Origin of the sequence: Sporosalibacterium faouarense, from assembly GCF_016765695.1 — a bacterium.
Classification (GTDB): domain Bacteria; phylum Bacillota; class Clostridia; order Tissierellales; family VENL01; genus Sporosalibacterium; species Sporosalibacterium faouarense.
This window is the reverse complement of sequence record NZ_JAETGO010000094.1, coordinates 57,672-109,893: the sequence shown is the minus strand read 5'-3', so window position 1 is coordinate 109,893 and position 52,222 is coordinate 57,672. Positions and strand designations below refer to the sequence as shown.

General features: G+C 31.2%; 54 protein-coding genes (1 of these 54 running past the window's edge). 5 read left to right on the top strand and 49 right to left on the bottom strand.

What is annotated here, in order from left to right; all coding sequences use genetic code 11:
• Positions 1-264 precede the first annotated feature (264 nt).
• From xerA to JMO20_RS18935, 3 genes are all read right to left on the bottom strand, one after another.
• A complete protein-coding gene (gene xerA / locus JMO20_RS18945) occupies positions 265-1,377 on the bottom strand; it encodes a site-specific tyrosine recombinase/integron integrase (RefSeq protein WP_341534065.1) in 1,113 nt (370 codons plus the stop codon).
• A 329-nt stretch (positions 1,378-1,706) separates the two neighbouring features.
• Positions 1,707-2,351 carry an HAD family hydrolase gene (locus JMO20_RS18940; protein ID WP_202711321.1) on the bottom strand — a complete coding sequence of 215 codons (645 nt, stop codon included), beginning with the start codon at positions 2,349-2,351 and terminating at the stop codon, positions 1,707-1,709.
• Between the two features lie 184 nt (positions 2,352-2,535).
• Positions 2,536-3,057, bottom strand: coding sequence for a peptidylprolyl isomerase (locus JMO20_RS18935; protein WP_202711320.1), 522 nt, complete (start codon positions 3,055-3,057; stop codon positions 2,536-2,538).
• Between the two features lie 580 nt (positions 3,058-3,637).
• Between JMO20_RS18935 and JMO20_RS18930 the strand changes: the two genes are divergently transcribed.
• Entirely contained in the window at positions 3,638-4,054 is a 417-nt protein-coding gene (locus tag JMO20_RS18930) for a putative ABC transporter permease (RefSeq protein WP_202711319.1), read from the top strand.
• A gap of 224 nt (positions 4,055-4,278) precedes the next feature.
• Here the strand turns inward: JMO20_RS18930 and JMO20_RS18925 are convergent, their stop codons facing one another.
• The 29 genes from JMO20_RS18925 to JMO20_RS18785 all read right to left on the bottom strand — a co-directional run bounded on the left by JMO20_RS18925 (position 4,279) and on the right by JMO20_RS18785 (position 30,394).
• Positions 4,279-4,644: a YraN family protein gene (locus tag JMO20_RS18925; RefSeq protein WP_202711318.1), complete on the bottom strand. Its 366-nt coding sequence runs from the start codon at positions 4,642-4,644 to the stop codon at positions 4,279-4,281.
• Positions 4,622-4,963: an EscU/YscU/HrcU family type III secretion system export apparatus switch protein gene (locus JMO20_RS18920; protein WP_202711317.1), complete on the bottom strand. Its 342-nt coding sequence runs from the start codon at positions 4,961-4,963 to the stop codon at positions 4,622-4,624. The genes JMO20_RS18925 and JMO20_RS18920 overlap by 23 nt, the downstream gene beginning before the upstream one ends.
• A gap of 4 nt (positions 4,964-4,967) precedes the next feature.
• Complete coding sequence (locus tag JMO20_RS20710) at positions 4,968-6,344, bottom strand: flagellar hook-length control protein FliK (RefSeq protein WP_202711316.1); 1,377 nt, start codon at positions 6,342-6,344, stop codon at positions 4,968-4,970.
• Positions 6,345-6,360: 16 nt separating this feature from the next.
• Positions 6,361-6,996 carry a ribonuclease HII gene (locus tag JMO20_RS18910; RefSeq protein ID WP_202711315.1) on the bottom strand — a complete coding sequence of 212 codons (636 nt, stop codon included), beginning with the start codon at positions 6,994-6,996 and terminating at the stop codon, positions 6,361-6,363.
• A 28-nt stretch (positions 6,997-7,024) separates the two neighbouring features.
• Positions 7,025-7,969 carry a hypothetical protein gene (locus JMO20_RS18905; protein WP_202711314.1) on the bottom strand — a complete coding sequence of 315 codons (945 nt, stop codon included), beginning with the start codon at positions 7,967-7,969 and terminating at the stop codon, positions 7,025-7,027.
• A 670-nt stretch (positions 7,970-8,639) separates the two neighbouring features.
• Positions 8,640-9,491: a ribosome biogenesis GTPase YlqF gene (gene ylqF / locus JMO20_RS18900; RefSeq protein WP_202711313.1), complete on the bottom strand. Its 852-nt coding sequence runs from the start codon at positions 9,489-9,491 to the stop codon at positions 8,640-8,642.
• A gap of 77 nt (positions 9,492-9,568) precedes the next feature.
• On the bottom strand, positions 9,569-10,186 hold the full coding sequence (locus JMO20_RS18895) for a hypothetical protein (protein WP_202711312.1): 618 nt from the start codon (positions 10,184-10,186) through the stop codon (positions 9,569-9,571).
• A 56-nt stretch (positions 10,187-10,242) separates the two neighbouring features.
• Positions 10,243-10,590: a 50S ribosomal protein L19 gene (gene rplS, locus JMO20_RS18890; protein ID WP_341534064.1), complete on the bottom strand. Its 348-nt coding sequence runs from the start codon at positions 10,588-10,590 to the stop codon at positions 10,243-10,245.
• 111 nt (positions 10,591-10,701) lie between these two features.
• Positions 10,702-11,430 (bottom strand): tRNA (guanosine(37)-N1)-methyltransferase TrmD, encoded by a 729-nt coding sequence (gene trmD, locus JMO20_RS18885; RefSeq protein ID WP_202711310.1) that lies wholly within the window; start codon positions 11,428-11,430, stop codon positions 10,702-10,704.
• Entirely contained in the window at positions 11,427-11,927 is a 501-nt protein-coding gene (gene rimM / locus JMO20_RS18880; protein WP_202711309.1) for a ribosome maturation factor RimM, read from the bottom strand. The genes trmD and rimM overlap by 4 nt, the downstream gene beginning before the upstream one ends.
• 109 nt (positions 11,928-12,036) lie before the next feature.
• On the bottom strand, positions 12,037-12,267 hold the full coding sequence (locus JMO20_RS18875; protein WP_202711308.1) for a KH domain-containing protein: 231 nt from the start codon (positions 12,265-12,267) through the stop codon (positions 12,037-12,039).
• A 24-nt stretch (positions 12,268-12,291) separates the two neighbouring features.
• Positions 12,292-12,561, bottom strand: coding sequence for a 30S ribosomal protein S16 (gene rpsP, locus JMO20_RS18870; protein WP_202711307.1), 270 nt, complete (start codon positions 12,559-12,561; stop codon positions 12,292-12,294).
• A gap of 133 nt (positions 12,562-12,694) precedes the next feature.
• A complete protein-coding gene (ffh, locus tag JMO20_RS18865; protein WP_202711306.1) occupies positions 12,695-14,032 on the bottom strand; it encodes a signal recognition particle protein in 1,338 nt (445 codons plus the stop codon).
• 15 nt (positions 14,033-14,047) lie between these two features.
• Positions 14,048-14,407 carry a YlxM family DNA-binding protein gene (gene ylxM, locus JMO20_RS18860; RefSeq protein WP_202711305.1) on the bottom strand — a complete coding sequence of 120 codons (360 nt, stop codon included), beginning with the start codon at positions 14,405-14,407 and terminating at the stop codon, positions 14,048-14,050.
• A 172-nt stretch (positions 14,408-14,579) separates the two neighbouring features.
• Positions 14,580-15,704 (bottom strand): signal recognition particle-docking protein FtsY, encoded by a 1,125-nt coding sequence (gene ftsY, locus JMO20_RS18855; RefSeq protein ID WP_202711304.1) that lies wholly within the window; start codon positions 15,702-15,704, stop codon positions 14,580-14,582.
• A 12-nt stretch (positions 15,705-15,716) separates the two neighbouring features.
• A complete protein-coding gene (gene smc, locus JMO20_RS18850; protein WP_202711303.1) occupies positions 15,717-19,298 on the bottom strand; it encodes a chromosome segregation protein SMC in 3,582 nt (1,193 codons plus the stop codon).
• 14 nt (positions 19,299-19,312) lie between these two features.
• The gene (locus tag JMO20_RS18845; protein ID WP_202711302.1) at positions 19,313-20,398 is read right to left on the bottom strand and encodes an elongator complex protein 3; all 1,086 of its coding nucleotides are present in this window, start codon (positions 20,396-20,398) and stop codon (positions 19,313-19,315) included.
• Positions 20,391-21,113 carry a ribonuclease III gene (rnc, locus tag JMO20_RS18840; protein ID WP_202711301.1) on the bottom strand — a complete coding sequence of 241 codons (723 nt, stop codon included), beginning with the start codon at positions 21,111-21,113 and terminating at the stop codon, positions 20,391-20,393. Before rnc ends, JMO20_RS18845 begins: the two co-directional genes overlap by 8 nt.
• Positions 21,114-21,304: 191 nt before the next feature.
• On the bottom strand, positions 21,305-22,546 hold the full coding sequence (gene fabF, locus JMO20_RS18835; protein WP_202711300.1) for a beta-ketoacyl-ACP synthase II: 1,242 nt from the start codon (positions 22,544-22,546) through the stop codon (positions 21,305-21,307).
• A 132-nt stretch (positions 22,547-22,678) separates the two neighbouring features.
• On the bottom strand, positions 22,679-22,906 hold the full coding sequence (gene acpP / locus JMO20_RS18830) for an acyl carrier protein (RefSeq protein ID WP_341534063.1): 228 nt from the start codon (positions 22,904-22,906) through the stop codon (positions 22,679-22,681).
• Between the two features lie 29 nt (positions 22,907-22,935).
• The gene (gene fabG / locus JMO20_RS18825; protein ID WP_202711298.1) at positions 22,936-23,679 is read right to left on the bottom strand and encodes a 3-oxoacyl-[acyl-carrier-protein] reductase; all 744 of its coding nucleotides are present in this window, start codon (positions 23,677-23,679) and stop codon (positions 22,936-22,938) included.
• Between the two features lie 11 nt (positions 23,680-23,690).
• On the bottom strand, positions 23,691-24,647 hold the full coding sequence (gene fabD, locus JMO20_RS18820; RefSeq protein WP_202711297.1) for an ACP S-malonyltransferase: 957 nt from the start codon (positions 24,645-24,647) through the stop codon (positions 23,691-23,693).
• An 11-nt stretch (positions 24,648-24,658) separates the two neighbouring features.
• The gene (gene fabK, locus JMO20_RS18815; protein WP_202711296.1) at positions 24,659-25,597 is read right to left on the bottom strand and encodes an enoyl-[acyl-carrier-protein] reductase FabK; all 939 of its coding nucleotides are present in this window, start codon (positions 25,595-25,597) and stop codon (positions 24,659-24,661) included.
• Positions 25,598-25,613: 16 nt separating this feature from the next.
• Positions 25,614-26,612 (bottom strand): beta-ketoacyl-ACP synthase III, encoded by a 999-nt coding sequence (locus JMO20_RS18810; protein ID WP_202711295.1) that lies wholly within the window; start codon positions 26,610-26,612, stop codon positions 25,614-25,616.
• Entirely contained in the window at positions 26,596-27,609 is a 1,014-nt protein-coding gene (plsX, locus tag JMO20_RS18805; protein ID WP_202711294.1) for a phosphate acyltransferase PlsX, read from the bottom strand. Before plsX ends, JMO20_RS18810 begins: the two co-directional genes overlap by 17 nt.
• Before the next feature lie 22 nt (positions 27,610-27,631).
• Entirely contained in the window at positions 27,632-28,189 is a 558-nt protein-coding gene (gene fapR / locus JMO20_RS18800) for a transcription factor FapR (RefSeq protein ID WP_202711293.1), read from the bottom strand.
• A 180-nt stretch (positions 28,190-28,369) separates the two neighbouring features.
• Positions 28,370-28,549 (bottom strand): 50S ribosomal protein L32, encoded by a 180-nt coding sequence (gene rpmF / locus JMO20_RS18795; protein WP_202711292.1) that lies wholly within the window; start codon positions 28,547-28,549, stop codon positions 28,370-28,372.
• Positions 28,550-28,566: 17 nt separating this feature from the next.
• Positions 28,567-29,073 carry a YceD family protein gene (locus JMO20_RS18790; RefSeq protein ID WP_202711291.1) on the bottom strand — a complete coding sequence of 169 codons (507 nt, stop codon included), beginning with the start codon at positions 29,071-29,073 and terminating at the stop codon, positions 28,567-28,569.
• A gap of 130 nt (positions 29,074-29,203) precedes the next feature.
• Positions 29,204-30,394 (bottom strand): acetate/propionate family kinase, encoded by a 1,191-nt coding sequence (locus tag JMO20_RS18785; RefSeq protein ID WP_202711290.1) that lies wholly within the window; start codon positions 30,392-30,394, stop codon positions 29,204-29,206.
• A gap of 216 nt (positions 30,395-30,610) precedes the next feature.
• Between JMO20_RS18785 and JMO20_RS18780 the strand changes: the two genes are divergently transcribed.
• Positions 30,611-31,876: a nucleotidyltransferase gene (locus JMO20_RS18780; RefSeq protein ID WP_202711289.1), complete on the top strand. Its 1,266-nt coding sequence runs from the start codon at positions 30,611-30,613 to the stop codon at positions 31,874-31,876.
• 72 nt (positions 31,877-31,948) lie between these two features.
• On the opposite strand, the gene JMO20_RS18775 is transcribed toward JMO20_RS18780, so the two are convergent.
• Positions 31,949-32,737 carry a patatin-like phospholipase family protein gene (locus tag JMO20_RS18775; protein ID WP_202711288.1) on the bottom strand — a complete coding sequence of 263 codons (789 nt, stop codon included), beginning with the start codon at positions 32,735-32,737 and terminating at the stop codon, positions 31,949-31,951.
• Between the two features lie 552 nt (positions 32,738-33,289).
• Here JMO20_RS18775 and guaD point away from each other — a divergent pair.
• Positions 33,290-34,588, top strand: coding sequence for a guanine deaminase (gene guaD, locus JMO20_RS18770; RefSeq protein ID WP_202711287.1), 1,299 nt, complete (start codon positions 33,290-33,292; stop codon positions 34,586-34,588).
• A 73-nt stretch (positions 34,589-34,661) separates the two neighbouring features.
• Here the strand turns inward: guaD and JMO20_RS18765 are convergent, their stop codons facing one another.
• Entirely contained in the window at positions 34,662-35,762 is a 1,101-nt protein-coding gene (locus JMO20_RS18765) for a mechanosensitive ion channel family protein (RefSeq protein WP_202711286.1), read from the bottom strand.
• Between the two features lie 242 nt (positions 35,763-36,004).
• Here JMO20_RS18765 and ylbJ point away from each other — a divergent pair, with 242 nt between their 5' ends.
• The gene (ylbJ, locus tag JMO20_RS18760; RefSeq protein WP_202711285.1) at positions 36,005-37,237 is read left to right on the top strand and encodes a sporulation integral membrane protein YlbJ; all 1,233 of its coding nucleotides are present in this window, start codon (positions 36,005-36,007) and stop codon (positions 37,235-37,237) included.
• Between the two features lie 59 nt (positions 37,238-37,296).
• Here the strand turns inward: ylbJ and JMO20_RS18755 are convergent, their stop codons facing one another.
• From JMO20_RS18755 to JMO20_RS18730, 6 genes are all read right to left on the bottom strand, one after another.
• Positions 37,297-37,743 (bottom strand): ATP synthase subunit B family protein, encoded by a 447-nt coding sequence (locus JMO20_RS18755; protein ID WP_202711284.1) that lies wholly within the window; start codon positions 37,741-37,743, stop codon positions 37,297-37,299.
• Positions 37,744-37,746: 3 nt separating this feature from the next.
• Positions 37,747-38,229 carry a pantetheine-phosphate adenylyltransferase gene (gene coaD, locus JMO20_RS18750; protein ID WP_202711283.1) on the bottom strand — a complete coding sequence of 161 codons (483 nt, stop codon included), beginning with the start codon at positions 38,227-38,229 and terminating at the stop codon, positions 37,747-37,749.
• Entirely contained in the window at positions 38,226-38,789 is a 564-nt protein-coding gene (rsmD, locus tag JMO20_RS18745) for a 16S rRNA (guanine(966)-N(2))-methyltransferase RsmD (RefSeq protein ID WP_202711282.1), read from the bottom strand. The genes coaD and rsmD overlap by 4 nt, the downstream gene beginning before the upstream one ends.
• 391 nt (positions 38,790-39,180) lie before the next feature.
• Positions 39,181-41,241 carry an ATP-dependent DNA helicase RecG gene (gene recG / locus JMO20_RS18740; RefSeq protein WP_202711281.1) on the bottom strand — a complete coding sequence of 687 codons (2,061 nt, stop codon included), beginning with the start codon at positions 41,239-41,241 and terminating at the stop codon, positions 39,181-39,183.
• A 184-nt stretch (positions 41,242-41,425) separates the two neighbouring features.
• Complete coding sequence (locus tag JMO20_RS18735; protein ID WP_202711280.1) at positions 41,426-43,054, bottom strand: DAK2 domain-containing protein; 1,629 nt, start codon at positions 43,052-43,054, stop codon at positions 41,426-41,428.
• A 16-nt stretch (positions 43,055-43,070) separates the two neighbouring features.
• Positions 43,071-43,427 carry an Asp23/Gls24 family envelope stress response protein gene (locus JMO20_RS18730; protein WP_202711279.1) on the bottom strand — a complete coding sequence of 119 codons (357 nt, stop codon included), beginning with the start codon at positions 43,425-43,427 and terminating at the stop codon, positions 43,071-43,073.
• A gap of 235 nt (positions 43,428-43,662) precedes the next feature.
• Between JMO20_RS18730 and rpmB the strand changes: the two genes are divergently transcribed.
• The gene (gene rpmB, locus JMO20_RS18725) at positions 43,663-43,854 is read left to right on the top strand and encodes a 50S ribosomal protein L28 (RefSeq protein ID WP_202711278.1); all 192 of its coding nucleotides are present in this window, start codon (positions 43,663-43,665) and stop codon (positions 43,852-43,854) included.
• A 37-nt stretch (positions 43,855-43,891) separates the two neighbouring features.
• Here the strand turns inward: rpmB and JMO20_RS18720 are convergent, their stop codons facing one another.
• The 9 genes from JMO20_RS18720 to rsmB all read right to left on the bottom strand — a co-directional run.
• The gene (locus JMO20_RS18720) at positions 43,892-44,050 is read right to left on the bottom strand and encodes a hypothetical protein (protein ID WP_202711277.1); all 159 of its coding nucleotides are present in this window, start codon (positions 44,048-44,050) and stop codon (positions 43,892-43,894) included.
• Between the two features lie 407 nt (positions 44,051-44,457).
• The gene (locus tag JMO20_RS18715) at positions 44,458-45,093 is read right to left on the bottom strand and encodes a thiamine diphosphokinase (RefSeq protein ID WP_202711276.1); all 636 of its coding nucleotides are present in this window, start codon (positions 45,091-45,093) and stop codon (positions 44,458-44,460) included.
• A gap of 4 nt (positions 45,094-45,097) precedes the next feature.
• Complete coding sequence (thiT, locus tag JMO20_RS18710) at positions 45,098-45,664, bottom strand: energy-coupled thiamine transporter ThiT (RefSeq protein ID WP_202711275.1); 567 nt, start codon at positions 45,662-45,664, stop codon at positions 45,098-45,100.
• Positions 45,665-46,033: 369 nt separating this feature from the next.
• Positions 46,034-46,684, bottom strand: coding sequence for a ribulose-phosphate 3-epimerase (gene rpe / locus JMO20_RS18705; protein WP_202711274.1), 651 nt, complete (start codon positions 46,682-46,684; stop codon positions 46,034-46,036).
• Position 46,685: 1 nt separating this feature from the next.
• Complete coding sequence (gene rsgA / locus JMO20_RS18700; RefSeq protein WP_202711273.1) at positions 46,686-47,558, bottom strand: ribosome small subunit-dependent GTPase A; 873 nt, start codon at positions 47,556-47,558, stop codon at positions 46,686-46,688.
• The gene (gene pknB / locus JMO20_RS18695) at positions 47,558-49,552 is read right to left on the bottom strand and encodes a Stk1 family PASTA domain-containing Ser/Thr kinase (protein ID WP_202711272.1); all 1,995 of its coding nucleotides are present in this window, start codon (positions 49,550-49,552) and stop codon (positions 47,558-47,560) included. Before pknB ends, rsgA begins: the two co-directional genes overlap by 1 nt.
• 4 nt (positions 49,553-49,556) lie before the next feature.
• Entirely contained in the window at positions 49,557-50,303 is a 747-nt protein-coding gene (locus tag JMO20_RS18690) for a Stp1/IreP family PP2C-type Ser/Thr phosphatase (RefSeq protein WP_202711271.1), read from the bottom strand.
• A 31-nt stretch (positions 50,304-50,334) separates the two neighbouring features.
• Positions 50,335-51,375: a dual-specificity RNA methyltransferase RlmN gene (gene rlmN / locus JMO20_RS18685; RefSeq protein WP_202711270.1), complete on the bottom strand. Its 1,041-nt coding sequence runs from the start codon at positions 51,373-51,375 to the stop codon at positions 50,335-50,337.
• Positions 51,376-51,460: 85 nt separating this feature from the next.
• Positions 51,461-52,222 carry the 3' portion of a 16S rRNA (cytosine(967)-C(5))-methyltransferase RsmB gene (rsmB, locus tag JMO20_RS18680; RefSeq protein WP_202711269.1) on the bottom strand. 585 nt of this gene lie beyond the right edge of the window, so the window shows 762 of its 1,347 coding nt (coding positions 586-1,347); its start codon lies off the right edge, out of view; the stop codon is at positions 51,461-51,463.

Sequence of the window (52,222 nt, the reverse complement as noted above, 5' to 3'; positions counted from 1 at the left end):
TTTTCTTTTCATTAAACCATCCTTTAAGTCGCAACTATCTTTAATTATAATTTCCGATAACGTAAATATTACCGACACCGGCATGTCGCGAATATTATATATATCATTTGCTTTGCGACTGTATGTCGGTAATACTTCAAACATTAGTTGATTTGCGAATATCTGTCGCTAACACTTTTAAAAAAATATCTCCACAAAAATTTCTGCATTACTACTTGTATCATGTTCCATTATTAACATTATATTACAAAGTTTAAAGTATAATCAATCTTCTTCTAACATTCTATCTAACGGACTTTTTATTCTATTCAATTTGGTTCTGCTAACATGTGTATAAATTTCAGTAGTTTTAGGACTGCTATGGCCCAATAATTCTTGAATAAATCTTAAATCTGTTCCATTTTCAAGTAGGTGAGTTGCAAATGAATGTCGCAAAGAGTGTACAGAAACATTTTTCTTAATTTTTGCCTTTACACAGGATTTCTTAAATACTCTTTGTACCGATCTTTCACTTAAATGATAATTTTCTTTTCCACCTGGAAAGAGCCACTCTTCAGGTTGGTATTCTTTTGCATATTGTCTCAATACTTTAAGACATTCTTCAGATAGCATTGTATATCTATCTTTTCTTCCTTTCCCTTGATTGATATGTATCATCATTCTACTGCTGTCAATATCACTAAGCTTAAGTCTGACTACTTCACCAACCCTTAGTCCTGCTGAATATATTAAAATCAATAAAGTCCTATGTTTTAAATTACTAGTTTCCTTGAATATACTTAAGACTTCCTTTTCACTCAATACATTAGGAAGCTTCTTCTCTTTCTTAGGTCTTGGTATTGTATTAATTATCTCACCCTTTAAGAAAATATTTTCGAAAAGAAATTTTAATGAACTAAAAGCTTGATTAACATATGAATGACTATCATTTTCTACTCTTAAAAGCTTATAAATATATCTTTGAAGGTCTTCTTTGGTTGGGTTACATTCTTCATTATTATAGAATTCTAGAAATCTTCTTGAATGGCCAATGTATGCTTTGATTGTCTTATTAGAAAATCCTTTAAATATCAGTTGCTTCTTCATATCAATTAATGATTTGCGTACCCAAATATTAAAACTATACTTTGCAGTTGTAGGCTTAATACCTTCTTTTTGATGTAGTTTAATCCATGTAACATCTTCATCTGGTAAGATTTTTACTAGAAGGCCTTTATTAGTCTCATTACTTGGTACTATGTAACATTTTTCTTTCGAATTCCATCCAACTCCACATATTTTCCTTATTTCTTTCTCAAATTTAAAGTCATCAGTTACAAAAACCAAGAATTCTTTTCCTTTAATCTCTTCAACCCTTATCCCATGTCTATACCTCACTTTCAATTTTCATTATAAATATCTTTACTATTACCTTATTTCTCCAAATACTAACTATATCCTTCAAATATTTACATAATTCTCGCAAAACTCTTCGTTTCCTATAATTTTAGAATATAGATCAAACTTAGTCACATTAAAAAAAGGAGTGCAAAAGCACTCCTCAATATCCTTCAAGAAATTTAGATTTATTTTTTTATTAAATATTGCCTTAATTAATTAAAATCATGAATAAGCAGAATTAATATAACTATTCATTTTCAAATTATATCTATTACTCATATCTAATACTACTGATAAAACTGTTACACCCTTATCTTAATCAATAACTATGCAATATCATTAATATTATCTAGATAACGATCTGCTACCTCACATATTTGTGATTTATAATCTAGAGATGCTTTATCATGAACAGCACATACTTTCATTCCAGCTCTTTTAGCTGCTAAAACGCCTGCATAAGTATCTTCAAAGGCTAGACATGTACTTGGGTCTAAACCTAAGTCCTTAGCTGCCTGTAGATATACATCTGGGAATGGTTTGCCTCTATCAACCTCACATGAGGTTCTAATTGCATCAAAATAATGAAAAAGATTATATTTCTTAAGTATATCTGTTGTTCTTTCTCTAGTATTACTTGTAGCTATGCCAATTTTCAAATTCTTACTCTTCAACACTTCAAGCAAATCTTTGACTCCTTTTTTCAGAACAACTTTTTCATTAAAGTAATGTAACGTCATTTCATCCCACTCAGCTTTAATTTCATCTATAGATTCCTTTAACTTAAATCTTTCTTTAAAATATCCTGCAGTTTCAGTAAAACTCATTCCCTCAATCTTTCTTTGCAAATCGTCGGGGAGCTCTAAGCCACGCTTACCAAGAAATTCAACATCTATTTCTTCCCATACCCACATGGAATCTATCAATGTTCCATCTAAGTCAAATATAACACCTTTTATATCATTTATCATCAAATACCCCCGTTTATTAAATGAGGAAATTTCACATTTAAAAATTTAATCATTCTAACATGATTACATCAGATGTGCGACTTATGATATTACCTTTCCATTAAAATTAATTAATAAAATGGCTTTAAACCGAAGTCATTAAGATATAATCTTGCAAAATTTCAATTTGGGATCTCCTCAACTATTATACTTTCTCTACCTCACCATATTCCTGTCCAAATGTATCAACAGTAACCTTCTTCATTCTTTGATCTTCGAAAGGTCTATCACTTGGTCCTCTATCTGAATTCACAATTCTATCAACCTCATCCATACCCTCTATTGCTTTTCCAAATGAAGCATATTTTCCATCAAGATGTGGAGAGTCTGCTACCATAATAAAGAACTGCGATCCAGCTGAATTTGGAATATTTGTCCTTGCCATAGATAATACCCCACGGGTGTGTTTTAAATCATTTTTGAAACCATTTTCTGTGAATTCTCCTTTGATAGAATACCCAGGTCCACCTGATCCAGTACCGTCAGGGCATCCACCTTGAATCATGAAATTAGGAATCACTCTATGGAATATTAGCCCATCATAATGTCCTTTATTAATTAAGGATATAAAATTCTTAACTGTATTAGGAGCAACCTCTGGATATAGCTCCGCCTTAATTATATTACCATTTTCCATCTCAATTGTTACTATTGGATTTTTACTCATTTTAACCTCTCCTCTCAAACTTGCTTAAAGTTATTATATATTCTTTAGATAATATTTACAATGTTTATATTAATTATTACTGGATTAACTAGATGTTTAGTTCAATATAATATTTATTACATTTCTTTTCTTTGAAATTTTTTAAACTAAATGACATTTACTTTTTTCTATAAGTATGTCATTTAGTTGAGTTGCTAATATTACTCTACTCCTATCCCTCTAAATTTCAAAAATTTCAATTCCTATTTCTATAAACTTGAATAGTATAATAATCGAAAATAGTAATCCTTTTGCTTCCAATGAATCAATTAGTATAATAAAGAAATGCTAACTAATCAAATCATGCTAATTCAAAGCTGAAAACTTCTAGGCAGGCTTTCTTTAACAATACTCCAATTTCATGGATAATTATCTATAAGTTGCTTTGGTAATTTCAGCTATATTTTATCATTAAGTAGCTATTTAAATTGCCTGGGAAATAGTAAATTAGTCAATTTGAGCATTTTAAAATATAGATTCATGAATGAATCTATCTAATGTATAATAGCATATTATTTTAGCTAAGTAAAATAATAAGAACATGCTATTACGTTTTGTAATATATGGTTTAACAGGTTTTTTAATTGAAATATTTTGGACCGGCATGGGTTCATTACTTATAGGAAATTATGCTTTAACTAGCACAACATATCTATGGATGTTTTTTATTTATGGATTAGCTGTTTTTTTCGAGCCCATTCATGACAGGATAAGGAGTGAAAATTTTTTAATTAGAGGATTTGTCTGGGTTTTCTTAATCTATGCTATTGAATTTTCCACAGGATTTCTCCTTGAAAAAATAATTGGATATTGTCCTTGGGATTATTCTAACAGTACAGCCTATACTTTTTTTGGATACATTCGACTTGATTATTTCCCAGCATGGTTTATTGCTGGAATGTTATTTGAAAGATTCCATAATTATATGGACAGAAAAGCACGAGATCTCAACTTATGATTTTGTGCTTTTTTATTAAGGAGAATTCTTTCCTATTTATATTGGACATTTATAAGTTTTGTTTTAAAGATTAAAAACTAGACATTTCTTTTAAAGTCTTTACAATACTGCTAGTAGATAAGGTTGAATGTTTACAAATTAAATATACTTTTTGAGATATAATCTTATACAAAGTTTTAACATACAATTTCCTCATATAATAATACAAATTATATTTTTAAGCACTAGACCCAAAATGCATTTTCAATATGATTTATCCTACAGTCCTCAAAATACACCTCAATGATATCAAATCTAAATTGAAAACTTCTAAGATTTTTAAAATTTATATAAGAGTTAGCTAGTTTTATTATTTTATCTTGTTTTCTTTTATTCACAGCTTCATAACCATAGCCATACTTTGAATTTTTCCTTGATTTTACTTCTATAAAAACTATAATATTATCTTTTTTGGCAATTATATCAATTTCTCCAATTCTGTTTCTAAAGTTTCTTTCAATTATTATATAGTCATTATCATTAAGGTACTCCATTGCCAGTTTTTCTCCATAATCTCCTTTTAATTTATTATTTTTCTTTGAATTCTTCAAATTTTTCACCCTTAATCTTATCTAAGTTGTAAACAAAAGCCAATACTTCTGCTACAGCTGTATATAGTTCTTCAGGTATTTCTTGACCTAATTCAAGATTTATTAAATTATTTGCTAAAAATTCATCTTCATGAATTTGAACATTTTCATTCTTACCCTTTTGTAGCATGTTTTCAGCAACATATCCTTTTCCCCTTGCAATTACCCTTGGTGCAATGTCTGACTTATCATACTGTAAAGCTATTGCTTTTTTATTTTTTATAGCATCTTCTCGTTTCTTTTTATTAATTCTTTTCTTTTTATCATGGTCAGCTGTCATAAAGTCACACCCTTACATCAAATAGATAATTTTGTCCTTCTTCATCGGCAATTAAGTCAAGTGGGTTTATATCATCCTCTTTTCTTGTATTAATAGAAATATCTATATTATCATATCCACTATCTGATAATACTTGACCCAATTCATTTATTCTAGTCTCAATAAATTCTACAATAGCCTTAGACCTAACATTAAAATCAATCTTTAACTTACTATTATTTGACTCTAACATTACATTAACCTTATCTAGATTAGTTGTATCCAAAGATACAAAAATTCTTACCTTATCTCCCTTATTAAAACGTTTCTTTTTATTTAATACAAAAAGATTCTTTTGCAAATCTTCTTTTTTCATTTTTAAAGGTATGTAGAAGAACGTACTATTTTCATTTAAATTATTTAAAAAGTCAATCTTACTATTTAGGTTATTTATTTTATCTGATATAGTATCAGATTTGTTTTCATTAGTGTTAACAGACTTTTGGATATCATCTATAAGCTTTGTTAATTTATTTATGGATTCTTTTAGAATTTCCTTATCAGAAGAATCAAAATTAAGTATTTTTCCTTCCTGAAGTTTGGAAAATTGTAATTTAATATCTTTAACATCATATCCCTCATCATCCATCTGCTGAACTAACTCTAGTAAATCTCCTTCAAAGAAATCTTTATTTGATATTATATCCGACAAAAACTTTAGATTATTTACTGATACCTTTCCATTATTCTTTACTAAGAAAGTCACTTCCTTTATTATATTGCTATCTATCTCCTTATTAATATTCATATTTTCTAGAGTCTTAGTGATTAATTCTGTAATTTCATCACTATTTAAAGAGCCGCCTTGAACTTCCAATCCGTTTACTGAAGATTTAATCAATTTACTAACATCTTCATCTAATGGATTTCCTTTATTTGAAATAAGTTCTAAACTTTCTCCCTCTTTTATATTTAGGAGTTCTTCTATCTTATCTAGGGCTATAGAAACTCTATCTATGCTATCTTGATTAATTGGCATCTTATATTTGACTAAAGTTTTTAATATCTCTTGATCTTTTTCACTATCTATTAGTCCTATCTCCTTTAATATATTTCTAACAAAACTCTTTTCTGATTGGTCTTCTACCCCTCCAGCCACTGGTGTAAAGACTAGCTTAGTATCTGTAGCTTGTCTTACAAGAAGACTTATAGTTTTCCCTTGGAATTTATTCATTGGAACTAATGCTTTCCCACTTAATTGTGTACCATCCTTTAATTCAATTAAAGCATTATCTCCATCAATAGAAATTACTTTTCCTTTAACAATGTCACCTTTACCAAGCTTAATTCCATTGTTTGAAGTGTTTTGAGTTGTATTGGAATTTACACTATTAATTTTCACATTAGCCCTCCATATACTACTTTAAAAAACTTATTTGCTTATTCTTGCTCAATATCTTTGTTAAAAAAGTCATTCTATGAATAGGTGATGGCCCTTTCTCTAAAAGTGCTTCTCTATGCTCCTTTGTTCCGTATCCTTTATTTCTTTCAAAACCATATCCATCATAATCTTTAGCCCATTTAATACATTGTCTATCTCTATAGACCTTAGCTATTATAGAAGCTGCTGCTATACCGTGACATTTCTCATCACCCTTAATCACACTCTTTTGAGGTAATCTAACATCTAATTTTTCTGCATCTATCAATAGGAAGTCTGGCTTAACAGTATTGCCGTCTTTGTCTTTTAAATTCTCTATCGCCTTCTTCATGGCTAAAAATGTACTCTTTTTTATATTAATTTCATCTATAGTCTTATTATCCACGGACCCTACTCCTACTGCTATAGCTTCTTCAATAATAATATCGTACAATTTGTCCCTTTTCTTTGGTGTTAATTTCTTTGAATCATTTACACCTTCAATTAATAAGTCTTTAGGCATTATAACAGCACAAGCAACCACATCCCCGGCTAAACAGCCTCTACCAACCTCATCTATACATGCTATATACTCGTATCCTTCATCTCTTATTTCATTCTCTATTGTAATCATAAGTATCCCTTCCTTTGTATTTTATCTATTAATTAATCTCACTAAAAAATTTTAAATCTAAATATGGATATCCTCCATCAAATATTACATCATTTCTTTGTCCATAATAGAATTTACCACTATCTTTCATATTTAATATTATTAGACTATACTCTGATTTTTCCTGAATTTCTACAGATTCAATAAAGTAGTTACTTAAATTATAGCTATCAATATCAAACGCTTCTCCTACTTTTACATCCATAAGCTTTAATATAAACTGATTATTTTCTTCATTATAAGATATCTCTATATGGGGTAACATTGTATCTCCAGCATAGAAATTCAGTTCATACCCTTCCATTGGACCAAATAAAACCTGTATACCCTCCAAGGTCATTCTAATATCTGTTATATTTTCCTTACCCTTGGCCCCAAATTCAACCGATTCATTCAAGTTAAAGTAAGCTTTTTTTCTGTTCATTGTAAAGTCATCATCTCTATCAATGTTTTTTCCATACCTTATACATTCTATCTTAAACGGAAATTCACGATGACTACTAATATGATTAGTTCCATTAGCTGAAAAAATAAAATCATTTTCATTTTTAATTTTCTCTAAGCTTACATAGTAAGGATATGTTGGTAGTATATCTTTATCCCCAGTTTCAAGGTCATAAAGTTCAAATTTATTGGCAAAAGTATCCTTACTAGATTCAACTAATATATATCTTGTTTTGTAAGTAGTTATATTGACTATATTATCATTATAATTTGCCTTAATTTCTTCTAATGTTAACTTATCATTCTTCTCCTCATTATTAGTCAATGGAAGATCATTCTCTCTATCCTCACTAATATTATCAACTTCATCCTTTTGCAATTTAGCATCATTTTTTGTTTGGTTATCCTTTTCTGCAATTACATCTTTACTTATACACCCTATAAATAATGAAATACAAATAATTGAAATAATTATAATTAATCTCTTCATATAGACATCCCCTCTCCCCTGTTAATCTAAAATACATTAATATCAAACCTTGATTGTGAAAAAATTATGCAATTTATGCAATTGAAATTTAATGAGAAACATATGATGTATATTTAAATAAACTTTTGAAAACTAAGTCTTTCTTAGCCTACCACTTCACTCATGTACACACTTTTCAAAAATACATAATCGTAATATGATTTAGCTTATAAGAATTAAAATACTAGTATTCATGAAAAATCTGTATACAATTACATCATACAATTACATTTTATATTTTAAATTCAAATATGTCCATGAATCAATGATAACACTAAAACTCCTTTTAGAAATTTGCTTTATATTCTAATATCTAAAATTTTAGGAATTTAAGTATTTACAAAATAAATGTGATTTTGTATAAAATTTTAATATACAATTTTCTCATTTAAAAATATATAAATGTACTCTCTTTAAAATAACTAAAAGTCACATACTAAATGTGACTTTAATTTGCTTTTCTATTTATATGATCTGTTCTATGTTTTTTAGTCTTTATATTTTTTCAAGATAATTTTTAAAATTGTTTCTATCATTCAATTAATTTAATATATTGCTCAATCAATTTAGACAAAATATAGCCTAAAAGATTCTCCATTCTCTATTTGAGCATATATGAATGCAAATCACTCTATATATCATCTGGAGACTCTAAAGAAACACTTCCTATGATACCTCTCCTAAACTCATCTAGTATTATATGAGCGACCCTAGTATAGTCTATCTCGCCACCTTTAATTATACATCCTCTTTTTTCAGCTATATTGTTTAGAACCTCTAATGCTGGTAAATCTTCTATATTAACATCGTATCTTTCTACTAGCATTTCAGGAGCTATCTTAAGTAGTCTTTCCACTAATCTCAATGCTAGAGTTTCAATATCCATTATTTCGTCTCTAATTGCACCAGTAAAAGCTAGATGCATTCCTACCTTTTGATCCTCAAATTTCGGCCATAAAATACCTGGTGTATCTAAAAGTTCTAAATTTCCTCTTAACTTAATCCATTGATTTCCCTTTGTAACACCTGGTTTATTCCCAGTCCTAGCGCTTTTCTTTCCAGCTAAAGAATTTATCAATGTAGACTTACCTACATTGGGGATTCCAACTATCATTGCTCTTATAGGCTTATTCTTTATGCCCTTTTTCTTTAGTCTTTCCATTTTTTCCTTCATTTGCTCATTTGCTTCATTTATAATATCTTTAATTCCTCTACCACTCACAGCATTAACAGGAATAGCCTTAATTCCTTGCTCTTTAAAGTATTCAATCCATTTTCTTATAGTTGGTTGATCGCTTAAATCGCTTTTATTAAGTATTACAACCCTAGGCTTATTACCTACAATATTATTTATTTGTGGATTTTGACTACTTATAGGTATTCTAGAATCTAGTAATTCAAAAACAATATCAACTAACTTTAGATTTTTTTGAACTGAGTCACTTGCTTTTTTCATATGCCCTGGATACCAATTTATATTCATAAAAACACCCTCTTTCCTTACTTCTATTATCACTCAAATTATGTACACTATTCTAATTTAAAATCAATATTTTAATATTATTCAACTAAAACTCCATTTTTATCATAAGCTTTAAATGAAGGGAAACTAACATCTTCTTTATCATATCTATATATAAAGAAATAATCCTTATTTTCAACATTTTGAGTTATGACTCTTCCGTCCTTATACTCAGCAGCTATTTTAGCTACCTTATTATTATTTATAAGTCCATATACTTTATTTCCAGATCCTGAAGCAGTAAAAGGTGAGTCTTGAACGGTTCCTCCTCCACCTCCGCCCCCCATTAACTTATATCCTAAAGGAGAACTATTATCCTTTTGAATTACTCTTAATTGCATCAAATAGTAATCCTTAGATTTCATAAAATCTTCATTCTCAGTGTTAGACTCATTCTTAACATCAACTACCTTGTAATTATAAGAGTATAACATGTACACATAATCATCCAAATCCATAATCTCATGAATTTTAACTGATTCTGGTATTAACTTTGTTTCCATATCGGCAAATTCAGGTTTAAAATCATCTATGATTAAGTCTTTAGCAACTGATTCTATGTCTTTCTTTTCTTTAACTAAATCAATTTTAGGAGTGCAACTAACTAAGGTAATTATTGTTATTACTATAAAAATAAGATACCCTAATTTCTTCATCATAAATCCCCCTTAAAAAATAAATAGTGGGACTGAACCCAGTCCCACTTAATTTACTAGTATCTACCTTTTTCTTTAACTCTAGCTGCTTTACCTACTCTATCTCTTAAATAGTTAAGCTTAGCTCTTCTAACTTTACCTTTTCTAGTAACTACTATTTTTTCAATTTTTGGTGAGTGTAATGGGAAAGTTCTTTCAACACCAACTCCATAAGAAATTCTTCTTACAGTGAAAGTAGTTCTTGAACTACCACCTTGCTTCTTAAGTACAGTACCTTCAAAAACCTGAACTCTTTCTCTGTTACCCTCTTTGATTCTGTAATGTACTTGTACAGTATCTCCTTGATGGAATACTGGTATATCCTTATTAATTTGTTCTTGCTCAATTAATCTAATAATATCCACGGTTTTACCCTCCCTTCTCATAGACGTTCATATCTTATGGTAAAATAGAGGACCGTCCGTAATTCCACAAATTATTATAGCATATAACTGTTATTAATACAACAATTTTATCTATTTTCTAATTTCATTCTTAATTATGTCCAATATTCTCTTTTCCTCTTCATTAAAATCCTTTTTTTCTATCATATCCGGTCTATTTATAAGAGTAGATTTAATAGACTGATATTTCCTCCACTCATCAATTTTTTGATGATTACCAGATAATAAAATGTCTGGGACCTTTAATTCATTGAACTCTCTTGGTCTAGTATATTGAGGATATTCTAAGAGTCCATCGTAATGGGATTCATCCATAAATGATTCATCCTTTCCTAAAACCCCAGGAATTAGCCTAGCAACAGAATCTATAATAACCATTGAAGCTATCTCTCCTCCAGTTAGAACATAATCTCCTATAGAGATTTCATCTGTCACATACTCTTCTATTACTCTATTATCTATTCCTTCATAATGACCACAGAGTAATACTATATGATCCTCTTTAGAAAGCTCATTGGCAATCTCTTGATTAAATACTTTTCCCTTAGGCGAAAGATATATTACTCGTGAGTTATCTTGCTTTACACTTTCAATAGACCTAAATACTGGTCCTGGTTTCATGACCATACCAGGTCCACCTCCAAAGGGATAATCATCAACTCGATTGTGTTTATCCTGTGAAAAGTCTCTTATATTTGTATAGTTTATAGATATAAGTCCTGAATCAATTGCTCTTCCTATAATGCTATGATTCAATGAATTAAACATCTCAGGAAAAAGAGTTAAAACATTAATTTTCATTCTATCATTCCTTCAATAGGATCGATTACTATCTTCTTCTCTTGTATATTTACTTCTTTAACTACATCCTTTATAGCAGGTATTAATGCATCCTTACCTTTAGTCTTAACTACATAAACATCATTACTACCTGGCTGAAGAACATCTTTAACTAAACCAATCTCTTCACCGTCTACAGTAAAAACCTTTAAACCTATAATATCATGTATGAAAAAGGTGTTTTCAGGAAGCTCTACAGCATCTTTTTTATCAATTAGTAAAAACCTATTTTTGAATTTCAGGACATCATTTACATTATCATATCCTTTAAATTTAATCATAACTAGATTTTTCTTATACCAAACCTTTTCTATATTAAAAACTTCCTTTTCATTTTCAATATAAATAGTATCTAAATCTTCGAATCTTTTTGTATCATCTGTGAGAGGAATCACTTTTAAATCTCCTCTTATTCCATGGGTATTTACTATTTTTCCAATTTGTAAGTATTCAGACATAAATATGCACCTTCCAGTAAACTATATCTTTATTATTGTCATATCAAATGAATATATTCCCATTCTATGACAAACCCCCACAATCCTTGTGGGGGAATTTAATCTAAATCTATTGGATTATCTCAACGGATACTCTCTTGTTATCCTTGATGGCAGCAGCTTTAACAACAGTTCTTATTGCCTTAGCTATCCTACCTTGCTTACCAATTACTTTTCCCATGTCTTCTGGGGCTACCCTTAATTCTATTATAACCGACTGAGTTCCTTCTACTTCATTAACTTTAACTTCGTCTGGATTATCAACAAGATACTTAGCAATCATTTCTACTAATTCACCCATTATTTTCACCCCCTGAAAGCATTATTAAGCTTTCTTCGCTTCTTCGAATTTTTCTAAAACACCATTCTTCTTGAATAAATCATTAACTGTATCAGTTGGCTTAGCACCATTTCCTAACCATTTGATTGCTTTTTCATCATCAATTTTGATTTCTTTTGGTTCTACAACTGGATTGTAGAATCCAATTTCCTCAATAAATCTTCCATCTCTTGGAGAACGTGAATCAGCAACTACTATTCTATAGAAAGGCTTTTTCTTAGCACCCATTCTTTTTAATCTGATTTTTACAGCCATTATTCTCACCTCCTTCAACTCATTTAATATTATATATTTTTCATATCAGTCATTTTTAAGTATAACTGAAAGCTTAAAACCTTATTTAGTAAAAATATAGATAATTTATATAAATAGTTCTAAATATCTTCATCTAGAATGGAAGCTTAAAGCCGCCTCTTTTCTTCATGCTTTTCTCCATTCCCGAGAACTTCTTCATCATCTTTCTTGTTTCTTTGAACTGCTTTAATAATTTATTAACATCTTGGATTTTAGTTCCACTACCTTCAGCAATTCTTTTTCTTCTACTACCATTTATTATTGATGGATCTTGTCTTTCTTTCTTGGTCATAGACTTGATAATAGCTTCAATCTTAACTAATTCCTTATCATCTACACTCAAGTTCTTAAGTTGCTTTGAACCAACACCAGGAATCATCTCTAATATTTGGTCTAGTGGTCCCATATTTTTCATTTGCTCCAATTGATCTAGGAAATCATCGAAAGTAAATTGTTGAGTTCTTAATTTCTTTTCTAAGTCCATAGCCTTCTTAGCATCAAAATTCTCCTGTGCCTTTTCAATAAGACTAAGAACATCTCCCATTCCTAAAATTCTTGAAGCCATTCTATCTGGATGGAAAACCTCTAGTTGATCTAATTTTTCACCCATCCCTACAAATTTAATTGGCTTTTCAGTAACGGCTCTAATTGATAATGCTGCACCACCTCTAGCATCACCATCAAGTTTAGTTAAAACAACACCACTTACATCTAGTTTCTCATTAAAGTTTTCTGCAACATTTACAGCATCCTGACCAGTCATAGCATCTACAACTAATAAAATCTCATTAGGCTGTACTTCTGATTTAATATTCTGTAGCTCTGTCATTAAATCTTCATCTATATGCAATCTACCTGCAGTATCCAGAATTACAACATCATTACCATGCTTCTTAGCATGTTCAATAGAAGCCTTAGCAATATTAACAGGATCTTGTTTGTCTCCCATGGCAAACACAGGGACTTCTACCTTCTCTCCTACTACCTGTAACTGCTTGATAGCAGCTGGTCTATATATATCACATGCAACTAATAATGGTCTTTTTCCTTTATTCTTAAGCATTGACCCTATTTTACCTGTATGGGTTGTTTTACCAGCACCCTGTAATCCACACATCATTATTATAGTTGGAGGGCTAGAAGAAAAGTTGATTTTACTTTCTGTTTCTCCCATAAGCTTAGTCAATTCTTCATTTACTATCTTAATAACCTGTTGTCCTGGGGTTAAGCTCTCCATTACCTCATTACCAACGGCTCTCTCTCTTACATTTTTTACGAAATTCTTAACTACTTTAAAGTTAACATCAGCTTCAAGTAAGGCTAGTTTAACTTCCCTCATAGCAGCTTTTACATCTGATTCAGAAAGTTTTCCTTTCCCCTTTAGTTTTCCTAATGTATTTTGAAGCTTTTCGGCTAAACCTTCAAAAATCATATTTAAACCTCCCGGCTACTTTAATATCTCCATAGCAATATCTTTAATCAAATCTATATAATCTTGTACTTTATCTGATTTCGTACTGTTTTCTTCTTCAATTCTATTAACAAACTTAAGTATTTTTTCTACTTTTCTTTTTTTACCATCAAATTTTTCAACTAATCCTAAAGTGTCTTCATAATTATATAACTTACTTTCTCCACGTTTTATCAAATCATGAACACCTTGTCTACTGATATCCATTTGCTCCCCAATTTCACTTAAGGATAGATCATGAATATAGTAAAGCTCAATAGCCATATACTGCTTGCTACTTAAAAGCTTTCCATAAAAGTCAAATAATAAACCTATTTCAACTATTTTTTCAAACATTATAATCACCATCAATCTTTTAGGTGTAAAGCTTTTTTCTTGACAGATGTTATTCTATACTAATGTTTAATATTTGTCAACAGTTAAAATTTAATCATTATTATAAATTCATGCATAATTCATATTTAAATAAACAAATATTTAAAATTAAACCTAATCTTCAATCATCCTTTTAGTCTTCAAAAATTGCTTTTACAAAGGCTTTTGGTTCAAATTCCTGTAAATCATCTATTTGCTCACCAACACCAACAAGCTTTACAGGTACATCTAGCTCTGATTGTACTGCTAATACTACGCCACCCTTAGCCGTTCCATCAAGCTTTGTTAAAACGATTCCAGTTATTTCACAAGCCTCTTTAAATACCTTTGCCTGCATAATAGCATTTTGACCTGTAGTTGCATCTACTACCAAAAGAACTTCCTTAGTTGCATCTGGATATTCCCTTTCAACTACTCTAAATATCTTGTTTAACTCATTCATTAAGTTTTTCTTATTATGAAGTCTTCCAGCAGTATCACATATTAGAACGTCAGATTTACGAGCCTTAGCAGCTTGGATACCATCAAATATTACTGCTGCTGGGTCTGCACCCTCTTGATGGGATATTATATCAACTCCAGCTCTATTAGACCACTCTTCCAGTTGTTCAATGGCTGCTGCTCTAAATGTATCTCCGGCAGCTATTAATACCTTCTTGCCTTGTCTTCTTAGCTTTGCTGAAAGCTTTCCAATTGAAGTTGTCTTACCAACTCCATTGACTCCAACAACTAATACGATAGCAGGAGATGGTTCAATATTTATGGCATTATCTGTTTCTTTATCTAAAAGAATCTCCTCTAACTCTTCCTTAAGTAGCCCCATGATTTCACTAGGATCTTTAATATTTCTTTCTTTAACCTTATCCTCTAGGTCCTCAATTATTCTCATTGTAATATTAACTCCCACATCGGCAGAAATCAATATTTCTTCAATTTCTTCAAATAAATCCTCATCTATCTTTCTATAATTCTTTAAAACATCATTTATCTTGCCAGTAATTCCATTTCTAGTTTTAGCTAATCCTTTTTTTAGTTTTCCAAAAAGTCCCTTTGGTTCTTCTGGCTCATCTGATTCATTTTCAGGTTCAATCTCTTCTTCAGTTTCTATTTCTGATTCTGTTGTTATATCTTCCACTTCTTCTGGCTCTTCAATATGCTCTTCCTTATCCTCGGATATTTCTTCTATATTTGTTTCCTCTTCTTTTACTATGTTCTCTTCCTTATCCTTCTTTCCCCTCTTAAAAAACTTTTTTAACATATATTTTCCTCCTTAGCTTACTTTTTCTATTAGTTTATCTGTCATTTTTACAGATATTAATCTACTAACTCCCTTTTCCTCCATAGTAACACCATAAAGAGAATCTACAGATTCCATTGTTCCCTTTCTATGGGTTATTACAATAAACTGAGTATTTACAGAAAATTCTTTTAGATAATCGGCAAAACGATAAACATTAGCATCATCAAGTGCTGCTTCTATTTCATCTAAGACACAGAAAGGAGTAGGCTTCGTTTTTAATATGGCAAAGAGTAGTGCAATTGCTGTTAATGCCTTCTCTCCTCCAGATAGCAATGTTAAACTTTGTAGTTTCTTTCCTGGTGGTTGAGCAACTATCTCTATACCACTGGTAAGAATGTTGTCATAATCCTCTAAAATAATATCAGCCTTTCCTCCTCCAAAGAGTTCTTTAAATACTCCTTGGAAATTCTCTTTAATAATTTCAAACTTTTCAATAAATTGTTGCTTCATTCTTGTCTCTAAATCCTTAATAACCTTATTTAAGGATTCTTTAGCATTTATTAAATCATCTTTCTGCTCTATTAGGAATTCATATCTTTCTTTAACCCTTTTATATTCCTCAATAGAACCAAGATTCACATTCCCTAGATTTCTAATATCTAGCTTAATACTTCTTATGTCATTCTGCACCTTAGAAATACTTTCAATTTCTCGTTTGATTCCTAAAGCCATTTGATAAGACATATCATAGTCATCCCAAAGCTTATTATTATAGTTTTCCAATTGTACATTATATTTTGCATGCTTTGTATCTATTATATTTAAACTCTTCTGTAAATCATTAATCTTTCTGTTCATTTCCTTAAGCTTTTCTTGCTCTTCATAGAAGCTTTTCATAAATGTAGTTCTTTGCTCCTTAACTTCATTTACCTTTTCTTCATATTCACTAAGGGCTTCAATCAATGCTTCCTTCTCCTTATTTAACTGTTGATATCTATTTTTAACTTCAGTAAGAGAATTTGTGGAATTCTGATGTTCTGTATGCTTATCACTTATTTTCTCTTTAGAATCTATCACTTCTTCATTAACCTTATCAATTGAACCTTCAATAGATTTAACCTCTTGTTTTAATGAAGCAGCATTAACCTTCAAATCAGTAATTTCATCCTGAAGTTTGCTCTTAGTATCTCTTTCGTACTCAAAGGTTTTAATCATACTATCTATACTTCCTTGAGCCATCTCATGTTCTTTCTTTAATTCTTCAATTTCTTCTTGAATAGAATCAATATCATCCTTAGATTCTTGACTCTCTTGAGTAAGCTGCTGTCTCTCATTGTTATACTTCCCAATTGATTTGTCTATCTTATTTAGTTCTTCCTGGGTTTGAGATTTTTGGTTCTCCAGTCTTGCTAAATTAACTTTAATCTCATTAATTTCTCTAGATGCTTCTAGTATTTTACTATCTATATCTTGAAATTCATTTCTTATTGTTTCTTCGGAATTTCTCTCTTTATCTAATTCTTCCTTCAATCTACTTATGTTTGACTTAAGCTCTTTAATCTGTCTTTCTCTCCCCAGTAGATTTGTATTATTAGTTCTGTAACTACCTCCAGTCATTGATCCTCCTGGATTCATAACATCACCGTCAAGGGAAACTATCTTCAATGAATAATTGCACATTTTAGAAATCTTAATCCCAGTATCAATATTATCTACAATTACAGTTCTGCCTAATAAACTACCGAATATGTTCTTATATTCTTGACTATAGTTTATTAGTTCTGAAGCTACTCCTAAAACTCCATCAGAGCTTAAGAGCTTGCTTTCATAGTTATTAATACTTCTACCTTTTATTGATGACATTGGTAGGAATGTAACCCTTCCAAGCTTATTTCTTTTAAGGTAATTAATCATTACCTTAGCATCCTCTGAACTCTCAGTTACGATATTTTGAATTGAAGAGCCTAAAGCCACCTCTATTGCCCTTTCAAACTTCTTATCTACCTGAATAAGCTCAGCTACAACCCCACGAACACCTTTCCCCAGATTGGAGTTGTTTTTCGCCGCCTTTAAAGCATTCTTAACACTAGAATAAAAGCCTTCATATTCATCCTTCATATCTTTAAGAAGCCTGTAATTAGATAGTTTACCTTGAATATCTCCATTTAATATATTAACTCTTTGAATAGTCTTCTTTAGCATTGTTTCCTTTTCTGACTTATTCTTTTCAAAAACAGATTTATTCCTTTGTAATTCATCTAATCGCTCTATCTTATTGTTTGCTTCCAAGTCTATTTTCTCTAAGCTTTTAATATTATTTTCTTCACTTGTCTTCAATTCTTCAATTTCATCATTAATTTGTTTTACTCGTTTATCTATATTTTGATTAAAGGAATTTAAGCTATTTATCCTACTTTTTTTATCAGCTACCATATTGAGAATTTCAATCACGTTTGTTTTCTTATCTTCAATAAACTTCTCTTTGTCCTCCATTTCTCTAGTTAAACCTAATAACTTTTCACTTTTCTCATGGATTTCATTATTTAAAGAAGTTAATTTATTTGAAACCTCTTCTTTTCTAGCTTGAAGACTTGTCCTCTCCGTATTCAGATCTTCTATCTTTAGATTTAAACTTTTTATCTCATTCTCTATTCTTTCCATTTCTTTTTCTATTATAGAAGTCTTTTCATTGAAAAGCTTAATTTCTCCTTCGTTTTTCTCAATCTTATTTTGAGTACTATATTTTAAGTTTTGAATTTCTTCTATTTTAGAATCCATTTCTTCTATTTGAGACTTTCCTTCTGAGTATTTTGCCTCTAACTCATCTCTTCTGTTTTCATTAGTCTTTAATTGATTATTTACAACATCCTTTTGATTATCTAAATGCTGTAGCTGTTCCCTAAGTTTATCTATTTCTCGTATATATAAATTCACTTCTAAATCCTTTAGCTTTTCTGACAGTTCATTAAACCTTTTAGCTTTTTCTGATTGCTCTCTTAATGGATCAATTTGCATTTCCAGCTCTTTAATAATATCATTTATTCTTAAAATATTATCCTTAGTCTTTTCAAGCTTCTTTTCTGCCTCTTCCTTTCTAGTCTTATGCTTAACTATACCGGCAGCCTCTTCAAATAGGTTTCTTCTATCCTCAGATTTAGAGCTTAATATTTCATCAATCTTACCTTGTCCTATTATAGAGTATCCATCTTTACCAACACCTGTATCCATAAATAGCTCTTTTATATCCTTAAGTCTACAGGCTGTCTTATTGATGTAATATTCACTATCACCAGACCTAAAAACTCTTCTTGTAACACTAACCTCTGAGTAATCTATATTCAGCTTATTATCCTTATTATCTAGAACTAAAGTTACCTCTGCATAACCTAGGGGCTTTCTCTTCTCTGTACCAGAGAAAATAATATCTTCCATTTTACTACCCCTTAATGTTTTTGCACTTTGTTCACCTAGAACCCATCTTATGGCATCGGAAATATTACTTTTCCCACTTCCGTTAGGACCTACCACACCGGTAATTCCACCTTCAAATTGTACATCTACTTTATCTGCAAAGGATTTAAATCCTTGTACCTCTATTCGTTTTAAATACAAAGTAAAACACCTCTTTACTCCTTGATATATTTAGTAATATATTTTTCGATGTATTCTTTAAGTTCGATTTTATATTGTGAGTCACCTGCTTTAATATAAAAATACTCTTTAGAAATATCATTTCCCATGGTCTTTATTTTTCTAAATCCAAACTCTTCCTTAAGAAATCTAATATTACTAGAACCTTGACCAACAAGGTTTGAAATTTCACCTTCATTCACATTAATAATAAGTTCATCGTTAGTAATAGGATGATCTTCAAAATATTCCCTTAACACCCTATTATATATCTTTGTTTGAACTAATTGTCTGATAGCTGGATGAAAAGGTCCACCCACTACGTCTTTATTTTCAGCTACATTATCAGTAGGCTGCAATCCCAATCTTATTACAGGTATATCCCTACTGTAAAAAATCATTAAAATATCTCCACAGATATCAACTGTTTTATCTATGCTAAAGGATTCATACTGTCCCTTTAAATACATTTCTTCTAAATAAGTTTCTTTGATAACTAAAGTTGGATATACTCTAACAAAATCAGGTTTTAAGTTTGCAATTTTTATTGCAGTAGATACAGCCTTTTCCTCATTATCTCCCGGTAATCCTACCATCATTTGCAGTCCTAGTTTAAAGTTATTATCTTTAATTAAATCCACAGCAGTATATACATCACCTGCGTTATGTCCTCTATAACTTTTTTTTAGAACTTCCTCATCTAATGACTGAACTCCTAACTCTATACTATCTACTCCGTTTTCTTTTAGCATATTAAGTATACTTGAATCTATATAATCGGGTCTTGTAGATAGCCTTATCTCATCTATCTTCCCCATTCGTTTATAATGATTAGCTATACCTAAAAGCTTTTTTTGAACTTCTATTTCTATGCCAGTAAAGCTTCCCCCGAAAAAAGCAACCTCTAAGACTTCATTAGAACTTGGAATAGTCTTTAAGTATTCTTCAATGGTAGATGTCACTTCTTCTTCAGTAACATCAGTAGTTAATCCAGTTATCTTCTTTTGATTACAAAAAACACAATCATGGGGACATCCCCTATGGGGAACAAATATAGGTATTATATGATGCTTCTTACTCATTAATAACACCTAAATCACTTAATGCAGACTTTGCTGCATTCTGTTCAGCTTCTTTTTTGCTTTTACCCATACCTTCTCCTAATAATTTATTTCCTACCTTAACACCTATTTGAAATATCTTATTATGATCCGGTCCATCTTCATTTATAACCGTATACCTAATCTTAGCCTTAGTAGTCCTTTGAAGTACTTCTTGAAGTTCTGTTTTATAGTCAATAAAGAGTTTTCCCTTAACAGCTTCATCAATAATGGCAGTAAATATACTTAGTATAAATTTACGAGCATTTATAAGACCTCCGTCTAGATATATAGCTCCAATAACTGCTTCTACAGCATCAGCTACTATTGACACCCTTTCTCTTCCTCCTGTAGCTTCTTCCCCTTTTCCTAGAAGCAAATATATTCCTAGATTAAGCTTCTTTGCAATAATCGCTAAGGACGGCTCACAAACGACAGTAGCCCTTAACTTTGTAAGTTCTCCTTCTGGATAATTAGGATATTTTTCAAAGATATAGTCACTTACCACTACACTCAAAACAGAATCACCTAAAAACTCTAATCTTTCGTTATTAGAAAGATTTTGCCTCTTATGTTCGTTTGCAAAAGAGCTATGGGTAAAAGCTCTATTAAGAAGTTCATCATTTTCAAAGCTATAACCTATTCTTTGTTGAAATTCATTGAATAATTCCTTTCGTTTCTTAATTAATTTGGCCATAATTAACCTCCGTAATGTTATTTAGATAACATTGTAGGTATTTTAAAATACTTTAAAATATCTGCAATAGTATCCATTATATAGTTTACTACATAAAATAATATACATGCAAATATAATATTTCAAGAAGGTAAAATATTAAAAATAAAGCTAATTGCAATGGACCCATTGCAATTAGCTTTAAATATCATCTAAGCAGTATACTTTTTCAAAAGGATAGAAGCATTGTGTCCACCAAATCCCAATGAATTTGATATAGCATAGTTTACATCCTGATTTACTCCCTTATTAGGAACATAATCAAGATCACAATTTTCATCCTTAGTTTCATAGTTAATCGTAGGTGGAATAAAGCTATTATCTATTGATAATGCACATATACAACCTTCTATACCACCAGCAGCCCCTAGAAGATGTCCTGTCATAGATTTAGTCGAGCTTACCTTAAGCTTATATGCATGGTCTTTGAATAAATCCTTAATTGCTGCTGTTTCAAACTTATCATTAAGCTCTGTTGATGTTCCGTGGGCATTAATATAATCTACATCACTAGGATTGATGTCTGCATCATTAACAGCCATTTCCATAGCTCTAAAAGCACCTTCTCCGTTGTCAGCTGGAGCAGTCATATGGTATGCATCTGAAGACATTCCATATCCTACTACCTCAGCATATATATGGGCTCCTCTTTTTAAAGCATGCTCTAGGTCCTCTAAAACTAAAATACCTGCTCCTTCACCCATAACAAAACCATCTCTATTTTTATCAAATGGTCTACTAGCTTTCCCAGGATTGTCATTGTTTGTAGACATAGCCTTCATTGATGAGAATCCAGCAACAGCCATTGGTGTAATAGAAGCCTCTGCACCACCAGTAACTATAATCTCAGCATCTCCTCTTTGAATAATCTTGAAGCTATCACCAATTGCATTCGTAGATGAAGCACATGCTGTCACGATAGTTTCATTTGCTCCCTTTGCACCTAACATGATAGAAACTTGACCAGCCGCCATATTCCCAATCATCATAGGTATGAAAAATGGACTTACTCTTCTAGGTCCTTTGTTTAAAAGCTTCTCATGCTGTTCTTCAAAAGTTTCAAGTCCACCAATGCCCGACCCTAAAATAACACCAAACTTATCATTATTGATATTCTCAAGATCAAGTTTAGAATCCTCTACAGCTAATTTACTAGCCGCCACAGCATAATGTGTAAATCTGTCCATTCTTTTAGCTTCCTTTTTATCAATGTAATCAGTTACATTAAAATCCTTTACTTCTCCAGCAACCTTAGTAGGAAATCCTTCAGTATCAAACCTTGTTATTGGTCCAATACCACTTTTTCCTTCTTTGATTGAACTCCAGAAATTATCTTTTCCTATTCCTACAGGACTTATAATTCCTATACCTGTAACTACAACTCTCTTCTTCATTTTTTACCCCCTAACGAGTAATTTGTAATAATTTATATTATATGAATAATTTCATTATTTATTTTGAAAGTCCGGAATTTATCCGGACTCTTTTTCAAGGTTAATATAAAGTACTTTTATTACCATCTAGGATTATTGATTTTTTTCTATGTAATCAATAGCATCCTTAACAGTAGATATCTTTTCAGCATCTTCATCTGGTATTTCAATGTCGAACTCATCTTCAATAGCCATAATAAGTTCTACAACATCTAAAGAGTCTGCATCTAAGTCATCTTGGAATGAAGAGTCCATGTTTATTTCATCTTCTTCAACCTCTAATTGATCCATTATGATTTCTTTTAATTTATCAAATAACATTACCAATACACCTCCTTTCAATATTTAGTTTATACTATCATACCACCGTCAACAACTATAACCTGACCAGTAATATAGCTTGACATATCACTTGCTAAAAACGCCACTGTATTAGCAATATCTTCAGGCTTACCAAGCCTCTTAAGTGGTATATTCTTCATGTATTCATCCTTCACTTTATCAGAAAGCTCATCTGTCATAGCCGTTTCAATGAATCCAGGTGCTATGGCATTTACTCTTACATTCTTTTTAGCAACTTCCTTTGCTATTGATTTAGTAAACCCAATGATTCCAGCCTTTGAAGCCGAATAGTTTGATTGTCCTGCATTTCCAGTAATCCCTACAACAGATGCAATGTTTATTATACTACAATTTTTTTGTTTTATCATGCTTCTAATTAATGATTTAGTTACATTAAATGTTCCCTTCATATTTACATTAAATACGGAGTCCCATTCTTCTTCACTCATTCTCATTAATAGATTATCCCTAGTGATACCTGCATTATTTACAAGTATATCAACTTTTTCAAATTTTTCAATTGCTTTTTCAATTAAATTTTTTGTCTCATCCATCTTAGCAACATTAGCTTTAACAGCCAAGGCATCACTTCCTAAGCCCTTAATTTCTTCAACTACCTCTTTAGCCTTAACATCGCTACTTGAATAATTTATAACTACTTTAGCCCCTAGAGAAGCCAGCTTTAAGGCAATTGCCTTACCAATACCCCTAGACCCTCCAGTTACAAGAGCAACTTTACCATTTAAATCCATAAACTCACTCCTTATTTGAATTCTTCAATTAGTTTATTTAACGAGTCTAAATCTTCTACATTATATGTGCTAACTACCTTTTTATATTCCTTATGTTTTCTAATTGTTTTCTTAATAAATCCAGTAATAGATTTTCCTGGTCCTATCTCAATAAAGGTTTCAACTCCATCCTTTAACATAAGCTCTATTGTATCTTCCCATAAAACAGATTTAGATACCTGATCTGTAAGAAGTCCTTGTATTTCACTTTCATTTCCTATATAGCTAGCTGTAACATTTGATATAACTTGCTTATTCATTGGTGATAGAGTTACATTTTCTAACTCTTCATTTAACTTAACTCCTGCTGGCTTAAGCATTTGACAATGAAATGGAGCACTTACTGGTAAAATTAAAGCACGTTTTGCACCCTTTTCCTTTGCTAGTTCACATGCCTTTTCTACAGCAGGCACTTCTCCTGATATAACTATTTGTCCAGGACAGTTGTAATTTGCACCTTCAACTATACCTGAGCTACTAGCTCCAGCTATTGCTTCTTCAACCTCATCTCTTTCAAGACCTATAATTGCAGCCATAGTTCCTTTTCCTACTGGAACAGCCTCCTGCATATACTTACCTCTTTTTTTAACTAGCTTAACAGCATCCTCAAAGCTTAGCGCTCCACTATAAACTAAGGAACAATATTCACCTAGGCTTAACCCTGCAGTTACATCTGCTTCAAGTCCTAGTTCCTCTTCTATAACTCTTAAAAATGCAATTGATGTAGTTAAAATAGCAGGTTGAGTATTTTCAGTTTTTACTAATTGCTCTTCTGGGCCTTCAAAGCACATCTTCTTTATATCCATACCTAAGCTTTCGTTGGCTTTATCAAAAACCTCTGCTGCCTTAGGATATTTATCGTAAATATCTTTTCCCATTCCTACATATTGAGCTCCCTGTCCTGGGAAAAGAAAAGCTACCTTACCCATTCTATCACTCCTTAAAGTTCTGTCAAAGATTTTTTAACGTTTTTTGCTTCATTTATAATATCTATGATTACCTCTTCACAAGTTTTTATTTCATTTATAAGACCACTAATTTGTCCTGCCATAACAGATCCACTTTTATTATCTCCTTCAACTACTGCCTTTCTCAGTGAACCAACTCCAAATTTTTCTATTTCTTCAACATCTGCCCCTTCTTTCTCAAGCTTTAAGAATTCTTTAGCAAATTTATTTTTAATAAGTCTTACAGGATGACCAGTTGATCTACCTGTTGCTATAGCGTCCCTATCCTTTGCTTTAATTATTGTTTCTTTATAACTTTCATGGGCAGTACATTCTACAGTACAAACGAACCTTGTTCCTATTTGAACTCCTTTAGCCCCTAAAGCTAAGGAAGCCACAAGTCCTCTTCCGTCGGCAATCCCTCCAGCAGCAATAACAGGTATATTAACTGCATCCACAACTTGAGGTACTAAAGCCATAGTAGTTAGTTCACCAATATGTCCACCTGCTTCAGTTCCCTCTACAACAATAGCATCAGCACCTAATTTCTCCATTCTTTGAGCTAAGGCAACCGAAGGTACTACTGGAATTACTTTTGTCCCAATTTCTTTAAATCTTTTTATGTGCTTACCAGGATTTCCTGCTCCAGTAGTTATTACAGGAACCTTTTCTTCATATAATAAATCCATAATCTCATTGACATGAGGAGATAATAACATAACATTAGCTCCAAATGGCTTGTCAGTTAGTGATTTTATTTTCTTTATCTCTTCTTTAATAACGTCCGCAGGCGCATTTCCACAACCTATTAATCCTAAACCACCTGCGTTAGATACTGCAGCAGCAAGTTCTGCAGTTGCAACCCAAGCCATACCACCTTGAATTATCGGATATTCAATATCTAACAGGCTACATAGTTCAGTTTTAAACATTTAAAACCCTCCCAAGTTATTTATGCCACTTTAGTAAGCAGGAACCCCAAGTAAGTCCTCCACCAAATCCAACTAAAATAACATTATCATTATTGTCGATTCTGCCTTCTTTCACTGCTTCATCTAAAGCAACGGGGATTGATGCCGAAGACATATTTCCATATTTATTTAAGTTTACAACTACTTTATCCTTAGGCAATTTCAATTTCTTTCTAGAAGAATTGATGATTCTAATATTCGCTTGATGAGGTACAAGGAAATCCACATCACTAATTTCCATGTTAGCTTTTTCCAATACGTTCATTGATGCATCTGCCATAGTTCTTACAGCAAACTTGAATACTTCATTTCCTTCCATTCTTATATAGTGCATTCTATTTTCCACGGATTCTTTAGTTGCAGGCATTAGAGAACCTCCTGCTGGTTGAGTAAGATATTTACCTCCTCTACCGTCAGCTCCTAAATTCAAGGCTAAAATTCCTTTCCCTTCAGGTACTTCACCAAGAACAGCTGCTCCAGCTCCATCGCCGAATAATACGCAAGTATTTCTATCAGTCCAATCAGTGATTCTAGTTAAAGCCTCCGCACCTATTAACAATACATTTTTAACAAGTCCAGCAAATATTTGACCATATGCCATTGATAATCCATATAAAAATCCAGAACATGCAGCTTCTAAATCAAATGCAGCTGCATTAGTACAGCCTAAGTTATCTTGAACTAAACATGCTGTTGATGGAAAAGCCATATCTGGTGTAACAGTACTAACTATTATCAAATCAATATCTTCCGGACTAAGGCCTGAATCCTCTATTGCTTTTCTTGCGGCTTCAGTAGCCATAAAAGAAGTAGCTTTATCATCTTCAAGTATTCTTCTTTCACTAATTCCCGTCCTTGTTCTTATCCACTCATCATTGGTATCTACCATTTTTTCAAGGTCATGATTTGTAAGCACTTTTTCAGGAACATATTTCCCAGTTCCTAAAATACCTATTCCTTTATTGTTTAGTATCATCGTTACCTCCTAGCTTCTCTATGTCATTTTCTATTTTTTCAATTACGTTATTTTCTACAAAAACTTTCGCCTGTCTTATAGCATTCTTGATAGCTCTAGAATTAGAGCTTCCATGAGCCTTTATAACAGGTCTCTTTATACCAAGCAATGGTGCTCCACCGTATTCAGAATAGTCAAGCTTCTTCTTGAATTGTTTCAATCCTGGTTTCAACATTAGAGCGCCTATTTTAGATTTAAAGGACTTCATAAACTCTTCTTTTAGCATTGAGAATATGGAAAGTGCCAATCCTTCTGTCAATTTAAGTACAATATTTCCTACAAATCCGTCAGCTACCATTACGTCAGCATACCCTTCCGGTATATCCCTTGCCTCAAGATTTCCATAAAAATTAACATCTGTATCAGATAGAAGTTTAAAAGCTTCTTTTGTCAATCCATTGCCCTTGCCTTCCTCAACACCTATATTTATTAACCCAACCTTTGGGTTTTCAACACCTAATACTTTATTAGAATAAACTGAACCCATAATAGCAAACTGTTGAAGATATTTGGCTCTACTATCTGTGTTAGCTCCCGCATCTAATAATAATGATATTCCTTTCTTGGTTGGATATACAGATGCTAAGGCTCCTCTATCAATACCTTTGATTCTCTTTATTATAAAGAGTCCTCCAGCTAAAAGTGCTCCTGTACTCCCTGCGGATATTACTGCATCTGCTTCTTTATCTTTAACCATATTCATAGCAACAACCATAGAAGAATCTTTCTTCTTCCTTATTGCCTTTACTGGCTCTTCTTCATTAGTTATTGCTTCTTCTGTATGTACTATTTCTATATTATTTCTGTCATAATCATATTTTTTTAATTCTTTTTCGATTAAATTCTTATTACCAACCAAAACAACATTAATTCCATACTCTTTAACTGCATCTATACTTCCTTTAACAGTTACCTCTGGGGCATGATCGCCACCCATAGCATCTACTGCGATTCTCATAATAAACCTCCTAAACAATGATTTAAATAGAAACCAATATAAATTTACCTCTAAAAACCTGTTCCTGCCTTACATATGTAAAGACATGAACAAAGTATTTATTACCTCTTTTTCTTACCAACTGGGCTTTTGCTATTAGCTTCTCTCCAGCCTTAACGGGCTTTTTATATTTTATATTTGCAACTCCAGTTAAAGCTACTTCTTCATCTATTACTGCCATTGCTAGGGATTCTGCTTGGGCAAATATATTGTGTCCCCTTACTACATTAGTTTTCTGAAATGCCATATCACTATTAGTTTCCAAAATTGATATACCATTATTATCAAGGTTAAGATCAACTAGTTCACCTACAATTTCAGTACCTCCAATTGAACGCACCTTTGAATAATTAAACTCAGCAACGTTTTTTATTCGTTCTCTGAGTTCAGGAATACCCAATTCTAGTCTATCCAGTCTAATAGTTTGTATACTTACTGAGAATATTTCTGTTAGCTCCTCATCTGTTAAAAAAGGATCTTTCTTTAATTTTTCTCTAAGTTCATCTTGCCTCTTTTTTTTAGGCAATCTCTTACTACCCATTAAATCACCTCGAGTTAACACTAACATTTAGTACCTAGTACTAATTGTTAGTATATATTATTAATTTAAAAAATTCAAGAGTTTTAGGTAATTAAATTATTAATTATTATTAGTAATTTTGTGCAAAAAAAATAGTAGTGTATATACACTACTATTTTTAATAAATATTAATTTCATTTATTATTCTGCTGCAATTACTTCTTGATTTTTGTAATATCCACATGATTTACATACCCTATGAGGTAACTTTGGTTCATGACATTGTGGACATTTAGCTATAGTAACTTTTTTTAGTTTATATGAATTAGCTCTTCTCTTATCTCTTCTTGCCTTTGAAGTTTTACGCTTTGGTACTGCCATTAAAAACACCTCCTTGATCAGTCAAATAGTTCTTTTAATTTAGCTAAACGGGGATCTATGTTATTATCCTCGCAGTCACATTCTTCTTTGTTTCGATCAATCCCACAAACTGGGCATAATCCTTCACAACCATCTTTACATAGTGATTTCATAGGTAAAGAAAGTATAATAGTAGAAATAACTGGTTCTTCTAAAAATAAATTGTCCCCTTGATAATGAATTAAAATCTCATCATCATCATTAAATTTCTTATTTGATTTTTCTATAAGTCTTCCTGATAAAACTGTTTCTATTTTGTTTGTGAAGGATTTCAAACATCTATCACAGTTTTCCTTGTATTCACAAGTAATATCCACATGAATAAAGTTACCATCATCTGTTTTAAAGACTTGGCCTTTAATATCAATAGGTTCAACTAATTCAAGAGTTCTCTTCCCTATTTCTAATTTGTTTATATCCATTTTTTCAGATATATCAATCTTATAAACAATTTTATCAAGAAGTCTTGATAGATTAATCCTCATTATAAAGATCACCTCTTAATTATTGCCAAATTTTATTATATAAAGGTATCGCACGTTTGTCAAGAACTTTGTTGTTTTAGACTTAAGAGTTCTATTGGATAATTAAAGGCAGGTAATCCTGCCCCAATTATTATATTAATTCCTTAGTATCTCTTGCTATCATCAGTTCTTCATTTGTTGGAACTACTAACACCTTAACATTTGAGTCTTCTGTACTCACTACTTTATCTTTTCCTCTTACATTATTTTCTTCTTTATCTATTTCTATTCCTATAAATCCTAAGCCCTCACAAATAGTTTCTCTAATCTCAGGAGAGTTTTCACCAAGTCCTGCTGTAAATACTATAGCATCAACTCCGCCCATAACTGCTGCATAAGATCCTATATATTTTTTAACCCTTCTAGCAAATACATTTAAAGCTAGCTTTGCTCTTTCATTTCCTTTTTCAGTCGCTTCTTCGATATCTCTAAAGTCACTACTTACTCCAGATACTCCAAGAACACCAGATTTCTTATTCATCAAATTATTAATTCCATCTATATCTAATCCTTCCTTCTCCATAAGGAAAGTTACTATTGCTGGATCGATATCACCACATCTTGTACCCATAGCAAGTCCCTCAAGAGGTGTTAATCCCATACTAGTATCAACTGACTTACCGTGGTCAACTGCTGCCACACTAGCTCCGTTACCTAAGTGGCAAGTGATAATTCTTAAGTCATCTATATTTTGTCCTAAAACACTTGCTGCCTTATTAGCTACATATTTATGTGAAGTTCCGTGGAATCCATATCTTCTTACACCATATTTTTCATATACTTCATATGGTAATGGATAGATATATGCTTCTTCAGGCATTGTTTGATGGAAAGCAGTATCGAATACTCCTACCATTGGAACATTAGGCATTAATTCTTGACAAGCCTCTATACCCATAATGTTTGGTGGGTTATGTAATGGTGCTAAATCAATACATTCTCTTAAAGCTTCCATAACTTCGTCATCAATGATTACAGAACCTGAGAATTTCTCTCCACCGTGAACAACTCTATGTCCAACCGCACTTATCTCATCCATTGAATTGATTACACCGTGATCTGGGCTAACTATAGCATTTAATACTATTTCTAAAGCAACCTTATGATTTGACATTGGCTTCTCTATAACAACGTCTTCCTTACCCGATGGTTTATGCTTTATTCTAGCTCCTTCTATACCAATTCTTTCTGCTAAACCCTTAGCTAAAACCTCTTCATTTGTCATATCTATTAACTGATATTTTAATGAAGAACTTCCGCAGTTAATTACTAAAATATTCATCCTTACTCCTCCTATCGATTCATTCTATCACCAAGTATCATATTAATACAATTAACCAAAAAAATCAACATTATATCCATACTTTACTATTATTACCTTCATATATTATTTTATAATAAATTATTATCCATAATTATGTAATTTGTAGTATTATACTTTGAAAAGGGTTATAATTTGTAATAAAATGCTTATAGAAATAAAAATATGGAGGTACTTATGAAAGTAGTTGGTTTAGTAACTGAATACAACCCATTTCACAATGGACATTTATATCATTTAAATAAATCTAAGAATTCCACAGGATGCGATTATTCGATTGCCGTTATGAGTGGGAATTTTCTTCAAAGAGGCGAACCAGCTCTTGTAGATAAGTGGTCAAGGGCAAGAATGGCGATAGATAATGGAGTAGATCTAGTAATAGAACTACCTACTGTATATGCATGTCAAAGTGCTGAGTTTTTTGCCTATGGTGCTATAAGCATTTTAGATAAATTGGGGGTTACTGATTATATTTGCTTCGGAAGTGAATCTGGCGATATAGAAAAGTTAGATTTACTGGCTGACATTTTATATAGAGAGCCCGATGATTTTCAAAACATCTTAAAGGATAGATTAGCCACTGGTATTCCCTTTCCTCAAGCTAGAACTCAGGCAATCACTAATTATTTGCAGAATAACAATAGGTTAAATGAAATGACAGTTGATGATGTTTCAAATATAATGTCAAACCCTAATAATATTCTTGCCTTAGAATATTTAAAGGCATTAAAAAAGCTTAATAGCTCTGTTATCCCTTACACTATACAAAGGATGGGTGCCCACTATAATTCAGAAAAGATTCAAGGAAATCTGTCTAGCGCAACTGCTATTAGAACAGAATTATTCGAAAAAAAAGATTTGTCATGTATAAGAAAGACAGTTCCATTACCTACTTACAGTATTTTAGAAAAGAACCTTAAAACCTATGGAAGTTTTAATAGAATAGATAATTTTAATGATATTTTAATCTATCTACTAAGAAGTCTAGATAAGAAAATGATAAGAAAAATTTTTGATGTAGATGAGGGATTAGAAAACCGTATCAAAAGCTGTAGTGAAAAGTTTAATAATATTAATTCTATCATTGATTGTATAAAGACAAAAAGATATACATATACAAGGCTCCAAAGAATAATGATGCATTTATTACTTGGTCTATACGAAGATTCTTTTTTGCATTTGCATAGTAAAGGGCCAAGCTACATTAGAGTATTGGCTTTTAATAAAAAAGGAATTGAAATACTCAATAAGGCTAAAAAAACCTCAAAACTTCCAATCATCACTAAGTTTGCTAATTATTCAAAATTAAGTAACAACAGCCTTGAAGAAATGATTAGGTATGACATAAAAGCTACAGATATTTATTTTCTTGGACTAAAGAAATATGATGAACCAAAAGTGAGTTTAGATTTTTTAAATTCACCATATATAAAAAATAACTGATAATTTAAGAATGAAAGTTAATCTATTAGGGGGACTTAGATCCCCTTCAGAAAGTACACAGGATACTCCTTTTTAAATTGCATAATTCTTTTCATTCAGTAATCCTTTTATTTCATCAATTTTTTCAATTGTAGTATTATAGCCTATTTCCACACATTCATCAACAAGATTAAACTTTGTTCCTCCTATGTGAGTCAGAGATGGTTCTAATAGTATATCCGCTTTAATAAAACTTCTCTTAGATATTTGTCTAGACATTACATCTATTGATTGAAGCATAACATCAATTATATGATTTATTTTACCTTGAGGAGCTCCAAACCCTACATCCACTGCAATCACAATATCTGATCCCATACCCTTTACAACAGAAGCAGGAACTCTATCAATAACTGCTCCATCTACTAAAACCTTATTTCCCATTCTTAATGGCTCAAAAACTCCCGGTACAGATATACTTGCTCTTATAGCTCTATAAAGGGGACCTTTATTAAATATATATCTCTGTCCTACTTTTAAATCAGTTGATATAGCAGTAAAGGGTATTTTTAAATCCTCAATATTTCTACATCTTGTTAATAGTTTAACAATTTCTTGGATTTTCTCGCCTTTTATAAATCCTTTTTTAGGTACTGTTAAATCAACCCATGTTTTCATATCCAGTTGAAAAGCAATGTCTGCTATCATCTTTGGAGAAATACCACAACAGTATAATCCTCCTACTAAGGCCCCTGCACTACAACCAGAAATCATGTCTATTTTAATGTCATGTTCCTCAAGGGCCTTTAATACTCCAATATGTGCTAGACCCCTAGCTCCTCCTGAACCTAATGCTAAACCTATTTTATGTCCATCATTCACAAAATCACCCCATATATTGACCTACATACTAAATAACTAACTTTAAGAGTATTTCCAACATTTAATGAGAACTTTCAGCGAATCACATTTTTAACAAATCTAATTATAAATGATGCAGTTTAGTAGTTCACATATTAAAAAACTAAACTTACATCACAAGATTATTTCCCAGATATGACTTAAGTAGTAACTTTTACTATGAACTTATTATCAAATTGGCTAAATACTTAAGTCACTAGAATATAATTTTGCATAAAGTTTTAACATGCAATTTTCTCAAATCACAATTCTAATGTTATAATATTCCAATCTATTATGTTGACGTTCTACATTATATCAGATTATTATTAGTACTATAACTATATATAGTATATTTTAATTAAATTTATGTAAATATAAATATATAATTTATGTAATCATTTTGTTAGCTTTTTACATATGGGAATACGCTTTCATATAATATAATTTATATATAATATATAAGGTATTCGCAAAATTATGGCTTATTTTTTTGTGAAATTTAATGTAGAATGAGATTCAAGGAGTGATTAGATGAGTGACAGTAGCACTAACAGCCAAACAACTATTTATAAAGGTAATATTATTTTTACACCAACGTCAAAGGAATTCAATATCTTAAAGAATGGATACATTGTTGTAGAGAATGGAAGAGTCAAAGAAGTACTAAGTATTTTACCAGATAAATACAAAAATCAAAATGTTATTGACTATGGCAACAAGCTTATAATACCGGGTTTTTCTGATTTGCATTTTCATGCTCCACAATATGCTAATAGAGGTTTAGGAATGGACAAAGAACTACTTCCTTGGCTTAATCAATACACTTTTCCTGAGGAAGCAAAATATGCTGACCCTAATTATGCAAAAAAAATATATAAAAGAGTTGTAAAAGAAATTTGGAAGCAAGGTACTACAAGAATAGTTGTATTCAGTAGTCTTCACAAAGAATCTACTAAGATATTATTAGATTACTTTATTCAATCTGGATTGGGTGCCTATGTGGGAAAAGTAGGGATGGATAGAAACTCGCCAGATTTCTTAATTGAAACTACAGAACTATCACTTTCAGATACTGAAGAGATTCTAAAGGAATATGGTAATAAATCTAATATAGTTAAGCCAATCGTAACTCCAAGATTTGTACCAACCTGTACACCAGAATCATTAGGAGGATTTGGTGAATTAGCAGCAAAATATAATGTTCCAATTCAATCTCACATTTCGGAAAATTTAGGAGAAGTTGAATGGGTAAAAGAGTTGCACCCAGAGTTTGAAGATTATGCAAGTGTATATAATAACTTTAAATGCTTTGGTCAAGTACCAACTGTAATGGCCCACTGCGTTCATAATACTGACAAAGAAATAGATTTAATGGCTAAAAACGGAGTGTATGCTGCCCACTGTCCTAATGCTAATTATAATCTTGCCAGTGGCATTATGCCAGTTCGCAAGTTCTTGAATAAAGGAGTAAATGTAGGATTAGGCACAGATGTTGGTGCAGGTCATAAGGTTTCAATTCCTAATGTTATGGTTGCAGCTATGCAAGCATCAAAGATTAAATGGCTTGAGTCTGACAAAAAATTAGACTGGCTTACTACCGAGGAAGCTTTCTATTTAGGTACTAAAGGTAGTGGTAGCTTCTTTGGCAACGTAGGAAGCTTTGAAGAAGGATATGAGTTTGATGCCCTAGTTATAGACGACAGTAGTCTTGGAGATTTAAATATTACGTTAAGAGAGCGTCTACAAAGGTATATTTATATTGGCGATGACAGAAACATTATTGAAAGATATGTTGCTGGCAAAAAAATCGAAGAGCCACAACTAGATTAATATAGGTAGACAAATCTTTAGCCTTAGAAGTTTAACTTCTAAGGCTCTTTATTTGTTTAAATTCTATTTGATCCTATTTGGATGTCTCTATTTTATTTTCAAAATAAATACTTCTGCTTGGAAATGCTGCTGAAACCCCTTCTTCCTCTAAAATTTCCATTATCTTAAAATTAACTTCTTGTTTGATGTTTAAATACTCTTCCCAATTAGCTGTAGAAGTGAAAAAATATAAAAATATATCTAGACTACTATCATTGAATTCATCAAACTTTACAAAAATAGTTTCATTTTCTACTCTAGGGTGGTCATAAAGCATCTTTTCTATTCTATTTATAGACTGCTTTAGTTTGTCAATAGGTGTATCATATGTAACCCCTAATTTAAAAGTAACCCTTCTTATTCCCCTTCTTGAATAATTTATTATTGGTTGATCAACTAACTTAGAATTAGGAACTGTAACTAAAGCTTTGGCAAAGGTTCTTATTCTCGTACTCCTAAAGTTTATATCTTCAACTACCCCTTCCATATCTCCAGACAGTATCCAATCTCCTATGTCAAAGGGTTTATCAACTATAATCACGATTCCACCAAAGATATTAGATAAAGTGTCCTTAGCTGCTAAGGCTACTGCTAAACCACCTATACCTAATCCAGCGATAAAGCCACTTACATTAAAGTCGAACTCCTGTGCAACAATTCCTGCTGCTATAACTATAGTGATAAATCTTAAGACCTTTGATAAAAATGGTTTGACTATCTTATTTGCTTTAATGTTAAGCTTATCCTTCATCTTTTCGTGAAGAATTGAATATGTTCCTTCTAAATTATAAAATCCCCATGCCAAAAGTATAACTATTCCAGAACGAAAAAGTTTGGTAATCACTTCATTAATCGAAATACTTAAAGGCAGGTAAGTTAATGATAAATAAAGTCCTAGTATTGTAAATAGTCCTTTAACAGGTTTATCAAAAGCCCTAAAAATGTCATCATCAATTTCAGATTTAGTATTACTTACAAATTTTAATATTATTCTTGATATGTACTTAGTCAATACTTTTCGTAATATAAGAAAAGCTATGAATATCCCAAGGGCTATAAGAATATCTCTTACTGGGATATTTAAATAATTAACCTCTAGGCCTAATATATACTTAATCTTATCAATACTCTCCATGTTTTAACCTCCTCATGTGTAATCATTATATCTATCTCATTAATATAGACATAAAAGACATATAAATCCAACTCCTAAAACATTATAAAATTCTATTGTTTATAACAATTTTCAATAATATTTGTATTATATCATTTCTGATAATTCATATAAACTCCCTACTATTTATTTTGCAAGTGAAATCATAAAAAAACTATTACATAAATATACATATATCATAGTAGACTACAGGGAGGTACATTATGTTAAAAGACAGAACTATAAATAATAGATTTAAAATAACAACATACATGACTGTTATTATTGCAATTTGTATAGTCTTAACAATTATAATTTATCCTAAGGATGCAGTAGACGCAGCAAAAAATGGATTGTCTACATGGTTTAATATTGTTTTACCTTCTCTATTACCATTCTTTATTGGCTCAGAAATTTTGGTTGGTTTAGGAGTAGTTAACTTCCTAGGATCCTTACTAAATCCAATTATGGGGCCCCTTTTTAATGTGTCTGGCAAAGGAGCCTTTCCCCTTGCCATGAGTATTACTTCAGGATATCCAGTTGGAGTTAAGCTGGTATCCAACCTTAGACTTAAAAACACAATTACTAGAACAGAAGCTCAAAGACTATCGTCATTTTGTAGTACCTCTGGTCCCCTCTTTATGATTGGGGCTGTTTCTGTTGGCATGTTCCGTAATGTAAGCATAGGACCTCTAATAGTTATATCCCATTATCTAGGTGCTATTACTGTTGGTATAATTTTTAGCTATTATAAAAGGAATGAACGACCTAGCTCTGATCCTAAAAATAATGGAAATTACATAAAAACTGCATTGCAAGAACTACTTAGGTCTCGAAAAGAAGACAATAGACCACTAGGTGTTTTAATGGGAGACTCAGTTAAAGAAGGTATGAATACTATGTTCATGGTTGGTGGATTTATCATATTGTATTCAGTAGTGATTAGAATCCTAGAAATAACTAGTGTATTAACAGCCATCTCCAACCTTATATCTTTTGTCTTCCCATTCATAAATAACAAAGAAATTATTCATGCAACTTTAAGTGGCGTAATTGAGATAACCAATGGTTGTAGCCTAGTGTCCTCTGTATCCTCAGTAGAGTTGTCCACAAAAATATCTGTTGCTAGCTTATTAATAGGCTGGAGTGGTCTATCAATTCATAGCCAATCTATGACAATGTTAAGTAAAACAGATATTAATACAAAAATCTATATTTTAGCTAAGGCTCTACACGGAATCTTTGCATTTGGATACTCCTATATACTATATAATTTTGCATTCAAAAATTATATAGCTGCTTCCTCAATAGTTGCTTCAGAAACAAACTATATTTTTACACCTACTTGGACTGGAGTTTTTAAGTTTTCATTAAAAATGTGGGGATCAATAACTTTAACTTTAATCATACTTACTATGCTTGTTAGCATTATTTATAGAGTAAAAAGCAAAATATAAAGAACTGATTGCAGATGATATTTAAAGTTCTAATGCAATCAGTCCCAGTATTAAATCTATTATTTTAAACCTTTTAATTCATTCCTATTTTCGTCTAAAGTAGAAATCATACCTTTAAGCTGTTCTTGAACATCCTTTAATAATTGGTCAGCATATTCTCTTGCTCCAATTCTTATTTCTTTAGCATTTTGTTGAGCTTGTTCTATTATTTCATCTGCTCTTTCTTTAGCTTTTTGGGTTACCTCGTCTTCCTCAATAAGCTCTTCAATACGTAGCCTTGCCTCTTCAGTTATTGTATCGGCTTCATTCTGTGCTTCTACTAATATTCTTTGTCTCTCTTCCTTAATCCATTCAGCTTGTTTAATCTCATCTGGAAGTTTGAGTCTTATTTCTCGAGTTATATCTAAAAGCTCATCCTTATCAACACATACCTTTGCTGTAAATGGAATAGTAGAGCCTTCCTCCAATATATCCTCGACTAAATCTAATAGCTTTAATACATCCATTTTTTATTTATCCCCCTTCATCTTATGATGTAGTGCTTCTTCAACCACCTTTGGAACAAATCTAGTAATATCACCATCGTATTTAGCTACTTCCTTAACTAAACTGGAACTTAAAAAAGCGTATTGACTACTAGACATTAGAAATAAGGTGTCTAGCTCAGAATCTAATTCTCTGTTCATTAGAGCCATTTGTAGTTCATATTCAAAATCAGTTACAGCTCTAAGTCCTCTTATTACTGTAGTTATGCCTTTTTCCCTAGCATAATCAACAAGAAGTCCTGAAAATGTATCCACTTCAACATTATCATATTCTTCAATACAACTTTCTAGTATTTTTAATCTCTCATCAACAGTAAATAAGGTATTTTTTGCAGAATTATTTAAAATTGCTAAAATAACTTTATCAAATTTTTGGGAACACCTCTCTACAATATCTAGATGTCCATTAGTTATTGGGTCAAAACTCCCTGGGTAAATTACTTTCATTTCATTTCCTCCTCATGTTTATAGAAGGTTATTGTAGTATCTCCATACCTTCTCGTATCAAATGTCGTTATATTTTTTATCTTGTCAGGCAATTCAGTTTTGCTTTCATGTTCAATAATAACTATACCATCATTAACTAATAAATCTTCATCACAAATAGATTCCAATGATGGAACAACAAGATTTTTCTCATAAGGAGGATCCATAAATATGTAATGAAATTTTTTGCTCTTCTTTCCTAAAACCTTTATTGCACTACCGACACTATTTTTAAATACATTAGCCTGAGATATAAATTTAGTATTCTCTAAATTTTCTTTAATAATTTTAATACTATTAAAGTCATTATCTATAAAGTAACACTCTAAAGCACCTCTACTTAAAAATTCAATTCCAACATTTCCTGAACCAGAAAATAAATCTAAAACTAAACTATCTTCTGGAATTAGCCCTATTATATTAAACAAAGATTCTTTAACTCTATCTGTAGTCGGTCTAGTACTTAAGCCTTTAGGTGCTTTAAGCCTTTTGCCCTTCGCTTTTCCAGTTATAACTCTCATATCTTACCTCCTTATTACCACATTATTATTTTAGCATATTCACAATTTCTATACAAAGTAAAAATTATAACTATTATTTTTTGAATATTTTTGAGGCAATTACAAAAACTATAAATAGACTTAATGTCTACTATACTTTCCCCTTAGCCTCTTTTCTTCAATTTCTCCTCTATAATCTGATAAAATATCAGATTGATTAAAAAAGAAAGGTGTTTTAGCACCTTTCTTTTATTTTTTCCTATTATTTATCTAATACACAAAATTATATGAGAAAATTGTATATTAAAACTTTATAGGTAATTCAACTTACAGAGTCAAGAGTAAATTAGCTAAATATAAAAATTTCTAGAATTTAGTCTTACATAATTTTTTTATAAGTTTTTATTGTTTGTCAATTAAAGGAAATCTCATCAAGCTTATCTTTAAATAGAGACAATATCTTTCTTCTTAAAGGCTGATATTTCTCTAATTTTAAATTCGGATCTTCTTTAAAAATATCTTCAGCTAATGTTTGAACAACCTTTAAAATCTTCATATCAGAAAATATGTTTGCTATCTTTAAATCAGGTATACCATGTTGTCTAGTTCCAAAAAATTCTCCTGGCCCTCTTAACTCTAGATCTTTTTCAGAAATAACAAATCCATCGCTACTTTTTTCCATAATTTTCATTCTTTCCTTAGCGACATTACTCTTACTATCATTAATTAATATACAGTGGGATTGATGTTCACCTCTACCAACTCTACCTCTTAGCTGATGTAATTGAGCTAAACCAAATCTTTCAGCATTTTCTATTACCATAATATTAGCGTTTGGCACATTTACTCCGACTTCTATTACTGTGGTTGAAACTAATACATCTATTTCATGATTATTAAACTTCATCATTATTTCATCTTTTTCCTTAGCCTTCATTTTTCCATGTAAAAGCCCAACTCTTACATCTCCAAAATATTCATCAAGTTCTTGATATAATTCTGTTGCTGATTTTAAGTCTAGCTTTTCTGACTCTTCTACTAAAGGACAAACAATATATGCCTGCCTACCTTCAATTATTTGCTTCCTAACAAATTCATAAATTCTATCCTTCATAGTATTACCTACTGCATAGGTCTTTACCTTTTTTCTTCCAGGTGGCATTTCATCTATAATAGATATGTCTAGATCTCCATATAATATTAATGCAAGAGTTCTTGGAATGGGAGTTGCAGTCATTACTAAAACATCAGGATTCTCCCCTTTAGATGAAAGAGCGGCCCTCTGACGAACTCCAAATCTATGCTGTTCATCAGTTATAGCCAGTCCTAGTTTGCAGAACTCTACTCCATCTTGAATAATAGCGTGGGTTCCCACCACTATGTCAATTTCGCCTTCTTCTATTTTATTTAAAATTTCTTTTTTTTGTTTAGTAGAAATACTTCCCACTAAAAGTTCACATTTAATATCCATATCCCTAAATAAATCATTTATACTCTCATAGTGTTGCTTAGCAAGTATTTCTGTAGGAGCCATCATAACACTTTGATATCCTGAATGATATGCCTTAAGCATAGATAATACAGCTATAATTGTTTTTCCTGAACCTACATCTCCCTGTACTAATCTATTCATTGATTTATCAGATTCCATATCTTCTACTATCTCCTCTAGTACTCTTTTCTGAGCTCCAGTAAGGGAAAAAGACAAAGATTTAATAAATTTATCTACTTGTTGACATTCCTTAAATACAATTCCTTTATTCTCTTGATTATACCTATTTTTCAAAGCAAATAATCCAATTTGAAGGACTAAGAGCTCTTCGAATACTAATCTCTCTTTAGCTCTAAGGTACAACTCCTTATTTTTAGGAAAGTGTATATTTATTAATGATTGAATTATTCCTAATAAGTTAAATTTATTCAATATTTCCTCTGTTAAAATCTCTTCTTCATAAGCTAAATATTCTCTTAATGTCTTAGAAATCAGTTTAATCATTTCCTTATTAGTTATCTTTTCGGTTAAAGAGTAAATAGGTATAATTCTACCGAGCATTTTATTTTTTCCATTATCTCTCTCATAGTAAGGATTATATATTTGTATATCTAATCCTCGTCTCTTAACTTTTCCATTGACTTTTATCGTTTCTCCTTGCTTAAAGCTATCCTTCATATAGGCTTGATTAAACCAAACTAAAAATCCCGTCCCAGAATCATCTCTAATGGGAATTTTTGTTATAGATAAACCCCTCCTAGGTCTCATAATAGTAGCAGTACCAGATATACAAACCTTTGCATTGATTTTCTCTCCATCCACACTATTGATGAGTTTATTGAAACTCCTTCTATCTTCATAAGTTCTCGGATAGTAATTCATTAAATCCCTTACAGTACTGATATTTAATTTCTTTAGAAAATTTGCTTTTTTGGGTCCTACACCTTTAATATATTGAACTGACGTATCTAGTTTATTCAAAATTATTTCACCTCAAGAACATACGTTTACTTATATTATATACAAACACTTATTTCTACACAATAGAAACAACAAAGTTAATTTCTCTATACTTTTACTGCAACAAAAAAGCAGTTAAGCAAAACCTAACTACTTTTCTTTAAAATTTATTTATCATTCCTTAAATACCATTTATCCGTATTTTCTATTCAATTGAAAAAATGTAATAATAAAGTGGCTGGCCTCCATAGACCACTTCGATGTCATAATCTTCTAGTTTATCTTCTAACAATTCTGCTAACTTGTTTGCTTCATCATCCGAAATGTCTTCACCATAAAAGATAGTAATCAATTCATTATCTTCATCAGTAGCTTTTTCAATTAAATCTAGAGCCACATTTTGAATATCATTACCAACAGAAATAATATCCCCATCACAAATTCCCATGATATCATCTTTATTTATTTCTTGACCATTTATCTCTGTATCTCTCACAGCATAAGTTATCTGTCCTGTCTTTACATATTTGATGGAATCTAACATATTCTCTAAATTATCTTCTAATTCAGAGTCTTCATCAAAAGAAAGTAAAGCCGAGATCCCTTGTGCTATAGATTTAGTAGGTACAACCTCAATATTTTTATCACTTAATTCCTTCGCTTGATTTGCAGCAAGAACAATATTACTATTGTTTGGTAAAACTATGATATTTTCAGCGTTAATATTATTTATAGCATTGAGTATGTCTTCAGTACTAGGATTCATAGTCTGCCCGCCTGTAATAACATGGTCAACATTTAAATCTTTAAATACATTAGCAATACCATCACCCATAGCTACAGTGATAAATCCATATTTCTTTTCTTCTTGAATATTATTATCATTCATCTCACTCTCAGTAACTACTATATTACTATGTTGGTATCTCATGTTATCAATTTTTATATCTATTAATTCACCTTCACACATGGCCCTTTCAAGTACCTGTCCTGGGTTGTTTGTATGAACATGAATTTTTATAATATTATCTCCACCAACTACTAATAAAGAGTCACCAAATTTAGAAATCTCTTCCCTTAACTTATGAACATCAGCTTTTGTATTATTTATGATAAATTCTGTACAATATCCAAATTCTATATTTTCATCATAAACTTCTTCTGAAGTTTTATTAACAATCTCAACTTCGTCAAATTCTTCTAAGAAACTGTCATGTCCTCCAGTTAAAACTTTAAGAGCTCCTATCAAGATAACCAATAGCCCTTTTCCTCCTGCGTCCACAACTCCTGCTTTTTTCAATGCATCTAACATTTCAGGAGTTTTTTGAAGCGTTTCATCTCCATGTTTTATAACTCTTTCTAAGAATACTATTATATCCTTTTCAGTTTTACAAATCTCTAAAGCCCTTTCAGCGCATTCTCTAGCAACAGTAAGGATAGTACCCTCTATAGGCTTCATAACAGCCTTATAGGCAGTGTCAGACCCTAATTTAAAAGCATTTGCTAAGGTTTCAGTATCTATTTTATCTTTTTCCTTAAGACCATTAGCAAATCCCCGGAATAGTTGAGATAAAATTACTCCTGAATTTCCTCTTGCCCCCATTAATGAACCATTAGACATAGCTTTAGCTATATCTTCAATATCATCACCATCCACAGCTTTTACTTGCTTAACTGCCGATTGGACAGTTAGTGCCATATTAGTACCTGTATCGCCATCGGGCACTGGAAAAACATTTAAATCATTTATTATTTTTTTATTTTTTTCCAAATATGCTGCTCCCCCAAAAAATAATTTTTTGAGCAATCCACCTTCTATGTATTCAATTTTCAACTTTTGTACCTCCTTACTACTTTTGTACTCTTACACCTTCTACATTTATATTAATTTTTTTGACTTTCATTCCTGTTAAATTCTCTATATTATATCTAACTTTCTCTATAATATTATTTGCAACCACAGAAATCTTAGTTCCGAACTGTACTACAATGTACAAACTGATTACAATGCTATCATTTTCTGTTTCTACTTTAACTCCTCTTGTTAAATGCTCTTTTCTTAATAATTCAACTAGACCATCAGCAGCACTTCTGTTTGACATGCCAACTAAACCATAGCACTCCATTGCTGACAAGCCAGCAACAGTTGCTAAAACGGAGTCATCAATAAAAATGGTACCATAATCATTTTTTATTTTTGCTGACATTAGCAATCCTCCTTATTACTTATATGAATTATATTATACAATATTTCTATATCTATATTCTACCCTATAATAATAATCTGTTCAAATTTACATATAATATTATATTTTTTTAGGATATTTATATCTTTTTATTGCCAAAATATATTTAGTTATGTTAAAATATAATGTGCGTAAATTTAGGAAATAATAGTTTTATTTGCTTAATAAGCTACTTGAAGCGAGGAGGTGTTCTAATATGGCTAAGTATTGTGAAGTATGCGGAAAAGGAAAAGTATCAGGTCACAACGTAACTTTCTCTGACCGTAAAATAAAAAGAAGTTGGAGTCCAAATGTACGTAGAGTTAGAGCCATTGTAGATGGAACTAAGAAAAGAATCTATGTTTGTACAAGATGTTTAAGATCAAACAAAGTTGAAAGAGCTATATAGTTAATAGGGCTTCCTGAGTTAGGAAGCCTATTCTATATTAGCAATCATATAAATACCATCCTACTCTAATTAAAACTAAGCCGACAAAAGCGAAGAAAACCCATTTTGGTAATAAGTAGAATATATATCCTATAACAGCCACAAGGATAATCAATATAGCTATAATTAAGGCCTTAGGTGTCCTTCTCCTTCTCATTATAACAACTCCTAAAACATTCTAAAGAATATCCATCCCGCACATATTAACAATAAACCTAGTAAAAACACCCAGATTCTAAGAGGAACAACTTGTATAATAATAATTGTCCCAATAACCGCTAATAAGATACCTACAACTTTTTTAGAATTCTTTTTAAAATAGAATTTATTGAAAAAATTTTTTCATCTAACACCACTCCCTTAAGACCCATTATGATATATTATATTCACAAGTTCCAATAATGTTCCTTTTAATCCTTGTGGTGATCATAAGATGCTAAACTTCCTCTAATAAATCTATATTTTTATTGTCTTGGCTTTATTCTTATAAGTAGTTTTTTTATTAATCAAATCTAAGTTTGACCAGTAAATCACTCCTTCTGCAATTTATAGAATTCACATATATTAGTCCTTAGATATTATAACTAGACAAATGCCTTCTCGAATTTCAATTATTCCTTTTTCATTAATTATTTCATTACTTATGCCTAATGTTTCATCCATCCTAAAATCTATATCATTTGTTTCATATTTAAATCCTCTCAAGGTAACTCCCTTAGCTACTTCTGTTATAGGGATAACAGATACAAAAGTATTTTCCTGTCTATCAAGAATCAACTTATCCTTGGTAATAAAAATTTCATTATTACTATTTACTATTTTAATATTTGCATCTATATTGACAAACTTTTTCATTATCATTATGTTACCTATAGTGTGATCAAGTCTTGATCCAGTTCCACCTAATAAGGTAATGTCTGTGGCACCTCTTTTAAGAGCTAAATCAATAGCTAGTTCTGTATCTGTCATATCTTTTTCCGCAGGAAACTGATAAAGTTCTATCTCCTTATTTCTCATATCTAACAATATCTCAGAATTGAGAGAATCAAAATCTCCTACAATAACACTTGGTTTAAATTCAGTCTTATAAAAGTGACGTGCTCCACCATCTGCACATATAACATAGTCTGACTCATCTATAAATTTGTTAAGAATATTAGTATCTTCAATTGTTCCATTTGATATGATAAGAGTTTTCATTAAATCACCTTTTCCAGAAATGTAGTCTCTTTATAGGGTTCCACAATGCAATTATTACAAATATAGATATAATTAACTCTGGTGAAAGATATGTTCCATTATATATAGCTGAATATGCCCAAACATTTTGATCTCCAGCAAATTCTTTAAAGAATACTACACCTGCTAATACATGGGATGCGAATCTTCCAAATATAGCAAAGACTACTCCCAATGAAAGCAATGCATATTCCTTAATTTTACTGCTACCAGCTGATATCTTTTGCATATATTGTCTTCCAAGTCCAGCCAATCCTAGTAATCCAAAAGCCATAGGGTAATCTAATACAAACTGAACTGGATGAACTATATATGGGTCAATAATGGACTGAATTATTCCATACACAGCACCAGCTAAAATTCCTCTGCCAACGCCCCATCTCAACGCTATAATCATTATAGGAACCATGCTTCCTGCAGTTACTGATCCACCAAATGGGGAATGATATATTTTCACCATACTAAGAACAGTTGCTAAAGCTATCATAATTCCACTTTCCACAATATAGTAAACATTACTATTCCTATTCATCTAAATTCCTCCCTTTATAAATATGAAAATTGCATAATTCCAAATTAAATATAATCTTACATAGAATTTTAATATGCGCTTTCTTCAAATAACCTTCTAATATTAGTATTATTCCATTAAATCATAATATATGGCTCTCTCATACATTACTTGTCCCACTATAATTATATTTAAACACCTAATAAATAGAATTCTAATTTAATATATACCCTTTTCTTAAAGACTCTCTAACACTTATAAAATATTTATAGCTATAGATTTTCTAGTATATTTTTACAATACACCTTTCTCATCTTATTTTTAACAATTTTCTCTCTATAAAGAAAACAACGATTTTATATCGTTGCTTCAAATATAAAATATTCTCTTTTAGTCTACTGTTTTAAACCTTCTCGTAGCTTCAGTAGCATCTTCACTACCAAATATTGCCGATCCAGCTACTATTACATTGGCTCCCCAGTCAACTACTTCTTTTAAATTATCTAACTTAATGCCACCATCAACTTGAATATCAATATTAAGTCCCTTTTCATCAATCATTTTTTTTAGTTTTCTTACTTTGTTCTCCATAGAATCAATTAAAGACTGACCCCCAAAACCTGGATTAACTGTCATGATTAGCACCATATCTAGTTGGTCTAGAACATATTCAATTTCTCCAAGAGGTGTTGAAGGATTTAATGCAACTGCCGCTTTAATACCATAGCTTTTTATTTGCTGAATAGTTCTATGCAAATGAACAGATGCTTCTTGGTGAACAGTTATAATATCAGCACCAGCATCAACAAAGTCTTCTATATATCTTTCTGGCTTTTCTATCATTAGATGCACATCAAATGGTACATCTGTAACTTTTCTTAATTTCTTTATCACAGGTGCTCCAAATGTAATATTAGGAACAAAATGTCCATCCATTATGTCTAAATGCACCATATCAGCTCCGCCGTCCTCTATTTTCTTCAACTCTTCTTCCAGCTTACTAAAATCTGCTGATAGTACTGATGGCGCTACTTTTATCATGTTAATACCTCCTATTATCCTTAAGTTCATTTAAAAAGAGTAAGTAATTTTCATATCTAAACTTACTAATTTCATTTTTCTCAACAGCCTCTTTTACTGCGCACTTAGGTTCCTTATTATGTTTACAACCTCTGAATTTACAGTGTTCACTCAAATCATGAATTTCATTGAAATATAATTCTAATTCATCTTCCTCAATAAAACTTAATTCAAGAGAGCTAAACCCAGGAGTGTCTAAGACCCATCCACCATTTTCTAACTCCATTAATTCAGTATGACGGGTCGTATGCTTACCTCTACTAGTTTTTTTACTCACATCTCCAGTTTTTAATTGAAGATTAGGTTGAATCATATTAAGTAATGTAGACTTACCCACTCCTGAAGGACCAGAAAAAACTGATATTTTATTCTGTAGTACATTCCTTAATTCATTGATACCCAAATCTTTCTTACAACTAGTATTAATAATCTTATAACCTGCTTTTTCATAAATCTTATTTATCTTTTCAATTTCCTCACTGGAGTCTAAATCAACCTTGTTTATACATATAACTACATCTAAATTTTCTTTCTCAGCCAATATCAGGAATCTATCTAATAACCAAAAGTTGGGCATAGGTTTTTTAATTGCAAATACTATAATTGCCTGATTTACATTGGCTACAGGTGGTCTAATTAACTCTGTACTTCTATTCATTATTTCGATAATATAACCATTATCATCTTGTATTTCATCAATCTTAACTCTATCTCCCACTAAAGGAGTTATTTTCTTCTTTCTAAAAAGTCCTCTAGCACGGCATTGATAAGTTTTATTATCGGTTTTTACTTCGTAAAGGCCACCTACACCTTTAGTAATAATGCCTTCCTGCATTAATTGACCTCCTCAAAATTTATCTCTTTTTCAAAGAATTCTATTCCATCGAAATAAATTTTATAAACTGTTCTTCCAGTTCCAGTTACAGTAACCCAAATTTTTTCTTCACTAGTATTATGTTCCTTGTCATATACTATTTTTGAATTGATTCCTTGTACTTTCTTTACCTTCACATGAACCTTATCTTTATTCTTAGGCAATGGGACAGAAATAGATACAGATTTTTCTTCTTCCCCATTACTATTGTCTGTATTCGAGGAATCGTTATTTTGCCCTGATGTTTCTTGACTTTTTTCTCCTGATCCTGAACTAACTATTAAGCTTACCGTTTGACTCTCAGCTACTTCCGTTCCAGAGGATATTGATTGATTTATAACTATGTCTACTTCATATTTTTCACTTTCTTGATAGTCAATGGAACCAACAACTAACCCTAAAGAAGTAATCTCATTTTTAGCATCTTCTACATTTGATCCAATAAGATTAGTCATTAATACTGTATTAGTTTTTGGACCAGCACTTACAATTAAATTAATTTTTGAGTTTTCTGGTACTTCAGTAGATGGAGCAGGGTCTTGACTAATTATTACATTTCTAGGAAATTCACTGTTATTATCATATTTTACATCCCCTACTTCAAGATTATAATTATCTAATGTAATTGTAATATCAGATAATAGTTTTTTCTCTAAACTAGGTACTGGAATAAGCTTTTCCCCTTTACTAACAACTACTTCAATTGGAAAATTAACTTTACGTTTTGTTCCAGGTGTCACACTTTGCTCAATCACATGATCGGCTTTATACTCAGAATTAAATTCTTCTCTTTTTACTTTAAACTCTAATCCAATATCCTCAATACGTTCCTTAGCAATGTCGATAGCTAATCCTCTAACATCGGGAACTTTAACTTCTTCCACTGTCAAATAATCATTAAGTTGAATATAAATATATCCTCCACCTAAAACAGTTGCCAAAAGGATAGCAGAAAAAACTGCTGCCACTGTTACAAGCTTATTATTTTTCTTTTTACTATTTTGTTTTTCATCTTTATTATTATTGTTCTTTTCTGTTCTACTCATACTTTTGCTCATAATGTCTTCATCCTTTACTGATGGAATTGTTATCGTTGGTGAATCATTAATATTATCAATATCAATAAAGTCCTCATCATTTAAATTTTTAAATTGCTTTAAATCATATAATAGCTTTTCAGTATTACTATATCTTAAGGTTTGGTCTTTTTTAACACATTGCATAATTATCTTTTCAAGAGATCTAGGTATAGATTCATTAATTATTTTTGGAGAAGCTATATTTTCCTGAACATGCTTTAATGCCACAGAAATTGGACTATCCCCTTGAAAAGGCAATTTACCAGTTACCATTTCATACATTACTATCCCTAATGAGTAAATATCCGACTTTTCATCAACATAACCTCCCCTGGCTTGTTCAGGAGAAAAATAGTGAACTGATCCAATAACACTACTAGTGCTAGTAACTGTAGCTGAAGTAGCAGCTTGAGCTATTCCAAAATCAGTAACCTTCGCTCGACCATCATCTGTTATTAAAATATTATGGGGTTTAATATCTCTATGAACTATATGATTTTTATGGGCATGACTTAATCCATCAGCAATTTGAACAGCAATAGACATAGTTTCATCAACAGTTAGTTTGCCTTTTTCCTGAATAAATTCTTTAAGTGTTTTGCCTTTGACATACTCCATGACTATATAATAAATATCATCTTCTACTCCAACATCATAAACATTAACTATATTGGGATGGGATAAACTAGCTGCTGCCTGGGATTCTCTTTTAAACTTTGCAATAAATTCATCATCATGTATAAATTCTCTTCTTAACACCTTTATAGCAACAAATCTATTTAACAAGCGACATTTGGCTTTATATACTAAAGCCATGCCTCCTCCACCGATTTTTTCAACAATTTCATATCTATTTCCTAAAACTTTTCCAATCATTTGATCACCTCTTTTCTTGTTTAACTTCAATAACAAGAGCAGTAATATTATCAAGTCCTCCTAATTCATTTGCAGTACTAACTAGTTTTTCACAGGCTTCTTGTTTATCCTCTGCACTTAATAATATTTCTTTAATCAATCCGTCACTAACCATATTACTTAAACCATCTGTACAAAGTAATATAATGTCTCCTTCTTCTACATCCTTAGATAATATATCTATCTTAACCGTTGCATCAGTTCCAAGTGCTCTAGTAATAATATTCTTTTGAGGATGGTTTATAGCATCAACTTCAGAAATACTACCATTCCTTACTAATTCTGCTACTAAAGAATGATCCTGAGTGATTTGCATTATCTCTTCGTTCCTAATGAGATAAGCTCTACTGTCTCCAATATGACCAATATAGATTTCATTGTTCAAGATAACAGCCATGGTTACAGTTGTTCCCATACCTTCATATTCTTCATTTGAGTTAGACTTTTCATAAACTCTATTATTAGATTCATTTAATACCTCATTTATGAATTTTGGAACTTCTAACTCCTTTTTAACTAACTCTTCCTTATATTCTTTTACCATTTCTTCCACAGTCTCTACGACTATACGACTTGCTACTTCTCCTGCCTTATATCCTCCCATACCGTCGGCCACAACAAAAATAGGAAAATCATCAAGATTACATTTAAAATATGAGTCTTGATTTATTTCTCTTATTTTTCCAACATCTGAACATACTCCGACAAACATTATATCACCTCACTCACTTTATGCAAGTAATTTATTCTTCTGTGTCAATATAGTCTCTTCTCAACTGACCACAGGCTGCGTTCACATCACTACCCATTTCTCTTCTAATAGTAGAATTAATACCTCTACTATCTAAAAAATCTTTAAATTCTTTAATATACTTGGCTTTTGGCGTTTTTAAGTTGAATTCTTTTATTGGATTTAAAGGTATTAGATTCACATGACAAAGAAGTCCTTTTAAAATTTTAGTTAATTCTTTAGCATCTTCTGCCCTATCATTAACACCTTCTATTAATGTATATTCAAAGGTTACTCTTCTATTAGTTCTTTCTATATAATATTTACATGCCTCAATAATCTCATCTATAGAATACTTCCTTGAAATTGGCATAATTTTCTTTCGCTCTTCATCAAATGGAGTATGAAGGGAAATAGATAAAGTAATAGGAATATCCTCATGGGCTAAATCTTTAATTTTTGGAACTACTCCACATGTAGATAACGTAATATGTCTATATCCGATATTTTGACCCTTCTCACTATGTAAGATGTTTAGAAAGTTAAGAACATTATCGTAATTATCCAAAGGCTCGCCACTTCCCATTAATACAATATTACTAACTTTAACATCTAAATCCTTTTGAATCTGATAAACTTGGTCTAGGATTTCTCCAGAAGTCAAATTTCTCACAAGTCCATCTTGAGTAGATGCACAAAAAGAGCAACCCATCTTACACCCTACTTGAGTAGAAAGACAAAGAGTAACTCCATGCTTATACTCCATCATAACACTCTCAATAATATTTCCATCATTTAACTTAAATAAGTACTTTTTAGTATCATCTTCTTTAGAATCAAACCTTTGAAGTATTGTTAAGTTATCAATTGTATGGGTATCTTTCAGCTTGTCCCTCAGCCCTTTAGATAACACTGTTATATCATCTATTGATTCTATCATTTTTCCATGAATCCACCTAAATACCTGCTCAGCTCTAAAGGATTTCTCTCCTATTGATAAAAAAACTTCTTTAGTCTCATTGATGGTTAAAGACTTTAAATCTATTTTTTTCAAATTATCCCTCCTGAGAAAAGAGAATCAGAATTCTCCAAATTATATTATATCATATTATGTAGATATTTGTTTTATAAAGTTATCCTTAATCCCTATTCTTAATTAGTTTTACTATAAAGAAACCATCTGTATCGTGAATATGTTGAAATAACTCAACAAAACCATCTTTAGCTGTTTCTATATTATCACCAGAGATCATGTCTTCAAAACCTAATAAGCTAAAATTATCATGATCCTTCAAGAATTTCCTTATTAAGTTAATATTTTCATCTCTTTCAATTGTGCAAGTGCTATAAATAAGCACCCCTTCTCTCTTAAGATATTTACAGGCATTTTCTAATATTTTATATTGCAGTGATGTTATCTTCTCTATATCATCTTCTTCTTTTTTCCATTTAATATCAGGCTTTCTTCTTATTAATCCTAATCCTGAACAAGGTGCATCTACTAAGCAATAGTCAGCTTTACCTACAAGCTTTTCATCTACATTTAAAGCATTGTAGTTTTCTGCCTCTATAATATCTAATCCCAATCTATCTGCATTGCCTTCAATTAGCTTTATCTTGTGGTCATAAACATCCCTAGCAATTATTTTTCCTTTATTATTCATTTTTTCAGCAATATGTGTAGCCTTGCCTCCAGGTGCACTAGCTACATCTATCACTAGACTATCTTCTCTAGGATTCATGATTTGAGCAACAAGCATTGAACTTTCATCTTGTATCTGAAAATGCCCCTCCTTGAATTCTTCAATTTCGGTAATTCTCACTGGATTCTCAACGATAATCCCGTCCTTAGCCATTGTACATTCGTAAGCATCGAAACCTTTCTCTTTTAGCTTTTCTAT

Coding starts and splice junctions, on each gene's coding strand:
- JMO20_RS18940 (WP_202711321.1), bottom strand. CDS start 2,351: ATGATAAATGATATAAAAGGTGTTATATTTGACTTAGATGGAACATTG.
- JMO20_RS18935 (WP_202711320.1), bottom strand. CDS start 3,057: ATGAGTAAAAATCCAATAGTAACAATTGAGATGGAAAATGGTAATATA.
- JMO20_RS18930 (WP_202711319.1), top strand. CDS start 3,638: ATGCTATTACGTTTTGTAATATATGGTTTAACAGGTTTTTTAATTGAA.
- JMO20_RS18920 (WP_202711317.1), bottom strand. CDS start 4,963: ATGACAGCTGACCATGATAAAAAGAAAAGAATTAATAAAAAGAAACGA.
- JMO20_RS18910 (WP_202711315.1), bottom strand. CDS start 6,996: ATGATTACAATAGAGAATGAAATAAGAGATGAAGGATACGAGTATATA.
- JMO20_RS18905 (WP_202711314.1), bottom strand. CDS start 7,969: ATGAAGAGATTAATTATAATTATTTCAATTATTTGTATTTCATTATTT.
- ylqF (WP_202711313.1), bottom strand. CDS start 9,491: ATGAATATAAATTGGTATCCAGGGCATATGAAAAAAGCAAGTGACTCA.
- JMO20_RS18895 (WP_202711312.1), bottom strand. CDS start 10,186: ATGAAGAAATTAGGGTATCTTATTTTTATAGTAATAACAATAATTACC.
- trmD (WP_202711310.1), bottom strand. CDS start 11,430: ATGAAAATTAATGTTTTAACTCTTTTTCCTGAGATGTTTAATTCATTG.
- rimM (WP_202711309.1), bottom strand. CDS start 11,927: ATGTCTGAATACTTACAAATTGGAAAAATAGTAAATACCCATGGAATA.
- JMO20_RS18875 (WP_202711308.1), bottom strand. CDS start 12,267: ATGGGTGAATTAGTAGAAATGATTGCTAAGTATCTTGTTGATAATCCA.
- rpsP (WP_202711307.1), bottom strand. CDS start 12,561: ATGGCTGTAAAAATCAGATTAAAAAGAATGGGTGCTAAGAAAAAGCCT.
- ffh (WP_202711306.1), bottom strand. CDS start 14,032: ATGATTTTTGAAGGTTTAGCCGAAAAGCTTCAAAATACATTAGGAAAA.
- ylxM (WP_202711305.1), bottom strand. CDS start 14,407: ATGTTTGAAAAAATAGTTGAAATAGGTTTATTATTTGACTTTTATGGA.
- ftsY (WP_202711304.1), bottom strand. CDS start 15,704: ATGTTAAAAAAGTTTTTTAAGAGGGGAAAGAAGGATAAGGAAGAGAAC.
- JMO20_RS18845 (WP_202711302.1), bottom strand. CDS start 20,398: ATGAGTAAGAAGCATCATATAATACCTATATTTGTTCCCCATAGGGGA.
- rnc (WP_202711301.1), bottom strand. CDS start 21,113: ATGGCCAAATTAATTAAGAAACGAAAGGAATTATTCAATGAATTTCAA.
- fabF (WP_202711300.1), bottom strand. CDS start 22,546: ATGAAGAAGAGAGTTGTAGTTACAGGTATAGGAATTATAAGTCCTGTA.
- acpP (WP_341534063.1), bottom strand. CDS start 22,906: ATGTTATTTGATAAATTAAAAGAAATCATAATGGATCAATTAGAGGTT.
- fabG (WP_202711298.1), bottom strand. CDS start 23,679: ATGGATTTAAATGGTAAAGTTGCTCTTGTAACTGGAGGGTCTAGGGGT.
- fabD (WP_202711297.1), bottom strand. CDS start 24,647: ATGGGTAAGGTAGCTTTTCTTTTCCCAGGACAGGGAGCTCAATATGTA.
- fabK (WP_202711296.1), bottom strand. CDS start 25,597: ATGTTTAAAACTGAACTATGTAGCCTGTTAGATATTGAATATCCGATA.
- JMO20_RS18810 (WP_202711295.1), bottom strand. CDS start 26,612: ATGATACTAAACAATAAAGGAATAGGTATTTTAGGAACTGGGAAATAT.
- plsX (WP_202711294.1), bottom strand. CDS start 27,609: ATGAGAATCGCAGTAGATGCTATGGGTGGCGATCATGCCCCAGAGGTA.
- fapR (WP_202711293.1), bottom strand. CDS start 28,189: ATGGGTAGTAAGAGATTGCCTAAAAAAAAGAGGCAAGATGAACTTAGA.
- rpmF (WP_202711292.1), bottom strand. CDS start 28,549: ATGGCAGTACCAAAGCGTAAAACTTCAAAGGCAAGAAGAGATAAGAGA.
- JMO20_RS18790 (WP_202711291.1), bottom strand. CDS start 29,073: ATGAGGATTAATCTATCAAGACTTCTTGATAAAATTGTTTATAAGATT.
- JMO20_RS18785 (WP_202711290.1), bottom strand. CDS start 30,394: ATGAATATTTTAGTAATTAACTGCGGAAGTTCTTCATTAAAATATCAG.
- JMO20_RS18780 (WP_202711289.1), top strand. CDS start 30,611: ATGAAAGTAGTTGGTTTAGTAACTGAATACAACCCATTTCACAATGGA.
- guaD (WP_202711287.1), top strand. CDS start 33,290: ATGAGTGACAGTAGCACTAACAGCCAAACAACTATTTATAAAGGTAAT.
- JMO20_RS18765 (WP_202711286.1), bottom strand. CDS start 35,762: ATGGAGAGTATTGATAAGATTAAGTATATATTAGGCCTAGAGGTTAAT.
- ylbJ (WP_202711285.1), top strand. CDS start 36,005: ATGTTAAAAGACAGAACTATAAATAATAGATTTAAAATAACAACATAC.
- JMO20_RS18755 (WP_202711284.1), bottom strand. CDS start 37,743: ATGGATGTATTAAAGCTATTAGATTTAGTCGAGGATATATTGGAGGAA.
- coaD (WP_202711283.1), bottom strand. CDS start 38,229: ATGAAAGTAATTTACCCAGGGAGTTTTGACCCAATAACTAATGGACAT.
- rsmD (WP_202711282.1), bottom strand. CDS start 38,789: ATGAGAGTTATAACTGGAAAAGCGAAGGGCAAAAGGCTTAAAGCACCT.
- JMO20_RS18730 (WP_202711279.1), bottom strand. CDS start 43,427: ATGTCAGCAAAAATAAAAAATGATTATGGTACCATTTTTATTGATGAC.
- rpmB (WP_202711278.1), top strand. CDS start 43,663: ATGGCTAAGTATTGTGAAGTATGCGGAAAAGGAAAAGTATCAGGTCAC.
- JMO20_RS18720 (WP_202711277.1), bottom strand. CDS start 44,050: ATGAGAAGGAGAAGGACACCTAAGGCCTTAATTATAGCTATATTGATT.
- JMO20_RS18715 (WP_202711276.1), bottom strand. CDS start 45,093: ATGAAAACTCTTATCATATCAAATGGAACAATTGAAGATACTAATATT.
- thiT (WP_202711275.1), bottom strand. CDS start 45,664: ATGAATAGGAATAGTAATGTTTACTATATTGTGGAAAGTGGAATTATG.
- rpe (WP_202711274.1), bottom strand. CDS start 46,684: ATGATAAAAGTAGCGCCATCAGTACTATCAGCAGATTTTAGTAAGCTG.
- rsgA (WP_202711273.1), bottom strand. CDS start 47,558: ATGCAGGAAGGCATTATTACTAAAGGTGTAGGTGGCCTTTACGAAGTA.
- pknB (WP_202711272.1), bottom strand. CDS start 49,552: ATGATTGGAAAAGTTTTAGGAAATAGATATGAAATTGTTGAAAAAATC.
- JMO20_RS18690 (WP_202711271.1), bottom strand. CDS start 50,303: ATGTTTGTCGGAGTATGTTCAGATGTTGGAAAAATAAGAGAAATAAAT.